The 57,480-nt window shown below is 47.0% G+C and carries 58 protein-coding genes and 2 pseudogenes (2 of these 60 only partly in view); 29 read left to right on the top strand and 31 right to left on the bottom strand.

The annotated features are described in order from the left end of the window. Window positions 1-698, top strand: the 3' portion of a protein-coding gene (locus AM231_RS25720; protein WP_054405210.1) for a glycosyl hydrolase family 8. It extends 415 nt beyond the left edge of the window; the window shows 698 of its 1,113 coding nt (coding positions 416-1,113); the start codon falls outside the window, past its left edge; its stop codon occupies window positions 696-698. Between the two features lie 222 nt (window positions 699-920). On the opposite strand, the gene AM231_RS25715 is transcribed toward AM231_RS25720, so the two are convergent. The 10 genes and pseudogenes from AM231_RS25715 to AM231_RS25670 all read right to left on the bottom strand — a co-directional run. Further along, entirely contained in the window at window positions 921-1,262 is a 342-nt protein-coding gene (locus tag AM231_RS25715) for a zinc ribbon domain-containing protein YjdM (protein ID WP_053490925.1), read from the bottom strand. A gap of 186 nt (window positions 1,263-1,448) precedes the next feature. Then, the gene (locus tag AM231_RS25710; RefSeq protein WP_054405209.1) at window positions 1,449-1,949 is read right to left on the bottom strand and encodes a cupin domain-containing protein; all 501 of its coding nucleotides are present in this window, start codon (window positions 1,947-1,949) and stop codon (window positions 1,449-1,451) included. A gap of 115 nt (window positions 1,950-2,064) precedes the next feature. Beyond that, the gene (locus AM231_RS25705; protein ID WP_054405208.1) at window positions 2,065-2,607 is read right to left on the bottom strand and encodes a DinB family protein; all 543 of its coding nucleotides are present in this window, start codon (window positions 2,605-2,607) and stop codon (window positions 2,065-2,067) included. A gap of 62 nt (window positions 2,608-2,669) precedes the next feature. Then, entirely contained in the window at window positions 2,670-3,614 is a 945-nt protein-coding gene (locus AM231_RS25700; protein WP_054405207.1) for a helix-turn-helix transcriptional regulator, read from the bottom strand. 22 nt (window positions 3,615-3,636) lie between these two features. Further along, window positions 3,637-4,386 carry a class I SAM-dependent methyltransferase gene (locus AM231_RS25695; RefSeq protein ID WP_054405206.1) on the bottom strand — a complete coding sequence of 250 codons (750 nt, stop codon included), beginning with the start codon at window positions 4,384-4,386 and terminating at the stop codon, window positions 3,637-3,639. 351 nt (window positions 4,387-4,737) lie between these two features. Further along, a complete protein-coding gene (locus tag AM231_RS25690; protein WP_054405205.1) occupies window positions 4,738-5,274 on the bottom strand; it encodes a hypothetical protein in 537 nt (178 codons plus the stop codon). 248 nt (window positions 5,275-5,522) lie between these two features. After that, window positions 5,523-5,975 (bottom strand): hypothetical protein, encoded by a 453-nt coding sequence (locus AM231_RS25685; RefSeq protein ID WP_054405204.1) that lies wholly within the window; start codon window positions 5,973-5,975, stop codon window positions 5,523-5,525. Between the two features lie 111 nt (window positions 5,976-6,086). Continuing rightward, window positions 6,087-6,587 (bottom strand): hypothetical protein, encoded by a 501-nt coding sequence (locus tag AM231_RS25680; RefSeq protein WP_054405203.1) that lies wholly within the window; start codon window positions 6,585-6,587, stop codon window positions 6,087-6,089. 439 nt (window positions 6,588-7,026) lie between these two features. Then, a complete protein-coding gene (locus AM231_RS29745) occupies window positions 7,027-7,374 on the bottom strand; it encodes a hypothetical protein (RefSeq protein WP_207383691.1) in 348 nt (115 codons plus the stop codon). Window positions 7,375-7,464: 90 nt separating this feature from the next. Further along, window positions 7,465-7,965: pseudogene (locus AM231_RS25670) on the bottom strand (JAB domain-containing protein); the annotation flags it as partial. 240 nt (window positions 7,966-8,205) lie between these two features. Here AM231_RS25670 and AM231_RS25665 point away from each other — a divergent pair. After that, a complete protein-coding gene (locus AM231_RS25665; protein ID WP_054405200.1) occupies window positions 8,206-9,120 on the top strand; it encodes a phosphatidate cytidylyltransferase in 915 nt (304 codons plus the stop codon). A 92-nt stretch (window positions 9,121-9,212) separates the two neighbouring features. Here the strand turns inward: AM231_RS25665 and AM231_RS25660 are convergent, their stop codons facing one another. Then, a complete protein-coding gene (locus AM231_RS25660; protein ID WP_054405199.1) occupies window positions 9,213-10,217 on the bottom strand; it encodes a sensor domain-containing diguanylate cyclase in 1,005 nt (334 codons plus the stop codon). Window positions 10,218-10,288: 71 nt separating this feature from the next. Beyond that, entirely contained in the window at window positions 10,289-11,092 is an 804-nt protein-coding gene (locus tag AM231_RS25655; protein WP_054405198.1) for an alpha/beta fold hydrolase, read from the bottom strand. Between the two features lie 502 nt (window positions 11,093-11,594). Here AM231_RS25655 and AM231_RS25650 point away from each other — a divergent pair. Genes AM231_RS25650 through AM231_RS25640 form a run of 3 tightly spaced genes read left to right on the top strand, consistent with a single transcriptional unit; the run spans window position 11,595 to window position 15,237 of the window. After that, window positions 11,595-12,947 (top strand): glycosyltransferase family 2 protein, encoded by a 1,353-nt coding sequence (locus tag AM231_RS25650; RefSeq protein WP_207383690.1) that lies wholly within the window; start codon window positions 11,595-11,597, stop codon window positions 12,945-12,947. A 30-nt stretch (window positions 12,948-12,977) separates the two neighbouring features. Then, window positions 12,978-14,069 carry an acyltransferase gene (locus AM231_RS25645; RefSeq protein ID WP_054405197.1) on the top strand — a complete coding sequence of 364 codons (1,092 nt, stop codon included), beginning with the start codon at window positions 12,978-12,980 and terminating at the stop codon, window positions 14,067-14,069. A 4-nt stretch (window positions 14,070-14,073) separates the two neighbouring features. After that, window positions 14,074-15,237: a glycoside hydrolase family 18 protein gene (locus AM231_RS25640; RefSeq protein WP_054405196.1), complete on the top strand. Its 1,164-nt coding sequence runs from the start codon at window positions 14,074-14,076 to the stop codon at window positions 15,235-15,237. 202 nt (window positions 15,238-15,439) lie between these two features. On the opposite strand, the gene AM231_RS25635 is transcribed toward AM231_RS25640, so the two are convergent. Further along, a complete protein-coding gene (locus AM231_RS25635; protein ID WP_054405195.1) occupies window positions 15,440-16,576 on the bottom strand; it encodes a VanZ family protein in 1,137 nt (378 codons plus the stop codon). Between the two features lie 231 nt (window positions 16,577-16,807). On the opposite strand from AM231_RS25635, the gene AM231_RS25630 reads away from it, so the two are divergent. After that, on the top strand, window positions 16,808-17,203 hold the full coding sequence (locus tag AM231_RS25630) for a MerR family transcriptional regulator (protein WP_054405194.1): 396 nt from the start codon (window positions 16,808-16,810) through the stop codon (window positions 17,201-17,203). Window positions 17,204-17,220: 17 nt separating this feature from the next. Then, window positions 17,221-18,069, top strand: a complete 849-nt coding sequence (locus AM231_RS25625) for an SDR family NAD(P)-dependent oxidoreductase (protein WP_054405193.1) — start codon at window positions 17,221-17,223, stop codon at window positions 18,067-18,069. A 200-nt stretch (window positions 18,070-18,269) separates the two neighbouring features. On the opposite strand, the gene AM231_RS25620 is transcribed toward AM231_RS25625, so the two are convergent. The 3 genes from AM231_RS25620 to AM231_RS25610 form a co-directional block, all read right to left on the bottom strand. Continuing rightward, on the bottom strand, window positions 18,270-19,748 hold the full coding sequence (locus tag AM231_RS25620) for a protein adenylyltransferase SelO (RefSeq protein WP_054405192.1): 1,479 nt from the start codon (window positions 19,746-19,748) through the stop codon (window positions 18,270-18,272). Window positions 19,749-19,928: 180 nt separating this feature from the next. Further along, window positions 19,929-20,672: a Bax inhibitor-1/YccA family protein gene (locus AM231_RS25615; protein WP_053490907.1), complete on the bottom strand. Its 744-nt coding sequence runs from the start codon at window positions 20,670-20,672 to the stop codon at window positions 19,929-19,931. A 113-nt stretch (window positions 20,673-20,785) separates the two neighbouring features. Continuing rightward, window positions 20,786-21,655: an SMI1/KNR4 family protein gene (locus tag AM231_RS25610; RefSeq protein WP_053490906.1), complete on the bottom strand. Its 870-nt coding sequence runs from the start codon at window positions 21,653-21,655 to the stop codon at window positions 20,786-20,788. 320 nt (window positions 21,656-21,975) lie between these two features. Here AM231_RS25610 and AM231_RS25605 point away from each other — a divergent pair, with 320 nt between their 5' ends. Together AM231_RS25605 and AM231_RS25600 are read left to right on the top strand one after the other, a co-directional pair. Beyond that, the gene (locus AM231_RS25605) at window positions 21,976-23,007 is read left to right on the top strand and encodes a YsnF/AvaK domain-containing protein (protein ID WP_054405191.1); all 1,032 of its coding nucleotides are present in this window, start codon (window positions 21,976-21,978) and stop codon (window positions 23,005-23,007) included. A 307-nt stretch (window positions 23,008-23,314) separates the two neighbouring features. Next, window positions 23,315-23,689, top strand: coding sequence for a hypothetical protein (locus AM231_RS25600; RefSeq protein WP_053490904.1), 375 nt, complete (start codon window positions 23,315-23,317; stop codon window positions 23,687-23,689). A gap of 14 nt (window positions 23,690-23,703) precedes the next feature. Here AM231_RS25600 and AM231_RS25595 read toward each other — a convergent pair. From AM231_RS25595 to AM231_RS25585, 3 genes and pseudogenes are all read right to left on the bottom strand, one after another. After that, window positions 23,704-24,057, bottom strand: a pseudogene (locus AM231_RS25595) (ankyrin repeat domain-containing protein); the annotation flags it as partial. Window positions 24,058-24,072: 15 nt separating this feature from the next. Further along, the gene (locus AM231_RS25590) at window positions 24,073-24,639 is read right to left on the bottom strand and encodes a hypothetical protein (RefSeq protein ID WP_054405189.1); all 567 of its coding nucleotides are present in this window, start codon (window positions 24,637-24,639) and stop codon (window positions 24,073-24,075) included. A 94-nt stretch (window positions 24,640-24,733) separates the two neighbouring features. Continuing rightward, complete coding sequence (locus AM231_RS25585; protein ID WP_242615309.1) at window positions 24,734-25,519, bottom strand: hypothetical protein; 786 nt, start codon at window positions 25,517-25,519, stop codon at window positions 24,734-24,736. Between the two features lie 217 nt (window positions 25,520-25,736). On the opposite strand from AM231_RS25585, the gene AM231_RS25580 reads away from it, so the two are divergent. From AM231_RS25580 to AM231_RS25570, 3 genes are read left to right on the top strand one after another with little or no spacing between them, the layout of a single operon-like run. Next, window positions 25,737-26,873: a DUF418 domain-containing protein gene (locus AM231_RS25580; protein WP_054405188.1), complete on the top strand. Its 1,137-nt coding sequence runs from the start codon at window positions 25,737-25,739 to the stop codon at window positions 26,871-26,873. A gap of 18 nt (window positions 26,874-26,891) precedes the next feature. Then, on the top strand, window positions 26,892-28,019 hold the full coding sequence (locus tag AM231_RS25575; protein WP_054405187.1) for a sensor histidine kinase: 1,128 nt from the start codon (window positions 26,892-26,894) through the stop codon (window positions 28,017-28,019). Further along, the gene (locus AM231_RS25570; protein ID WP_054405186.1) at window positions 28,016-28,621 is read left to right on the top strand and encodes a response regulator transcription factor; all 606 of its coding nucleotides are present in this window, start codon (window positions 28,016-28,018) and stop codon (window positions 28,619-28,621) included. Before AM231_RS25575 ends, AM231_RS25570 begins: the two co-directional genes overlap by 4 nt. Before the next feature lie 43 nt (window positions 28,622-28,664). Here AM231_RS25570 and AM231_RS25565 read toward each other — a convergent pair whose 3' ends face one another. Together AM231_RS25565 and AM231_RS25560 are read right to left on the bottom strand one after the other, a co-directional pair. Continuing rightward, window positions 28,665-29,087 carry a MarR family winged helix-turn-helix transcriptional regulator gene (locus tag AM231_RS25565; RefSeq protein ID WP_054405185.1) on the bottom strand — a complete coding sequence of 141 codons (423 nt, stop codon included), beginning with the start codon at window positions 29,085-29,087 and terminating at the stop codon, window positions 28,665-28,667. A gap of 115 nt (window positions 29,088-29,202) precedes the next feature. After that, window positions 29,203-30,009 (bottom strand): SDR family NAD(P)-dependent oxidoreductase, encoded by an 807-nt coding sequence (locus AM231_RS25560; RefSeq protein WP_054405184.1) that lies wholly within the window; start codon window positions 30,007-30,009, stop codon window positions 29,203-29,205. A gap of 372 nt (window positions 30,010-30,381) precedes the next feature. Here AM231_RS25560 and AM231_RS25555 point away from each other — a divergent pair, with 372 nt between their 5' ends. The 3 genes from AM231_RS25555 (at window position 30,382) to AM231_RS25545 (ending at window position 33,464) form a co-directional block, all read left to right on the top strand. Continuing rightward, window positions 30,382-31,407, top strand: a complete 1,026-nt coding sequence (locus AM231_RS25555) for an AraC family transcriptional regulator (protein ID WP_054405183.1) — start codon at window positions 30,382-30,384, stop codon at window positions 31,405-31,407. A gap of 65 nt (window positions 31,408-31,472) precedes the next feature. After that, window positions 31,473-32,267 carry an SDR family NAD(P)-dependent oxidoreductase gene (locus AM231_RS25550; RefSeq protein ID WP_054405182.1) on the top strand — a complete coding sequence of 265 codons (795 nt, stop codon included), beginning with the start codon at window positions 31,473-31,475 and terminating at the stop codon, window positions 32,265-32,267. Between the two features lie 486 nt (window positions 32,268-32,753). After that, entirely contained in the window at window positions 32,754-33,464 is a 711-nt protein-coding gene (locus tag AM231_RS25545) for a PBECR4 domain-containing protein (RefSeq protein ID WP_054405181.1), read from the top strand. A 180-nt stretch (window positions 33,465-33,644) separates the two neighbouring features. Here AM231_RS25545 and AM231_RS25540 read toward each other — a convergent pair whose 3' ends face one another. Both AM231_RS25540 and AM231_RS25535 read right to left on the bottom strand, forming a co-directional pair. Then, window positions 33,645-34,406, bottom strand: coding sequence for an AAC(3) family N-acetyltransferase (locus tag AM231_RS25540; protein ID WP_054405180.1), 762 nt, complete (start codon window positions 34,404-34,406; stop codon window positions 33,645-33,647). Window positions 34,407-34,467: 61 nt separating this feature from the next. Beyond that, a complete protein-coding gene (locus AM231_RS25535; RefSeq protein WP_207383697.1) occupies window positions 34,468-37,578 on the bottom strand; it encodes a hybrid sensor histidine kinase/response regulator in 3,111 nt (1,036 codons plus the stop codon). Window positions 37,579-37,731: 153 nt separating this feature from the next. Between AM231_RS25535 and AM231_RS25530 the strand changes: the two genes are divergently transcribed. Next, window positions 37,732-38,937, top strand: coding sequence for a DUF6932 family protein (locus tag AM231_RS25530; RefSeq protein WP_423212946.1), 1,206 nt, complete (start codon window positions 37,732-37,734; stop codon window positions 38,935-38,937). Window positions 38,938-39,011: 74 nt separating this feature from the next. Here the strand turns inward: AM231_RS25530 and AM231_RS25525 are convergent, their stop codons facing one another. After that, the gene (locus AM231_RS25525; RefSeq protein WP_054405177.1) at window positions 39,012-39,626 is read right to left on the bottom strand and encodes a hypothetical protein; all 615 of its coding nucleotides are present in this window, start codon (window positions 39,624-39,626) and stop codon (window positions 39,012-39,014) included. A 256-nt stretch (window positions 39,627-39,882) separates the two neighbouring features. Here AM231_RS25525 and AM231_RS25520 point away from each other — a divergent pair, with 256 nt between their 5' ends. From AM231_RS25520 to AM231_RS25465, 12 genes are all read left to right on the top strand, one after another. Beyond that, window positions 39,883-41,334, top strand: a complete 1,452-nt coding sequence (locus AM231_RS25520) for an AcpB/EbpR/MafR family transcriptional regulator (RefSeq protein ID WP_054405176.1) — start codon at window positions 39,883-39,885, stop codon at window positions 41,332-41,334. A gap of 135 nt (window positions 41,335-41,469) precedes the next feature. Next, window positions 41,470-42,177, top strand: coding sequence for a purine-nucleoside phosphorylase (deoD, locus tag AM231_RS25515; protein ID WP_053490888.1), 708 nt, complete (start codon window positions 41,470-41,472; stop codon window positions 42,175-42,177). Between the two features lie 56 nt (window positions 42,178-42,233). Continuing rightward, complete coding sequence (locus tag AM231_RS25510) at window positions 42,234-42,833, top strand: ECF transporter S component (protein WP_082341804.1); 600 nt, start codon at window positions 42,234-42,236, stop codon at window positions 42,831-42,833. A gap of 43 nt (window positions 42,834-42,876) precedes the next feature. Continuing rightward, window positions 42,877-43,626, top strand: coding sequence for an energy-coupling factor transporter transmembrane component T (locus AM231_RS25505; protein WP_082341803.1), 750 nt, complete (start codon window positions 42,877-42,879; stop codon window positions 43,624-43,626). Further along, on the top strand, window positions 43,623-44,483 hold the full coding sequence (locus AM231_RS25500) for an energy-coupling factor ABC transporter ATP-binding protein (RefSeq protein WP_054405175.1): 861 nt from the start codon (window positions 43,623-43,625) through the stop codon (window positions 44,481-44,483). The genes AM231_RS25505 and AM231_RS25500 overlap by 4 nt, the downstream gene beginning before the upstream one ends. Further along, a complete protein-coding gene (locus AM231_RS25495; protein WP_054405174.1) occupies window positions 44,480-45,286 on the top strand; it encodes an energy-coupling factor ABC transporter ATP-binding protein in 807 nt (268 codons plus the stop codon). The genes AM231_RS25500 and AM231_RS25495 overlap by 4 nt, the downstream gene beginning before the upstream one ends. Window positions 45,287-45,306: 20 nt before the next feature. Further along, window positions 45,307-46,260 (top strand): nucleoside hydrolase, encoded by a 954-nt coding sequence (locus AM231_RS25490; RefSeq protein WP_054405173.1) that lies wholly within the window; start codon window positions 45,307-45,309, stop codon window positions 46,258-46,260. A gap of 27 nt (window positions 46,261-46,287) precedes the next feature. After that, window positions 46,288-47,223 (top strand): nucleoside hydrolase, encoded by a 936-nt coding sequence (locus tag AM231_RS25485; protein WP_054405172.1) that lies wholly within the window; start codon window positions 46,288-46,290, stop codon window positions 47,221-47,223. A 238-nt stretch (window positions 47,224-47,461) separates the two neighbouring features. Then, window positions 47,462-47,842, top strand: a complete 381-nt coding sequence (locus tag AM231_RS25480) for a VOC family protein (protein ID WP_054405171.1) — start codon at window positions 47,462-47,464, stop codon at window positions 47,840-47,842. 90 nt (window positions 47,843-47,932) lie between these two features. Beyond that, on the top strand, window positions 47,933-48,643 hold the full coding sequence (locus AM231_RS25475; protein ID WP_054405170.1) for a hypothetical protein: 711 nt from the start codon (window positions 47,933-47,935) through the stop codon (window positions 48,641-48,643). Between the two features lie 148 nt (window positions 48,644-48,791). After that, on the top strand, window positions 48,792-49,289 hold the full coding sequence (locus AM231_RS25470; RefSeq protein WP_054405169.1) for a hypothetical protein: 498 nt from the start codon (window positions 48,792-48,794) through the stop codon (window positions 49,287-49,289). Between the two features lie 592 nt (window positions 49,290-49,881). Beyond that, window positions 49,882-50,478, top strand: coding sequence for a hypothetical protein (locus AM231_RS25465; protein ID WP_054405168.1), 597 nt, complete (start codon window positions 49,882-49,884; stop codon window positions 50,476-50,478). A 13-nt stretch (window positions 50,479-50,491) separates the two neighbouring features. On the opposite strand, the gene larC2 is transcribed toward AM231_RS25465, so the two are convergent. The 7 genes from larC2 to AM231_RS25425 all read right to left on the bottom strand — a co-directional run bounded on the left by larC2 (window position 50,492) and on the right by AM231_RS25425 (window position 56,769). Beyond that, on the bottom strand, window positions 50,492-50,962 hold the full coding sequence (larC2, locus tag AM231_RS30295; RefSeq protein WP_054405167.1) for a nickel pincer cofactor biosynthesis protein LarC2: 471 nt from the start codon (window positions 50,960-50,962) through the stop codon (window positions 50,492-50,494). Between the two features lie 67 nt (window positions 50,963-51,029). After that, window positions 51,030-52,124 carry a nickel pincer cofactor biosynthesis protein LarC gene (larC, locus tag AM231_RS28450; RefSeq protein ID WP_278044653.1) on the bottom strand — a complete coding sequence of 365 codons (1,095 nt, stop codon included), beginning with the start codon at window positions 52,122-52,124 and terminating at the stop codon, window positions 51,030-51,032. A 25-nt stretch (window positions 52,125-52,149) separates the two neighbouring features. Beyond that, entirely contained in the window at window positions 52,150-52,923 is a 774-nt protein-coding gene (gene larB, locus AM231_RS25445; RefSeq protein WP_054405164.1) for a nickel pincer cofactor biosynthesis protein LarB, read from the bottom strand. Window positions 52,924-52,965: 42 nt separating this feature from the next. Beyond that, entirely contained in the window at window positions 52,966-53,832 is an 867-nt protein-coding gene (locus AM231_RS25440; RefSeq protein WP_242615308.1) for an FGGY-family carbohydrate kinase, read from the bottom strand. A 41-nt stretch (window positions 53,833-53,873) separates the two neighbouring features. Then, the gene (gene larE, locus AM231_RS25435) at window positions 53,874-54,677 is read right to left on the bottom strand and encodes an ATP-dependent sacrificial sulfur transferase LarE (protein ID WP_054405163.1); all 804 of its coding nucleotides are present in this window, start codon (window positions 54,675-54,677) and stop codon (window positions 53,874-53,876) included. 28 nt (window positions 54,678-54,705) lie between these two features. Continuing rightward, a complete protein-coding gene (locus AM231_RS25430) occupies window positions 54,706-55,476 on the bottom strand; it encodes an SDR family oxidoreductase (RefSeq protein ID WP_054405162.1) in 771 nt (256 codons plus the stop codon). A 24-nt stretch (window positions 55,477-55,500) separates the two neighbouring features. Further along, window positions 55,501-56,769 (bottom strand): nickel pincer cofactor-dependent isomerase, group 22, encoded by a 1,269-nt coding sequence (locus tag AM231_RS25425; RefSeq protein WP_054405161.1) that lies wholly within the window; start codon window positions 56,767-56,769, stop codon window positions 55,501-55,503. Window positions 56,770-57,005: 236 nt separating this feature from the next. Between AM231_RS25425 and AM231_RS25420 the strand changes: the two genes are divergently transcribed. Continuing rightward, on the top strand, window positions 57,006-57,480 hold the 5' portion of the coding sequence (locus AM231_RS25420; RefSeq protein ID WP_054405160.1) for an ROK family protein. 689 nt of this gene lie beyond the right edge of the window; only the first 475 of its 1,164 coding nucleotides appear in the window; its start codon is at window positions 57,006-57,008; its stop codon lies off the right edge, out of view.

Raw genomic sequence — 57,480 nt, 5'->3', positions numbered from 1 at the left:
GAATTGTAGATGCTTTGCTGAAAGCATACAAGCTCTGGGGCCAGGAAGAGTACCTTCAATTAGCGAAGGACATTGGCGCAACCCTTAAAGCCACTTCTCAAACCGATGGATATTTCGTCGATTACCATGATTTTGAGCGTGATGAATCAGCGGCCGTCTTGAGTCTGGTTTATGTGGATATCTCGGCATTGCGGGAAATGCGGAATAACGGAATTTTGACCGCTACCGATTATAAACGTTACGAGGACCTGCTCCTTCGCATGCCCAGTGACGGTATATTTTCCCCCAAAACATTCCGCATTGCCTCCAGTCACTATGAATACGACGCATCGGTCAATCTGATCGACCAATTGATCATAGGCATTCATATCGCTGAAATGGGGCATCCGCCAAAGGAGCTCATGCTATTTCTGAAGGAGGAATTCCAGCAGAACCAGCGGCTCTTCGGACGCTATGACCGGGAGACCCGCAAGCCCGGCGCTGATTATGAATCGCCTGCCGTCTACGGCTTGGCCATCATCCTGGCCATAAAGACAAATGATCTCCCTTGGGCCGAGCAATTATATGATCGAATGATCCGATTCCGGGGCCAGGAGCGCGTATATCCGGGAGGATATGTGTTTGATGGAAATACGCATGCTTTTGACAATCTGTTTCCCTTGCTGGCCGAAACGCTGTTCAAACAAGCCAGAAGATAGGCAGAACCGAAACAGGATCTCAGAATTTCGAAAATCAGCAGGGTTGCTCATCTTATTTGTGCATACTAAAAACACCTTCAAGACTAGCTCCATGTCTTACAACCTGGCGCATTCAATCTCTTGAGGGTGTTTTCATTTATCTCACATGATGCAGTCAGTCCTGAACCTTAGCAGAAGACTGTCATGCTGCGTTTGTATGGTATGTAATTAGTAAGTGCTGCCTTATATTTTCTTCACAAACTCCGACTTTAATTTCATCGCGCCGAATCCGTCAATTTTGCAGTCGATGTCATGATCTCCATCCACTAAACGTATACTTTTCACCTTCGTGCCTATTTTTAAGACAGTCGAGCTGCCTTTTACTTTAAGATCCTTGATCACCGTAACGGCGTCTCCATCAGCCAGCACATTTCCATTGGCGTCTTTGATGATTCTGGCATCCTCGTTATGTTCCGCTTCCGACCCCGCAGGCCATTCATGAGCACATTCCGGGCAAACCAAAAGATTTCGGTCCTCGTATGTATATTGTGAACTACATTTAGGGCAATTCGGCAAAGTAGACATGGTTGAATTCTCCATTCGTTTTATACTACTATAGCCTATATTCAAAAATAATGCAGGTACTCCGAATACTACACTTCCTGCAATACGAATACACGAGAAGAGACTCCCATCCAATGTCATGGACGAGGAGCCTTTTGGCTATCTTGCTTTTTGCTATCCTGCTATTATTCTTTATTGTACTAAACCTCATTTCACCCATTTATCCAGAAGAGGCCCTTCCTCTCCAAACACAGGATCCGTCTGTGGAACAGGCACGCTGCGAATTTCATTCATTGCCTGCGCCCGGTCCGTCGGGTTCCGCTCCCTAATATTCGGCGTAACCCCTTCCGGATAAGCACCAATGACTTCAAAATCAGGACTGCTGGTGAGCTTCTTATGGGCAGTGCCAGCTGGCAGGACGAGCACATCGCCCGTGGTTATCTCCAGCCGCTCTCCCGCATCACCGCCTACTAGGACGGTCGCACTACCGGAACGCACGCCCAGAACTTCATGAGTATTGCTGTGATAATGGTGATAATCAAATACACCACCCTCCCAGCTGCCGGTCCACTGATGGCGGTTGAAGGTTGTCTCTAAACCGTTAGGATCATCCGCGAATACCCCATTGTACACAATGACAGGCAGTTCCGGATTATTGGGAACCTCGCCATCATCCTTTACGAAGAATGATCGAACATGTACATTCATGATCATTTGCTCCTTTCAATGCTTGGATCCACTCGTAGTACCAGTACCCCAAGCATCCGGGCCTCAAACAGTCCCTGCGTTGATGGAAGAAACCACTCCTTATATGCGAACCCTATTATGCTCGCTGCTGTTCCTGAGACTGCTTCAAACGGTGCAGCTGCCGAAGGTGATGCCGATAGTGCATTTCAATAAGCAAAAACCACTCCTCCGCATTCAATCCACCGAAACTCGGATGGGAGACTGTATGTATCGGAGATGCCTCACCAAGCATCGGCTCGATTTGTCTCATTCGTTGGATCACGGTATCCAACCCTTGGATCAACTGCTCTTTGGTTGCAGGCTGCTCAGGTGTATATTGGGGAGATGGCGGAATTTGGATACGGATAGGAGGAAAGCTGCCCTGTTCGAATATCGCTGTTCCCTCTTTGGTTTTTCCGGCCGTGGAGGCTCCCGCCTCTCCATTCGGGTTCAAGCATTGCTCAATATTCCGAAGATGCATAACCAGCGCGGATTGAATCAAGTGCTGATACATTTGCCCGATCGACCACTCGTCCTCTGCCTGTCTGTATTCCAGCTCTTCCATACTAAAGCCATACATTTCCTGCAGATAGACCTGCACCGTCTCTTCAAACCGCTTCAATGCTTCTGTTGTATTCATATCAACCACTCCCTAAATCGTCTTTGCACCGAATATACAAAAACGCTACTGACAACGTCATGTCAGTAGCGTTTAAATATCTTTTCCGCTTCGTCACGGATCCGGTCACGGAAGGATTCCGGCTCAAGGACAACGACATCCGATCCCCAGCCAAGCACCCATTGTAAAATCTCTTCCGGCCGGCGAACGCGAAAGCTCACTAGCAGCCCATCCTCGCATTCTTCGAATGTCTCCATGTAATAATTGCCTGATTCCTTGACTCGATCCGCAATATCGGGATTTGCCAGAATCCGAACCTGCAGGTTACGATCATCCGGAGGCCGGTAGGCCTCCAAGCTAAAATCCGGTGGCATCTCAAAACGCTCTTCAAGAACCGTCAGATCCTTCATGCGGGACAACCGAAAATGGCGAATGTCTTGCCGGAGGTCACACCAGGCGACTAAGGTCCATGAACCTTGAAGAAATGCCAGCCCATAAGGGGCTGCCGAGCGAAAGCTCTTTCGATCACCTGTGGAATCGGACATCTTCTTCACATAATGGAATTCGATCTTACGCTTTTCCAGTATGGCTCGGCGAACCATTTCAACATAATCCTTCTCCTCTTCTGAAGTTGCCTTGTTAACGGGAGTAAGCAGTCGCATGGTCTTCCGAACCCGCGAAGCGTCTGCGCGGACAGCCTCCGGAAGAATAAACTCTATCTTTTTACGGGAAGCCTGAGCCTTTAAACCATATCCAACGTCAAAACGTTCGACAAAATCCGCTCCAATGAGCAGTGCCACGGCTTCCTCCGTCGTAAACATGACTGGCGGCAGAAAATATCCCGCCATTAACGAGTATCCTTGCCCGGGGGCTCCCATCACGGGTACACCCGCTTCGCTAAGGGCTTGAATATCCCGGTAGATCGTCCGGACGCTCGTCTCAAATATGGATGCCAAATCTTCGGCCCGCACAATCTTTCGCTGCTGCAGCTCAAGCAGGATTGCCAGCATTCGATCAGTCTTGTTCATGCAGCTGTACCTCCAATCCCCCTCAAACCTCTCCCCAATACACTTTCGTCTCATAATCAAAAAACACGCTGCCATCCTGCTTATTCTGTTCGAACAGGTTGCGCAGCTCTTTCATCATCGGTTCGTAATTCGGATGCCCGGGGAGCGGCGCATAAGAAGATGATTGCAAGCGGCCGTACAAGCCCTCGTAATCAAACATCTGCCGATTGAAGAACTTCGCTTCCTTCATATCCCCTGACCGGAAAAAGGCAGCCAGTGTTTCATGCGAAATGTTCTTCTGATCCACTTCCTGATAATCGGTGGCATAGGTAAGGAGCAGCTGTTCATACGCTTCGAGGAAGGGCGTTCCCTGCGTAAGCCTGGAATTCCAGATCAAGACTACCTTGCCACCCGGCTTTAAAATCCGCCGAAACTCGGCTTGTGCTGCATCCCGATCAAACCAGTGAAAGGCCTGGGCACTCACGATATGATCGACCGATTGATCGGGTAGCCCTGTCACCTCGGCCGAACCCGAGACCATTCGAAAGCGGGGATTGCCTTCAAGTTCCGACTCGGCGGCTTCCCGCATGGCCTGATTGGGTTCCACCGCGGTCACGCGACTTCCCCGCTCCAGCAGCAACTTCGTGAATATCCCCGTCCCTGCGCCGATATCGGCAATCTCACCGTCCAATCCTACCGTATCGTACAGATAATCCAGAGCCACTTGCGGATAACTCGGGCGATACTTCGTATACGAATCCACCCGATTCGAAAACCGTTCCTTGCTGTCCATCCTAAACCACGCTCCTCTCCCAAATCCAAGTTGAATTCCAGTTCATGATCCCGTATGTTTCACTAGATGAAACCTGATTTCATTTTTGATGATAATTCTATTTTATAGCAATTCTCCCCTGTTATCCAGCCTAACGTTACCATAGTGACCATGGATCTTCTCTCTCCCAGGCAGCAGGAAACCCCCAATTCGCCTGAACAGACAAACCGGGGGTTTCTGTGACTTCTATTTGGATATAGAACCACTCATGCCGAGCATAAAAAGAGCATCATGCAGAGTTTAGTATCGATAACAACATCCGCAGATCAGCTACACAACCGCCTGCCAGTATAGCAGTACGTCGAATGCCGCCTATGGCTCATACTCATTCAGCTTTCCTTCATAAATTAGCTGCAGCCGCTCGCATTGACGAAAATCATCCGGTGTTACCAAAGCGGGCAGCTTATCCCAGAGCCTGACTCCGGACCGCTGCAGAATCTCGGCCACGAATTGCGAACAGAAATAGGAATTGCTGAATTCGATCGGTTCCTTCAGCGCGATGCCCAGGACACCCAGTATATTATAAAAGTACTTATGGTTTTTTCGGATAAATGCCTGCAGCACCCGCTTCATTTTCGCAACATCGCGTTCTGTTACCCGCAGCTCATAGATGACGCATGTCGTGTTTGGATATTTACTGAATGTGCCCGTCTGCAGATCCTCCTTCACAAACCCGCCATTCAAAGGGTTATTCGGATTCTTTCTCCCGAAACTGTATAACTCCGACAGCTCGCGATTAAAGGATATCGATGCATGGTTATAAGGTGCTCTTGTGTAACCCTGAATGACTTTCGTAAAGAGCGTACCGGTATTGGTAAGCAATATAAAGACCGATTGATCGTCTACCATTTACGAAAATTCCCCTTATCCCTATTGAATTGTTCCTTCATCATAACATATGATTCCTGTAGTGAAACTATCTCGTAATTCACTCCAGCTTCGTATTACTCCATGATAGGAATAATCAGATTGCTCCATGTAATCCCAAACAAGAGTTGTCAGAAGATATATACAAGTGATACTGTTAAGCCAGTTGATCAAAATAACTAACAATAAAAGCAGCTTCGGGAAATCTGAAGCTGCTTTTATTTGAATAATTATTCGTTTTCTATTTGTTCAATCAGCTGTTTTAATTTCTCATAATTTTCTGGTGGGTTAAACGTGATACTGCCGAAATTCTCTACATAAGCTACTGATCCATTAAGGAGCATAAATGTTAATACTGAGCCATTCTTCATATGAATTTCTATATCTCGATAATTTTTTAATGTGTGTGGCTCGGCATAATTTGTATATGAATTTAGAATTGTTGCTATCTTAACAATTTCCTCTCTTTTATTTACTTCTGCGGATTTATGCCTTTCTGGTTTATGGTCATAAACAATAATATTTGAAATATCTTCAGGTTTAAGTTTGAAAGTTGGTTTATTATTCTCTTGAGGCTTCTCAACCACATTAGGCTTTTTCTCTGACGAATTAGTACAAGAGACTATTAGAAGAGGGATACCTAACAGGATCATTATAATAATTGCCTTGCTAATTTTTTTCATTACAAACCTCGATTTTAGATTCTTATAAATAATGACGTAGGAATCACTATTGAAGTTACACTTAACGGGAAAAATTGCAAATCACAAATGTTAACTCCTTGATATGTTCAGTCATTTCTTCTGATCGAGCTTCTTACCCAAAATCTTTTCAGCTTTCTTCATAATGACTTGAAGTTCTTTAGATGGGCCGACTCTCTCATCTAATGGAATTCTAGTAATGACGATTTTTTTCTTTCTACCAAGTAATTTCTTCATAAATATAAACCTCCCAGCAACCTGCCTGCCCTTAAGTATGGATTCATGAAGCGTTTTTTCTCCTGGGTCAAGAATGACACATTTGTAGTCAAATCCAAGGTTTATTAAATTTTCTTTCCAGCTCTCTGTGATATCATTTCGGATTGTGTAATAATTTAGTAGCACAAATGTGCCACCACTTTCTTTCACAATCTGTACATCCCGCTTTCCTTTTGAGACTCCACTGAAAAAGTATCTTATTCCTTTAAGAGTCAGTCGAACAGCCCCGTTCTTCATAGTAACTAATTTGCAAATATCGGACATCATTGCCCTAATTAAACCGGCTATAGAGCTTGAATAGCAGTTTATTCTTAGCAACTGTCTTAATGTAGTCACCCGACGATAATAAAGCATAGAAAGGGCTTTGCGGAGGCGTGAGCGTGGTATACGCTGTGGCTTCATTCCATCTTGAGAGCGAACATAAATATAATCTTTCGTTATCTTTTCTATCGTGAGCGGACGCTTAGCTTTAACCGTGCTGAATTATAATCCGGTCTTCCCGATTGTACGAATAAAATCCCGCTCTTTCTTGATCGCCTTTACATCAAATTGAGTCATATGCAACTCTCCTTAATGAGAAAGGACTTCACCGTTAAACAGTGAAGCCCTCATTAATTTATTCATATCGGGAACTTATTCCCGTTCACTGTATACATCATAGGGAGCAATCACATTGCATGCTTAACATTTCCTCAGTAATGCTCCATGATAGCGGTATATCCATCTCCAAGTGTGAACGATATAACAGTTTTGAGATTTATAATGGCTCAATGATACGATCAGAAGCGGCCTTTCTAGACTCAATTCTGACAATCACTTCTTGTCCATCAGATTCAGCGGATATAGAACCCCAAATTAAACCACTGAACTGTTTCAAGAAGATCTGTTTCCGCCATTCTGCATCCCATAAAAATTCTCTCCGTGACTTCACACAAGCATATTTCCGGTAATACCACCCACCATGATCTGAACCACCATAGCATCGTGTCACAACATAGACGTTTATATAGGGAAGAACCAATGGAATTAGTGATGTCATCTTCATTAATCCTCTTCCGGCAGCAAAAATTGTAATTACTGGTTCAGCTGTATCTCCTGGACCCATGACTGCCTTGAACACAATTTTTTTATTTGTTCATCAAGAAATGAAATAAAGATATACTTCATTTCTATTTCTACTCTGTTTAGGTATAACTCATGACAGAGATATGCAACCATCTTCACATAAGCTACGATATGACTCTCTACCAATGATGATATGATCGTGAAATTTAATACCCACGAGTTTACCTACCTCTACAAGACGTTGTATAATCTTTACATCTTCATGTGAGGGACCTGGATCTCCAGATGGATGATTATGTGCGCCTATAATAGAATAGGCTCCTCGGCGAATTGCCTGACGATATACTTCACGTGGATGCACAATCGCTTCAGTTAAGCTTCCAATAGCAATAGTTTCTCTTCCAATGACTTTGGATTTGGTATCCAGATATAGGGCAACAAAATGCTCCTTTTCTAAATGCTGCATGTCCATAAGCAAACTTGCTGTATCACTAGGGCTTCGTATAATTACTTCATCCTTGGAATTTTGAATATATTTTAAGCGTTTAGCTAATTCAAATACAACCATTAGATGAAAGCTTTGACTTTCGTTTAACCCAAACATAAAGGACAGTTCATACTCAGACATTCCGGAAACTTTATTGAGTCCTTAGCTAATAACCAATTCCGCAATTTCAAAAATAGAGCGATCAGGGATTATAGAACCCAATATAAGAAACATGAGATCCTTAATCGAAAGGGTTTCCGGGTTGCAGTTTGAGTAGAATGTTCTTTTAGCTTCTTGAACTAAAAACTGATTTTGTGGATTAATGTAAGTACTCATATTTAATGCCCTTGCATAGGAGAAGTAACAAGTTGGTGATGAAAGCATATGGACAGCTCGCTTATAACCTTGATTCTGATCTTTTTTGTTTTATCGGTCATCCAGCTCCTCTATTATGTGGTGAGCAAGACGCAACCGAATATCGATTACACCGATGTAGGGATGCGCATCAAAACCTGGTGGGGCATGCTGATCATATTCTGCATGGCAACACTACTAAATCCCGTCGTTTCTCTGTTATCCCTGATGGTGCTTACTTTCTTTACGCTTAAAGAGTATTTCTCGATGATCAAAACGAGGAAAGCCGATCGTCGTTTATTTCTGTGGGCATATTTAACCATACCGGTCCAATTCTATTGGATCTATATTGAATGGTACGGGATGTTTATTGTGTTCATCCCCATTTATGTGTTCCTGGTGCTCCCGCTTCCGCGGCTGATCAACAAGGGCACTGTCGGTTTCATGCGGAGTGTCAGCTCTACGCAGTGGGGTCTGATGCTTATGGTATTCGGTCTCAGCCACCTGGCTTACTTCCAATTTGCCACGCCCCAGTATGGAGCTGGACTTGTGCTGTTTCTCGTGGTTCTGACACAGCTAAACGATGTCGTGCATACGGTCGCATCCCTTTATTTTGGCAAAAGGAGGATTGTGCCTACATCCAACCCGAATCTGACCTGGGAAGGCTTTGCATGCGCTTTTCTCGTCACGACTGGCTGTTCCTATCTCATCTATCCCTACCTGACGCCTTTAAGCCCGACGTTTGGGATCCTGTCCGGCATGCTGATCAGCCTCAGCGGCTTCTTCGGCAGCTTGACGGTTTCCGTGCTGAAGCGCGACCTGTTAATCGGGGATGATGGACGATTCGATGCCTTGAAGAAAAGCTATCTGAGCCGGGTGGACAGTCTGACGTATACCTCGCCGATCTTTTTTCATTTCATCCGTTATTTCTATGACTTTATGTAAGGCAGGTCCCGGCCCCCATAGAACCTCATACAGCCATAACCCAAGTGAGCTTGTGCCCATTCGGATTATGGCTGTTTTGGTCTGTATTATTTTTAGGAGTGCGGAGAACCTTGAAGCTTCAAATCTTCATAGTGGGTAACCCTGTTACGTCCATTTTCCTTGGAAGCATAGAGTGCCTGGTCTGCCTGTTCCAAGAGTGTCGCTTCGTTATCCTCTAAAGCATCCGTTGCCGTCATGATCCCGATGCTGATGGTCACGCCGTCCTCTTTCCAGCTGAAATCACTGACTGCCCGCCGGATACGATCTGCACAGACCTTGGCCTCACTGGCCTTCGTTCGCGACAGAAGCATGACAAACTCTTCTCCTCCATACCGGGCCACGATATCCCCTTCGCGGGCGTGCGTCTGCAGGACACTCGCCACATCAAACAGAACCTCATCTCCATACGCATGTCCCCAAGTGTCGTTGACGCGTTTGAAGTGATCGATGTCCAGCATGAACAGCGAGAACGGGATCCCGGTTTGGCTGTACAGCTTAAGCTCCTCTTCCAGTTTCTCCTGAAAGAACCTGCGGTTCTTCAGTCCGGTAAGCTTGTCGGTATTCGACAGCTCCAACAGGACCGTGTTAATCTCCATCAGTTCTGTTTGCTTTCGTTCAATCTCTGCATAGATATGCTGCAGCTCCGCTAGGGCTTGATCCTTTTCCCAATAGGCCTTCTCAATCTGCTTATTCGCCAGTCGAAGCTCCATCTCATAATCAATACGCTTACCCACCTGCACCAATACGCAATCCAGCCATTCTCGGCCTTCCCGCTCGGACTTTCGTCCATTCAAAATAAAGGGAACCGACTCTCCCCGGCTGTTCTTCAACCGGATCAACAGTTCTTCCACATGCCCGTCAAGATTGATATACGGGTAAAAATAAGAGTGGAACATCAGCTTGTTCGCCGTCGACATCAACGTCTCAAAATGCTTTTGCACCACGTCTTCCTGTCGATACCCCATCATATCAAGAAAAGTCTGATTCACATCCGCCACAATGCCCTCATGGGTAATAGAAACATAGCCGCATGGGGCATAGTTCAAACGCACATCCATTGCTTATTGATCGATCCTTTCCGCACAGGTCGCTTAGCTTGTACTGAAACTTACCGCCAAATCATTCATGTTCATGTATTCAAATAGGATTGTATTAATGAAATCGTTTCTTCCGGATGGCTGATATGCGGATAATGTCCCTTGGCCTCCATTAAGCGGAAGGAACTGTCCCTTAGATGGGCGTGTAAGTATTCGCCTGCCGAAATAGGTACGATGCTATCATCCGAGCACTGCATAATGAGTATGGGAACCTTAGCTTTAGGCAGCTCCTCCCGGCAGTCCGAGAAAAAAGTCACCTCAGCGAACTCTCTTGTTATAACAGGATCGGTCGAAATAAAGCTTCGCTCCAGCGCTTGACTCAGACTTGGCATCTCCGGATTCTTCATGGCAATCGGTGCAAGGAAGCCGGCCCATCCCGCGAAATTCAGCTCCATCATATCCAGCAGTTCTGTCACATCGCTTTTTTCAAAGCCTCCGACGTAACCTTCATCGTTCAAATAACGGGCGGACGGTCCGATCATGATTAACTCAGCAAAATACTCGGGACGCTCAATGGATGCCAGCATTCCAATCATGGAACTGACGGAGTGGCCAATAAAAGTCACGTCCTGCAGTTCTAGCGCCTCCATAATGTCCAGCACATCCTGCACATAACCGCGAAGGCTGCCGTATCTCTCCGAAGTATACGCGGACAAGTCGGAATGGCCTGAGCCCACATAATCAAACAACACAATTCGATAATGCGGTTCAAAAGCAGGCAAGATATATTTCCACATGCTCTGGTCACATCCAAACCCATGCGCCAGCATAAGCGTGCGCTCTCCTGTCCCCAACACCTTCACGTTATTTCGTGCAATAATCTGAACCTCATTCATTCATATAAACTCCTCTATCATCTTCATTCTTTCTCTCCATTCTAAGGGACCTTTTGTAAATATCAAGTCATTCCTGCGGAATGTTTGTCGATTTAAGACAAGTAGAATCGAAGTTACACGAAATCTTCCAAAATCCATGTAACCAGTCTATTTAAATTGCTTTAGTTGCCTAACAGATCGAAAGATGAACCATAACCGAGACTGTTCACGAAAAGCTACCATGTATTCGTTTTCTTGATCGCTGGTAGGGTTTTACTTTTGCAAGTGAAATAAGATAGTTTATTACATAAGATGTTATATGGGTTTATATGGTATTTAAGGTTTTAAATGTTTGATTTTCTCCCTCTATACCATAATATTCTCCCTTGACATCGAATGCGATAGAAAGAGCGTTTGCCTGCATCTATAACAGTAGAGCAAGAGCAAAACGCGCCATACTGTTCATCATTGCTAAGAGAGAATAAAGAGACAGAGAAAATGAGAAGAGAGAGGAGTGAGGCATTTGCAGTATTTCTTTTATGGTTTGGCCGGCATGTTTCTCGTATTTCAAATCTTGTATACGTTCATCCCGCTGCTATGCAGCAAGGTGAAGAAGCTCAACCCAGATCTTGCCGAAAAATCGATTTCCGTACTCGTTCCCGCTTATAACGAAGAGCTGACGATCGGGAATTGCATTGATGCCATGGCCGCACTGCGTTACAGCAACTATGAAATCTTGATTATTAACGACGGCTCGAAGGACGGAACGCTGTCTGCGCTTAACGAGCTCCTGGATTTAAGACCGGATGCCAGATTGGCAGATGGCAAACTGTCCTACAAACCAATAAAAGGATTCTATCGTTCGGAGCGCTATCGCCATATTTATGTTATCAACAAGGTAAATGGCGGAAAAGCGGATTCGTTGAATGCGGGCATTGATTATGCCCTTTCTGACATCGTCATTACCCTCGATGCAGACAGCATGCTGGAGGCTGACTCGCTCCGTTATGTAAATCAATATTTCCATGATGACGATATCATCGCGCTGGGCGGAACTGTGAAGATTGTACAGGGCGCCATGCGGGACAAGAACGGTGTCATCCTCGAGAAGTTTCGCGGCAGAGGGCTCATCAAAAGCCAGATCATCAATTATACGCATGGCTTCTATGTCCGCAAGCTTACGCAGTCATATTTTAATTCGATCGTAGTGATTTCAGGCGCTTTTGGTGCCTTCTATAAAGACGTTCTCGTTCATGTTAACGGATTCCGCAGCACGGTGGGGGAGGATATCGACATTACGCTGAAGATTCATGAGTATATCAAGGCCAATGGATTGAAGAAAAAGCTCGTCTATGCCCCCGAAGCGGTGTGCTATACCGAATGCCCCGAGAATCTCCCCAACTTCTATAAGCAGCGCATTCGCTGGCAGAAGGCGTTCATTGATTGTATCCTCATCTATTGGTCCAGACTGTCCAAGAGGTTCAGCGTCAAAGTCAGCCTGTTCTTTGCCATTGACGGATTCATGCTGGGAACGCTGTCGGCGTTCACCACGGTTTTCTATCTGGGACAGACGCTGATCGTGGGCGGAAACATCCTGCATGCCGTCATTTTTCTGCTGGTGAGCGTGCTGCTGAATGCAGCCCAGATTCTCATGTCCTTCTACTTATGCCGTAAATACGGCAGTACGTATACGTTTAGGGATTATATCAAGATGTTCCTGTTCAGTCAGGCAGAGCTGCTGACTTACCGGAACCTACTGCTCTATATCAACATTGCAGGGACCTTTAAATATTTTGACAATGATGAGGGCTGGGGCTTCGTGGAACGCAAAGGCGTAGCCGCTATCAGCCAGAACATGGCTGCAGGATCGAATTAAGTTATGGAGAAGGAGGCTGTTTGAAACCACATGGTTCCCAATAAGAGAATTGTCTACGTCGATATCCTAAGAATCCTATCCATTGTCGCTGTCATTATTCTGCACTATACAGCGGAGGTACTAACCAATTCAAATAACTTCAATTCCTCCTCCTGGTGGATTAGCAACGGGTTCAACTCCATTTCCCGCTTCGCCGTGCCCGTGTTCTTCATGATCAGTGGCGCGATGATTCTGAGAACGAACATTACGTCATACCGGGAATTTTATAGGAAGCGCGTTATGCCGCTGCTCATTCCCCTTCTGACCTGGTCGCTCATCTATGGTCTGTACAATCAATATTATGTGATGAAAAGCAAGCTGAGTGCCTATGCATTCGTTGTTGACTTCGGGTATCGGCTGCTTACTGACCGGAATTATGTACATCTCTGGTTCCTGTATGCCATTATTGCCATCTATATGACGGTGCCGCTTATCAGCAAATTCATCAAAGCCTGCTCCGAGAAGGACCTCCGGTATTATCTGCTTCTCTGGTTTATCGTCAGCATCGCCTACCGTTTCCTCTCGGATGCTATCTTCCGGGCCACCGATCAATACATCAACATTCCCATCATGAACATCCCGTTCTTCATGGGGTATTTGGGCTATTTTATATTAGGGTATTATCTCTTCCATTTTGAGCTGCCCCTCAAAGCCAAGAACTATCTGTACAATCTGGGCATTATATCGTTTTTCATTACGCCGGTGGCTACCTATTTTGTCTCGCTGCGCAGTGGTGTCCTGGATGAAATGTTCTATGGGAATTATTCCATCACCACCTTCTTCATGTCGGTCGGTTTATTCATCTTCTTTAAGGAGAAGGAATCGGCGATCAGCCAACAAGTGAACCATAAAGTCCAGAAATTGATTAGTTCGGTTTCCCGGGCCAGCTTCAGCATCTATCTGATCCACCTGCTGGTCGAGATGATGTTATCCGGGCGAACGGGAGTCGATGCGACGTTTCTGGAAGCCTCCCTCAGCCTGATCGTGAATATCTCCATCATCTTCGGCATCAGCTATATTACCGTCAAAGTGCTGAACCTAAGCAAAGCGGCAACCTACATTTTATTCGGCGGGCGGGGTTAAACATATGAAGATAACGATCTATACGAAATGTTTCATTGTGCTGCTGCTCGTGGGCATGGGACTCTATTTCTATCAAATTTCCGCAGCGGAAGACCGGAAAATAACGGCGGTCTATGTGGAGGCCTGGCAGGATTACCGGGACATGCAGCTGTCGGAAAAAGGCGTGGATATCGCGTTTATCGCTTTTGCCAAGATCGCAGGAACGAATCTTTACTTTCATGAAGACAGCACAACTAATGACCAGATCAAAGAGAATATTAAACAGCTGAAAGCGGCAAATCCGAACACGCGCATGGTGCTGGCCGTTGGCGGTTACGGTGCGGACGGATTCTCCGATGCAGCGCTCGATGGGAACCGGTATCTCTTCACGGAAAGCATCATCAATCTGGTCAAAGAGCTGGACCTTGACGGAGTCGACATCGACTGGGAGTATCCGGCGTTCCATGCCTGGAACACACAGAAAGCGCGCCCGGAGGATACGAAGAATTTTACCAGCCTGATGAAGGAGCTGCGGGAGAAGCTGTACAGGCTGCCCCACAAGAACAAGAACTATCTGCTGACCTTCGCTTCCGGAACCCAGGACTGGTATTTTCAGAATGTCGAAGTCAAGAAAGTGGAGAAGTATGTGGATTACATCAACGTCATGACCTACGACCTGACTGGCAAGTGGTCCGACACCACAGGCTTTAACTCCAATCTGTACGTGGACAGCCAGGGTAAATCCAAGCATTCCATTGATAGCATCATCTCGATGTACCTGGACCATGACATCGACAGCAAGAAGCTCCTGCTCGGCGTACCTGCTTACTCATATGGTTGGAAGAACGTGAAGGATAGCAAAGGGTCCAAGAACGGTCTGTTCGCTCCCGGAACGCCGATCGATATCGATAAGGTGAATCTCCATTACAAGCAGATCGAGAAAGCTTACCTGAACAAAAATGGCTTCAAGCGTTATTACGACGACCAAGCCAAAGCCGCCTACCTGTATGACGGCAAGACCTTCATCAGTTACGAGGATAAGGAAGCCCTGAAAGAGAAGGTGGCCTACATCCAGAGCAAGAATCTTGGAGGCGCGATGGTCTGGCAGTATGCCCAGGACGCGGAGGACGGCATCGTGAAGTTTTTGACGGAGCATTTGAATGAGAGGCAGCAAGCGACCAAGCGGTAACATATAGCGGTGGTACCTAATCTCAGTCCATGCTTTACAGCCTCTATAAGAGGGCACACACTTGACGTCACTACTGCTTTACCCGAAAAAGCCGATGATCATCGCAGTCGAGTGCGGATCATCGGCTCTATCTATTTTGTCAGGTCCATGGAAACCGAATCGTCTCCATTTTAATTCACCAGTATCCTATATTTTCGTTTTATCACATTTCACCAGTGACTCTTACAGCCTCTATGTTACTGTATCGATTAAAATAAAGGGTTTTGTCCTTTTTAATCCATCTGACCATGATATGACAGAAAAGAAAGAACCATAACAGACTTGTAAGAAACACCACTCCAATTACAAATAGGTTAGCTAGAAGATCCTCACCCATTTGATTAGAAAATATCTTCGATAATGCGGAGAGCAATAAAGGCATATAAACAATGAAGTAACGTCGGCTAAAGCTTCCTAACCCATTCCCCTTTTCCGGAAGCAATCTCATGCGAACGATCTTGGAGCCCACCGTATTTCCTTTCCAAATTACAGGGATCACTACCATAACCACAAAGAAAACAATGGCAAAAATGATCTCGTCAACAAGTACTCCTGGTCTCTTCAGCAACCCGAATATAAAGTTGGTTATAATTCTGGCAATGATTATATTTAGAAGAACCTCCATGAGTTGGGCACCGAACGTTGCCTTTCTCTGATTGTTAAAGAAGTGGCTTTGCTCACTAAGGGTTTTCCTCGATGGAATTAACACCAAAAACATGGGAGCGAGTATAAAGCCTAGTACAGTCCCCACCGTATTTGTCATCAAGTCATCTACATCAAATATACGATAGGGGCATTCAAAAAAGCCAAACAAAGCGGTTCGTTGGGTTATTTCAAAGAAAAACGAAACACCAAACCCAATAAGAGCAGCATGAAACCATTTAGCTTTCCCCTTAAAAAAGTATCTTAGAAAGACACCTAAAGGAAACAAAAGCAAAACATTAAAAAACATTTGATAAAAGGCCCGCGTTGTCAACAAGTCGATATAACTTGAAGGCACCGCCCAATGAAAACCGCTTTCACGCTGGATATCCCGTATAAATTGAAAAGGACGATTTTGAATAAAAATCGCGCCAGGGTCAATCGAGGCACAATTACTCCGAGCACTGGGTAATGGAAAAATCACTAAGAAGAATGCACTTAATCCATAAAAAATAAAGCTTAAGATAAGTAGTGTTCTCCAAAAGCTAAAATACCCATGTTTACGATACTGATAAACGGCCCACGGCAGCGTTAGAATGAACGCTAATACAAAACATATGGAGAGCGCAATGAAAATAGGCAATACATAGGCTTGCATTTCATTCTCCCTTTCTAAGATCAACTAGAGAAATAGCCATGAGAAAACGAATATCCTCAATCTTTTAAGTATTTCCAAAAGATTGAGCTGGCCATACCTTATGATCTATTTCACCAAAGGACACACAGAGCGTAAATGATCTATGAATAAAAATCGATATTGACTTGGTGTTAACACCAAGTTGTACGATAATATGGCAAACCAAGCACTGCTGCGGAAAGAGGTGCCAACATGGGAGACACATTCTCCATCAAACAAGTATCTAAACGAACCGGATTGACTGAGGATGCCATTCGCTATTACGAAAAAATCGGTCTCCTTCCTCCTCCCCAAAGGAAAGATAACGGCCATCGTGTCTATCACATAGAGGATGCCGAGATTATGGAATTGATCATATGCCTGAAGAAGACAGGAATGTCGCTGGAGGATATGAAAGCATACGTACATTTTCCCTTTAAGGAAAATATTCAATCCGTTCCGGAACTGAAAGCCATGCTCCAGAATTACCGTCAGAAAATTACCGATCAGATTTCGGATCTGCAGCGCATTCTGCGGTTCATCGATGACAAGTTGAACCATGATCAGTCCCTGCTTAATCCCGATAGGGCGACCAACGAAGAATCTTAAGTATAGGAGAATTACACATGACATATAAAAGAAATAATCGAGTCGCCTTGATCACGGGCGCAAGCTCCGGCATTGGCTTGGAGCTAACCAAGCGATTGTTATCCGAAGGTTGGGACATCCTCGCTTTGATCCGTTCTGCCTTTCCATCCAATGATCCCCTTGTACAAGACTGCCTTAGATCACAGCAGCTTAGAATATACACGGCTGACTTGTCGGATTTCACGGATCTCCAAGCCTCGCTGAACCGGATCAAGAAATACGAGAAACATATCGATGTGCTGTTTAATAACGCAGGTGTCTCCTTTGGTGAATTATCCTACTCCAAACAAGGGCGCGAGATGCATTTTGAAGTAAACTCCGTGGTGCCTTATATCATCTTTATGGAAATGAAAGAGCTTCTAGCGAACGGCAGCCTCAAGACGGTAATCAATACATCCTCCAATGCGTTGCTGTATCTCAAACAGTTCGATTACAATGCATTGGCTTCCCCTACCGTGTTTAGGAAGCTGGTTGGACCTTACGCGGCGAGTAAATTAGCCCTATCGTTGTGGACTCAGGAGATCGCCACTGCCATACAGAAGGAGGGCATTATGATCCGGAGTGTCTGTCCGGGAGCAAATAAAACAACCATTACCAACAACGCCGGGATGCCAAGATTTATGATTCCGATCCGTAACCTGTTCTTCTCCCATCCCAGTGAAGGAGCTTCACGCCTGTGTGAAGCAGCTCTAGGCAGTTCCCCACAATCTACGGGGGTCTTTCTCAACAAGGGTAAAGTAACGCCTTTGAAATTCTCGAGCCAAAGTACGGAGGTGCTTAACACGATTGAGCGGATCTATAAGCAGGAGTTTGCAGCCATATCTTAAACCCATACAGCAGAGTCAGTGATGGGTTTACGGCCGTTCCAGTTGTGATCCTGCTTCGAAGGATTAGGTAGACAGCTCCCCCCCATATATAAAAAAAGCCAAGCAAAGTTAATCTTGCTTGGCTTTTTGAGGTCCTTGGCGTTCAGAAAACTTACACTTATATCATCTAATCTTTTTTACTATTGGAAATTCCTTCATCCTTACGTCCCGCAAAAGGTCCGGTATGGACGCGATCGCTCAGGCACTACGGCATACTCGGCCTGCTCCGGGGAATGCGCATAGGGATGGGACAGCGCGTGCAGCAGTTCCTCCATGACGCTGTAGTCACCCTCCTGCTCTGCCGCTTCCAGTGCTTCCTCCACGCGATGGTTGCGCGGAATGATCGCAGGATTGCTGCTGCGCATAAGTTTCAAGGATTGATCCTTGGATTCCTGCTGACGGCCAAGTCTCGCCTGCCAGCGCTCATACCAGGAAGCCCATTCAGGCGTGCCAGTCAGAGGCGTACACTCCAGCTGATCCAACGTCAACGCACGGAAGGTATTCGTATAGTCTGCCTGGTGGTTTTTCATCATCTGGAGGAGGTTCTCGATCAGAGATTCATCTTCTTCCTCCTCATGGAAGATCCCCAGCTTGGCTCTCATGCCTGCAAGCCAATGTCCGTGATACAGATCGGCGAATGATCCGATCGCCTCCTCAGCGAGCTTGATGGCCTGCTCCTCTTCTTCATGCAGCAGCGGCAGCAGGGCTTCAGCCAATCTGGCGAGATTCCAGGCAGCCATATGAGGCTGATTCACATAGGCATAGCGGCCTTGGGCATCGATGGAGCTGAATACCGTATTAGGGTCAAAGGTATCCATGAAAGCACACGGCCCATAATCAATCGTTTCGCCGCTGAGCGTCATATTATCGGTATTCATCACCCCATGGATAAATCCAACCAGCTGCCATTTGGCGATTAGGGCAGCCTGCCGCTTGATGACCTCTTGAAGCAAAACCAGATAGCGGTTGGCACCGTCAGCAAGATCAGCATCCGGGTAATGCCGCTTTAAGGTGTAATCTGCCAGGATCTGCAGATCCTCGGTTGTACCCGCTCCCCGTACATATTGAAATGTCCCTACTCTGATATGACTTGAAGCAATGCGGGTCAGAATCGCACCAGGCAGCTCTCTCTCCCGGGTGACAGGCTGTCCGGTGGATACGACCGCCAGGCTTCGGGTGGTCGGAATCCCCAAGGCAAACATCGCCTCGCTGATAATATATTCACGCAGCATCGGACCCAGAGCTGCCCGGCCATCGCCTCCACGGGAATACGGCGTTCGCCCTGAGCCCTTGAGCTGAATATCCAGGCGCTTCCCCTCCGGAGTAAGTTGTTCTCCGAGAAGAATGGCCCGTCCGTCCCCGAGCATCGTAAAATAACCAAACTGGTGGCCCGCATACGCTTGTGCAAGTGGTAAAGCTCCTTCCGGTATTTTGTTGCCTGCCAGCATGGCTGCACCCTCTGCACTCCGCAGCGCCTCTGCGTTTAAACCCAGGGACTGCGCCAATGACTCATTTAGAATAACCAGCTCCGGCGAGCGTACGGGTGTGGGATCTTGTAAGGTATAAAAGGAATCCGGCAGCTTCGCATAGCTGTTGTCAAAATTCCATCCAATCTCGGTCACAGCATTGTTATTCGTCATGGGATCTCCTTCTCCAAAGCAAATTTGATTAATTAGGTTCTACGTATTATTTAAACACAAGTTACTCTTGCTAGGGTTTACTATAGGAAATTAATTATTCCGCTGGATAAAAAACACACGCCCATCAAAGAAAAATCGCCATCGGGAATTCCCGATGACGATGATGAAGTGAGTGAAACGTTAGTCCCGATTTGCCAGCTTTGACAGCAGACGGATGATTTCGATATACAACCATACGAGTGTAACCAACAAACCGAAGGAGGCGTACCACTCCATGTATTTAGGTGAACCGTTCTCGGCTCCCTCTTCGATAAAGTTAAAATCGAGTATAAAATTCAATGCCGCAATAATGATGATCACTACGGAAATTCCGATGCCAATCAGGGTGCTGTCATGCAGGAAAGGCACGGCCACGCCGAACATCCGCAGTACGAAACTTAACAGATATACAAGCGCAACACCGATCGTAGCGGTAATGACCCCCCGCTTGAAGCCTGCAGTGGCCTTAAGGAGGCCGGTCTTATAAGCAAGCAGCATGCCCAGGAATATACACATCGTCAGTAAAGCCGCTTGCATCGTGATTCCATAATACAAAAATTCGTAATGAGCCGATAAAGCTCCTAGGAAGAAGCCTTCCAGGATTGCATAAACCGGAGCTAGAAACGGTGCTGCCTTCGGCACAAAGCTGATGATCAGCGCCAGCACAAAGCCACCGATCGCTCCGCCGATCATGTACGGGAATACCTCATACCCGTTGTAGAACATAACCCATGAAATAACGGCTGCCCCGATCAGCAGCGCAAGCAGCATGAACGATTTGTTCACCGTGCCGCCAATTGTCATCGTTTCTTGATCGTTGTAATAATATCCTTCGCGCTCAAACCTTTCTTCGTTGAGCGTGGGATTCCCACTGCGCCCTATCAAATGAATATCCTCCCTATCTAACTTTTTTATTCATTTTAACATAGGTTGGAATATTTTAGGATACACAAAATTAAGCATTACACATCAATTCACAATTACCCTTCACAGGGCTATCAGGAAAGCCCGCCGAGGAAGGCATCGAAATTCGTGGCAAGACGCGTAATCTTATAATCGTTGGCCTTGTCGACATGGACGACCTCAGGTTCTCCATCGTTCCCAGACGAGCGATAATCCAGCATCACGACCTCGGATGCGGAAGGACAATCGCAAATTACCACGCCAATCTCAGGATACCCGCCGCTTTCGATCATATAGCGGCTGCCCAGGCTTCCGCACAAGGATTTTTTCTTGTCTCGTCCAATTCCTAGAATGCCTGAGATTTCAATATATTCCTGCGCTCCATCCCCTATAGGAAACTTCCGGTTCCGGGGAATCCCGCCGTTATGTAATTTCATCGCTTGGATATAGGATGCAGGCAGCTTGAAGACCAATGCTTCTTCCACCGATTCAATCAGATCATCTGAAGGTGGAGCTGAGGTGTATTGATCAGCCGCAAGCGCGCGATCATCCCAGAAATTCAGTACATCCGGATCGGCATGGGACATCACAATCGGTTGCTCTGCAGGTTTCGGAGCGGTTTTACTGCGAATCCATTCCAAGAACTCGAGTGTATCCTCATCGCCCGGCTCCAAGTGATCCGCCACTTCAAACGCTCTTCGCGCATCCTCATACCGGTCCAGGTAGTAATAAGCAAGTCCAATGCGATAATGCCACAGCGGATCATCCTTGCCCTCATCCTGAATAGACAGAAATAGCTCGACTGCCTCATCATAGCGTTCCAAATTATTCATTGCTCGGCCCAAATGGCTGATCAGGACATAATCCCGTTCTTCCTCCGGAATTTCCATGATCGCATCTACGATTTCCTCAAACTCGTCCTCTTCATGCCACTCTTCCAGCTGCTCCAGTAGCTCTTCACTCATCATCTGTCGCCTCCCAATCAAATCACTTGATGAAAGTATACCATTTTCTTCTTTCCAGAACATGCCGCCAAGAAGAGATTTCCCCCGTGTCTTTCAGGAAAAAGTGCCGAATATCCCCCACAGGAGATTGTTAGGCAATCCAGACACTTCGGGCGAGAATTTTCTACGCGCCTGTAGCAGAAGCTCTTAAACGTGCTGTCTCCTATGGAGTTTAAATCTTTGCACGGCTGCGATAAATACCAGTTATCCCCAAGTTTGAACTCTAATGGAGTGGTTAAGTATTTTTTGAATCCAATACCACACAGCAGGAGGTAATCAACATGACAGAAAAAATAGTTGGTGTATTTGCTTCGGAACATGACGCGTCGAATGCAATCCAAGATTTAAAAGACCTCGGTTACCGTGCGGATGATATTTCAGTAGTAGGAAAAAACAAAGCAGATATAGATACGATTCATGACGAGACAGGAACCAAGGCTCCGGAAGGCATTGCTACCGGCGCGGCAACTGGTGGTGTGCTAGGCGGCGTAGCCGGATTGCTGGCTGGTCTGGGAGCGCTGGCGATTCCAGGCATCGGGCCGATCTTGGCAGCAGGGCCTATTGCAGCAACGCTAACCGGAGCTGCGGTCGGTGCAGGTACAGGCGGACTGGTCGGAGGACTGGTTGGTCTGGGTATTCCGGAAGATGAGGCCGAGGAGTACAATACGCATGTTAATAGCGGACGTATTCTGGTGATGGTGGACGCGGACAATACTAGGGACGATCAGGTGTATACGATTTTACGTAATCACCATTCCTTAAATGCTTCCGATTACAAGAATCACAAAGGCGTAACGAATTCAAATTCGGATGCCGTGGATGTTCCTACACGCGAAAAGAGAGAGCCTGTCTTCTATCAGGAGATGGCTACACTGGACCGCCCAGAACGGCTGGACCAGCAGAATCAGCGCGCCCTTAATACGGACCAAGAGCGCACCATGCGTCTTCGTGAGGAACAGCTGGATATCTCGAAGAAGCCGCAAACCACTGGCGAGGTTAATCTTCGCAAGGAAGTCGTCGAGAACGAGCAGACGATTAATGTCCCAGTATCCCGTGAGGAAATCGTAATTGAGAAAAAATCGGTGAATGATGATGTTTCCGGTGAACCGATCGGCCGTGATGAAACCATCCGCATTCCGGTTACGGAAGAACGCGTTGAGGTAAATAAACGTCCGGTCGTCACTGGTGAAGTAGAAGTCCACAAACGGAAAGTGGAGGATACCGAGCAGGTCCGTGATACACTGAAAAAAGAAGTAGCCCATCTGGACCAGTCAGGAAACCCTACGATTAAGGGAGATAAGAATCTGGATTAACAGGGCCCATGCCTCAAACTTCACATCATAATAGAACGGGACGGCTGCAGCCGTCCCGTTCTTATTTATACATATCAATTGGCAGCCACGCGATCGGCTCCCTACTTTCCTCCGCCGTGAATATAGCGAAGACATGTAGAGCTCTGAAGCCAAAAGGATAACGTCAGCCATCCCGAAAGTCCCCAGCAATACGTCTTAATACAAAAATCATAAATTCCTGGACTTATCTTTTTTGCTAAAATAAACTTAAAATGGAATTCATACTTATAGCTAATTACAATTAAGATTTGAAAGCGAGGTGCAGCCATTGACGACCCTTATCGTGATCATCGTCCTCATCTCACTGATCACGCCATCCATCTTTCTCATCAAATTTGCCAAGGGAGCTCGGGCGCATAACGAACGAAACGTACAGCGCAAGATGATTCTCTCAAGCGGTACGCCTGCTCAGGCGCTGATCAACTCGATCCAGCAAACAAACGCGCAGGTTGACGATCAACCGGAAGTATTGTTGGACTTAAGCGTCTCGAAACCCGAGGGCGGGACGATCCACACCGTCGTGAGAACCGTCATCCCGATCATAAGTATCCCCACGTTTCAAAAAGGCAACATCATCGAAGTAAAGCATATGACGATAGACAATGAGTTGAAATTCGAGGTCGTAGGTGCTTATATACCTTGAGAATGAATTCCCGGTTACAACTCTCCCTCAAGAAACCGGATAAGGTATACGTCCGGCTGCGCCATGAACTCGGTATAGCTGCATAAATGAGCATACGCCTGATGCTCCAAGTCATAACAACCGATCTGGCCCTTTTTCTTCGGGTTCCACACGAGATACAGGTGAGAGTAATTGTCAATAGCCGCTGACAGGCGCAGCAGCTTTTGCCGGCCGATCTTCATTTCGATCGTGTCGATCAAAGGGAAGAAATCGATGTATTCGATTTCGTATTCATTTGGGGCAAGCTCCACATGCAGCTGGTCTCCGGTTAGAAATTTGACCAGTTCCTCGGGCAATTTATACTTTTTCAGCTCATATTTCTTATTCTCATCTTGTAGGAGAGCCTACAGAGGATATGGCGGGGCTTTGGCTGCTGTGATGTTATCGGGATGAATATCAGCCTGCTCATGGCCAAACATGCGAAGATAGATATACTCTACTTCTTCAAGTGACATTTGAGTTGATCGACTGACTTCATACAGGTCCACATCCTGTGACAGCAGCTCGCGCGCTTGATGAATTTTCCCATTCAGCCAGTTGTTCTCAAGCATCCATTGTTTCACCTGGCCCAGCCAATGGCTTTGGGTTTCTGAATCAGCATGCTTTTTATATTTAGCAACAGACTCCGACAGATAGTCATAGAGATAGATCCCCAATGCCTCACGCTGCTCATGCTTGGACATCCGCAGATACTGCTCATAACTTATGCTGATATCCAAGTAGAGCGTGTGATCCTTGCTGTCAAACCGTCTGAATGTTTGGCGAGCATAATGATCAGGCAGAACACGGAATATAACGAAAATATCATAAGGAAACAGCCAAGTTGCTGCCGCTTCCTCTAAAGGCTGCAGTTCATCCTTTAATTGACCTACACATGTTCCATGGGTATCCAAAGTAAAGCCCAGCTTCATTAACATGCCTCCTCTCACAAACCTCATAAAAAGATGGCCTGCCTTCAATTATAGTGATCGTAACCTTGAGGAGAACCTTCTGCCATCTACAAAGTTACGAAATCTTGAGGCACCCCTTCGACAAAAGCCACTGCTCCATAACGGCGAAGGCCTGCTGTGCATCCTCTTCATAGAAGATAGCCACCTCTTGCCCATAAGCGTAATTAAACCGGATATAACCGCCCAGATGCTGATAGAACAAATGGCAGGCATACGGGGTCTCAATGATTAAATCAGGAGGAGCATCCGTCTGACACATCCTGGCTAGTTCTGGCAGCGAAGGTGAATCCGGCCCCGGCGGCAGCCGCAAAAACAGATGGCTCCGCGTACCTGTCCATGGTTCATAATAAACGGCCCCCTCTTGACTGCTTCCATACACATGCCGATAGATTTCATCCAGCACAAGCGCGTAAACACCGTCGTCTTCCTGCTCCCATGCTTGCAGCGGCAAGGCCTGGATATGCTCTGAATGACGAGGCAGCCACAGCAGCCCGGATATTTTGGGATGCACCGCCAGAAAATCACCATCCACCGTTGTGCCGATTGCGATGCATTCTGCGATCTGCTGCTCGGTAATCGGGCTGTTTTCATCATGTTCCCACAAGCCGTACTCGGCAAAAGGCTGAAGCACCTCTGGATCGGGCTGCTGGATATTCATCCACCCTCTGTAGGTGCCTTCACCAAATTGCTGCAAAAACCGGAGATAACCCGGTGGATATATAGCTGCCGTCTCGCTTGCAAACTCCCGGCATCGGTCATAAGGCAGCGGCTTCGGTTTAGATACAACGTACACGATCATTCCTCCTGTATGCTGGCCGATTCTCTTCCGTTCTCGAGCCAATCCCCTTTTCTCCCTGAAATATGTTTATACTATTCTTCCACAAACTGTGGAACGTTTCCTTCCAGATCCTTTCCTTACTTTTCTTGCTTTTGATACCTTTCTTACATTTATGACAGGTGTCATACGATTCCTTTTACAGGTGTGAATATCGTGCCAAGGGAGCGTACATCTACAATGAATATAAAAGAGAAGCCATAAGGAAAGAAGGAGACGGGAGATGGAACAACGGAAAGACAGAATACGGTTGCTGGATATTTTGCGGGGCTTTGCCATACTGGGAACGCTCGGGACGAATATTTGGATATTCGCGCATGCCGGAGACGTCAATTATATTACCACCTTTAATCAGTCCGGGTGGTGGGGCTTGAATGATCTTCTTCGCATGATCATTTTGTTCCTGGTCAACGGAAAGCTGCTCGGTCTATTAACGATTATGTTCGGCGTCGGTATGGAGATGAAGTATCAACAGGCGAAGCGAAGAGGGAAGCCGTGGCCCGGCGTTTATTTGTGGGTCGTCCTGTTTCTGATCCTCGAAGGCCTGCTGCACTTTATATTGGTCATGGAATATGACATCTTAATGAGCTATGGAGTTACCGCCATCATTGCAGCCTTCATCTTAAAGGGGGGCGATCGGCTCATCGCCCGTACGATGAACGTAATTGGCAGCATTTTCGCCATTGCGATTCTGGCCCTTGCCGGACTGATGCTGGCGAGCGGTGCAAGCGTATCGCTGGGCGGTTTTGGCGATGTTGCTGCTCTTTATCAGGAAGGCACTTGGATGGAGCAAGTCCAATATCGCCTGACGAACTTCCTTCCACTGCGAATGGAAGCCATCTTCGTGATACCGACCAACGTGTTCCTGTTTCTGCTGGGGGTTCGCTTCATGCGGACAGGGGTATTCTCCCCGGATGAGAACGGCAAAAAACTGCGGGGAACGCTATTCAAGCTTGGAATGTATGTCGGTGTGCCGCTCAATTTGTTCATTTTTATCCCCGGCGGAGCCTTTGATCTACCCGTGCGCTATCTATTCGCACCGCTTATGTCCGTAGGGTATATAGCTATCATTGCTAGCATGATACAATATACGAAATGGGAATGGCTGTGGCGACTGCTGGAAAATGCGGGGAAAATGTCTTTGAGCTGCTACGTATTTCAAAATATCCTGGCATCGGTCATTTTCTACGGCTGGGGACTCGGCCTTGCCGGCAAGCTGAATTCTGCGGCCATCATCGGCATCTGGCTGCTGATTTGTGTATTTCAGCTAATCTTGGCATCAATGTGGCTGCGCGGATTCAAGCTGGGTCCCATGGAGACTGTCCGCAAGCGGGCGGTAGGTTACTTCGAATCAAGATAGCCAAATTGGGGGCTTTGCATGGGCAGATTCTACAAGTTATACCCGAGAGAGCAGATCAAAAGTTATCTGCTTATCGATATCATATTAACCGTATTTCTAATCTACCGGATCTTCTATATCGATTCGGCGCTGGGATGGTGGGGCAGCTTCGGGCTGCTCCTGTTATTCCTCGTTTCGTTCTACGTTGGACTGTGGCAGCGGGGCGGCTGGCTGCTGGTTGCCGTGCTCTCCGGACTGCTCTCGCTTGCCGTGCTTGGAATATACAGCGGCCCGGGCATACTCGTATTCTCGATCATTCAGGCCGATTTGCTGGGGAGAGCCAAATCCAAGATACATATTGCTATCGGCAGTATAGCCATTGCTATATCATATCTGCTCGTGTTTCTCATCCGGCGGGAGCCGCTGCTTGAGAATCCCAATACCATCTACCTGCCGGTCATGATTGTCCAGATGCTGTACCCAACCGTCATCTATATCAAGGAGAAAGCCAAAAGCTTGCAAGGAAAGCTAGATGCCGCCAACGAGCAAATCGCCCAATACATCCAGCAGGAGGAGCGGCAGCGCATCGCAAGGGATCTTCACGATACCTTGGGACAGACCCTCATGATGATCAAAATGAAAAGTGAGCTGGCAACGAAATGGGTTGATAAAGACCCGGAACAGGCCAAGCGGGAATTAAGCGAGATTCGGGATACGTCCCGAACCGCCTTGAAACAAGTGAGAGAGCTGGTATCGGAGATGAAATTCATATCCTTGAGTGATGAACTTGAGCATGCAGCCAAGCTGCTCCATACGGCAGGCATTGAGCTGCATATCGAAGCTCCAGAGAATCCGCCGCTGTTATCCAGTGTAGAGGAAACGATGCTCGCACTCTGCGTTCGAGAAGCCATGACCAATATCATCAAGCATAGCCAAGCCAAGCAGTGTACCATCACACTGGAATTCAATGAGCAGGCCTATCAGATTCATATTGCCGATGACGGAGTGGGGATCAGGGGACATAGCGGTGGAAACGGCATTCCATCGATCACGGAACGGATGAAGGCGCTGGGCGGCTCCTTCGTGATCTCTCCCCAGCAAGAAGCAGGCACTTCGTTGACGCTGGAGCTCCCGCTTCGCCCGCAAGACAAGGAGGACGCTATATGATTCGAATCATAATTGCAGAAGATCAAAAAATGCTTCGCGGCGCTTTTGCCTCATTGCTCAAATTCGAAGACGATTTTGAGGTAGTGGCCGAGGTTCCCGACGGTCAGCAAGCCTGGGAGGCGATACTGGAGCATAAGCCGGATGTGTGCCTGCTCGATATCGAGATGCCGCATATTAACGGCCTTGAATTAGCTGAGAACATTCGTCGTGCCGGTTTGCCCTGCAAGATTATGATGGTTACGACCTTTGCGCGTCCCGGCTATTTGCAAAAGGCGATGGATGCCCAGGTGGAGGGCTATCTGTTAAAGGATGAACCGATCGATTGCCTGATCGGGGCCATACGGCGGGTTATGAAGGGTGAACGGGTAGTCAGCACCGACTTGGCCGCAGCCCTCTTCATGAAGGAAGAGAACCCGCTTAGTGAACGGGAGACCGAGATGCTTCGACTGACCAGGGAAGGCATGACCACCGGCGATATCAGCAAAGCCCTGTTTCTGACGAGAGGAACCGTGCGCAACTATCTGTCCTCTGCCATTCAAAAGCTGGGGGCCGAATCCCGGCAGCGAGCCGTTACTATCGCGGAGGAAAAAGGCTGGCTGTAGCGGGCACCGGAATAGCGGGTTACAATGCGGGGTGCTCACTTCTTTATAGGGTCGCATTTAATTTTTCAAAAATCTGCAGCAGCTGCGCCCTCTCTTCCACTGCTAATCTTTCATATAAATTTCTTCGTAAAGCGTGCCCGCACTCATACGCTTTATGAATCATATCTATCCCTTTATCCGTAATACTCAGATAACTAATTCGCCTGTCATACTCATCCGTTATTCTGACGGCCAGCTTCTTCTTCACCAGCTTCTCGGATAAATGGGTCAGCGTAGACGGGGTTAATCCTAAATTCAGCGCGATGTCGGACGGGCGGCTTTTTCCACTTGCCTTTAAATGGCTGAGCACGAGAATATGGGAAATATTAAGGTCACCATTAAACATTTTGCTCCACTGAATAATCAAATGGTTCGTAACCTTGTCCATATTATGTATGGTTTGGAATATCGTCTGCTCTTCGTTCATACAAACCTCCTTATCTATAAAAAATAAGAGCCTAATTGAAATAAATAGGCTCTTATTCGTTTACAGCTATCTAGTTAAGGATACATCCACTCGCAAAGAAAGCTTAGAGCGGAGATTAGCCCTGTGCCTTTTTAGCAAACGCCTCGATATCAGCAATGCTTGGGTTGGCGATATAGTGCCCACCTTCTACCTCGATCGTTTGCCCTGTTATAAACTTGGATTCATCCGAAGCCAGGAAGAGAACCGTGTAGCCAAGATCTTCCGGCTCACCGTGGTACGACAATGCATTATATTTTGCGAATATATCCAGTACTTCAGGTACCATATTGTTCTTGGCAGCCGGAGTTAAAATCAAACCAGGCGCTACCGCGTTGCAGCGGATGCTGTGTTTGCCGTATTGAGTGGCAATATACTTCGTCAGATGCACGACACCCGCTTTCGAAGTACCGTAAGCAGTCCGGATGGAGTCACTTGCAAAGCCCGCCATGGATGCCGTATTAATGATAGAACCACCGCCTGCTTTAATCATATGAGGAATGGCAAATCGGCTTCCCAATAGCACACTCTTCAGATTGACATTCATCAGTCGATCCCATTCATCAAGGTCCATATTAACAACATCCAAATCCTTCTTCAGATTGGTCAATCCTACATTGTTAAATAGAATATTGATCTTACCATAATGACTTACCGTCGATTCAACCGCTTCCTCAATGGACTTTCCGTCCCCTGCATCAAGGAAAATGCCGGTCGCTTCTCCGCCCGCTGTTTTTATGTTCTCGGCCGCCGCTTTGGCACCCTCCACATTAAAGTCCGCAATAACGACTTTGGCCCCTTCTTTTGCCATTAAAGTTGCAGCGGATAGACCTATGCCAGAGGCTCCCCCCGTTATTAACGCTACCTTATCTTCCACTCTTCCCATCGTTCATAACCCCTTTCTCTTAAGAGACATTCACCGCTTTGTTCCTGGTATTCTCTTGAAGCGCATCAAGATACAGTACTGTATTGAGGGTACCCGTTGAAGGATCAAGTTAGTCTTTTTTTTTAATTATTTAGATATCTAACTATTACAATTTGAAATAATAGCAGAACCTATTATTCGATGCAAATGTTCATATCTGGTTATGTTATACCTGCATCTTGTAATTGGCGTAACTGGCAAGTGAGATGTCACTTTCTACTAGTTACATAGCAAAACTATAGAGGTATTATAATAGCTGTCCCTGTCACAAGGCAGGACAATCATCAACACCTGGACAGAAGATAAAGTTAAGCAGATAAAGGAGGCTATACCATGAATGCTCATACCTCTCCAGCCTCTAACCGTATTAAGATCCCGCCAGGATTCTGGGCAGGTTTAAGTGAATTAGGAATTGCCTCCCATGAGGTAGCTCGTAAAGCACAAATGCCGCTCACCATCGTAACGGAACCCACCGTTACCGATACCCAATATTTTGCGATTTGGGAAGCTTATTCGGAACTCATAGGCGATACAGCTCAAGGGATTATCAAGCTTGCAACCGTCTACGAAACAGCGAAGTATCCTCCTACCATGTTGGCTACTTACCACGCTCGTGATTACCGCGACGCTCTAAATCGAATGGCTAGGTACAAACAATTGTGTCCGCCCGAGAGCTTACGAATCTCTGAAGAAGGTGAGCACTGTACCATCGAACTTGAATGGCTGCATGCCGAGCAGCCCGGTCCACCGGTGCTGGCGGGCATCACGCTGGCATGTCTTCTGGAGCTTGGGCGCCGGGGCACTGGCCAGCCTTTGACAGGGCAGCTCGTCGAATTTTCACACACCGAGGGTGATGTACATGCCCTTGAAGATTACTTCGGCTGTCCTATCCAGATGGGTGCAGGCCGGAACCGGTTAATACTGCATCGAAAAGATTTGGACCGCCCTTTTCTCTCATACAACGAAGAACTGTTAGAGATCCTGACTCCCGCTTTGGACCGATCGCTTTATGAACAGAAGCGAAGCCGCTCCATTACGGAAACGGTCAAATGGATTATGAAGCGCAGCCTTACCGGAGGGCGCCCTGACATTCAGACGATCGCCAAGGAGCTTAGTATGAGCAATCGAACCTTACAGCGCCGTCTTTCTGATGAAAACACGAGCTTCAATCATCTTTTGATAGAAGCCAGACATGAGCAGGCCCGAGAGTACCTTGCAGACCCGTCACTCGATATTAAGGAAGTGGCTTTCTTAATTGGATATGAAGATCAGAACTCATTCTACCGTGCCTTCCGTCAATGGGAAGGTGATACACCCACCCACTGGCGTACTGAGCATTCAGAAATAAGCTCGATATAGAAGAACCGCTGAACTATTTTTGAGAATGACCGCCTATCAACACACTGTTTAAGGAGAAATGCATCATGGATATGGGACTACACAATAAAACAGCTCTAGTTACAGGCTCAACAAAAGGTATAGGTAAAGCCATTGCCATTGAACTTGCCAAGGAAGGTGTTCATGTACTCATTAATGGACGAAATCATGAAGAGGTAGAAAGAACGGTGTATGAAATCAAAGAGAAATTTCCCGCTACCTCTCCTCAAAATGCCGCGGCGGATATTGTGGATATCAAGCAAAGAGAAGCTTTGCTTAAGAAATTTCCTGATGTGGATATTTTGGTTAACAATATGGGGATATATGAAATTATGCAATATGAGGACGCCCACGATGAAGTATGGGAAAAATACTTCCGGACGAATGTTCTTACAGCCAATGGATTATCAAAATTTTATTTGCCTGCCATGCTGAAGAAGGATTATGGCCGCATTATTTTCATTGCGAGTGAAGAAGCCATGATGCCTTCAGGACAAATGCCTCAGTACGCGATGACCAAATCAATGCTGTTATCATTGTCAAAAAGTTTATCAAAACTAACCATCGGTACTGAAGTTACAGTCAATACAATCCTGCCAGGACCCACACTCTCTGAGAATGTACAGCAAATCATTGAGGGGATCTATCCTAATGAAGATATGACTTTTTCAGAAAAAGAGAAAACATTTATGACAACAAACCTGCCTCAATCTGAAATACAACGCTTTATCAGGCCTATGGAGATTGGCAGACTCGCTGCATTTGTATGCAGCCCTTATGCTTCCGCATTTAAAGGTTCTCCCATCCGGATGGATGGGGGTATGGTGCCAACGATTTTTTAAATCAATTCGCATTGTTGATATACGGGCAAAAAATACAAAAGGGCTGCTGTTGCAGCTCTTTCATTTGTTTTCATTGTGTAGCTAGATATTCACAAGCAATGTTTCACTCCTGCTCGTCTAGTTGCTGGGCAAAGGTGAATGGCAATTGGTGACCGCAATAAGATGGACAAAAATCTCTGGCAAATGCTTATTACGTATGGGATAGCTACATAGACGAAATAAATTCTCCTTGCAACAATAGAATAGAGTAAATAAGACGACTATCTGGAAGATGACCTCATATGCGTAGTTAAGTGATGAAAGTGTTTCTTAACCACATAACTCTAAGTCACATACTGTTGCCACAATGAATAATTAGGAGTATAATGGGAATAGAAATAAAAGGACCTTTTGGTCATCGGGGAGGCGACCCTCGATTCCACGCCGTGGGGACTTTAAATAAGACACGGAAACCTTTGTCGTCTTATCAACACCTACTATGCTCTGATGTGGATACATCAGGGTTTTTTATTTGTTAAGGAGATAAACCAGAGGCTTGACGTCACAGCACTTTCCAATTTATCGACAAAACCGAAGATTGATGAAATATCAATTGAATTGCTTCGACAATATTATGAACGGGACTTAGAACCATACATTTTTATTTTTGAGTTAGACAATGGTATCGTCGTTAACTTGGACTTTAATAAAGAGCATCTTTGCCACTTACTCGGAATTGAAAAAATGGCAAAGGGAACTGTTAGGTATAAAGAGCTTTATAAATATTCTGGACTTGCGGGATACAATAATATTCAAAATGGCACAATAACAATACAACATTTAAAAGCCCTTAATAAAGGGCGATTTAATTTTATTAAAGATAAGCTCATCTTCTTCTATCTTCTCCCTTTTATTGTTGACTCTCCCGAAATATTATTGGATTTCGTTACAAGCAATGGAAAGTCATTAATTGAGGCAAAATTATTAGCCTATATGACAACGGAAGAAGCCTATGTACACTTAGGAATTGATGAAGATGATGACTCCAATAGGTTTTTCCCAAAAACCTATTTAATTGAGCGAATTAACGAAACTAGCGATGGCACCAAATTCATCAAAGGAAAATCGCCTTTCAAGGTGATAAAGGCTCAAAAAGTCAGCCGAATCTCTAATGATATTAATTCGATGTCTGGTCCAGATGCTGAATCTATCTCATAGACCAACCTTCAGAGAATCCCTAGGACTGTTTATACTTTACACTTACTTCGATGCCAACTTCCCTTGCTTATGACTACCCTACTTTCCGTTTTACCACTACTTGTGGTATGGTTCACAACTTTATCTAAAACGGCAAGCATTAAGGCCATCCGGTACCGGATGGCCTTATCTATATTCATATTAGTGATCCAAAGGATTATTATCTGAAAACAAATCCGGATTATCCTGGAGCATGTCTGTTATGACTTCCGCCACCTTGGCCGCATCACAAACCCTTACTTCGGCATCGCCAAGCATCCCCTTACGCATGGCACCACGGCTTTCCAAGACCTCATCGACTTTCCAAAAATGCTCCGACCATGACAACCCGCAATGTCTGCGGGAAGGTACCGAAATCTCCGTCCCGTCAGGTAAAACAGTGTAGAGCATCTGATGATCATCCGTTAGTCTGCCCGATATGTCCACCCATTCTTCGACTCCATGTATAAACGTGTTGCGCCTTAGATCAACACCTACTAGCAATATGGTCGCCTTTCGATCAAGCAGCTTCTCCCACGCGGAGCCTCTGGCACATGGCGTATCAAAGTGATGATCGTCATCGGTAAACGCTGCAGCATCTTCGCCTAAAGCAGCCACCGAATGCGTGGGATGCAGCGAGCGAATCACGCCGGGTCTTTTGCGAAAAAGCTCAGGCAAAATACCAACGCAGGAAGGTGACTGATCCACATAGAATCGGGGATTATCCGCATTGATATAGGACCATGTGTGGGTGGGCAGCACCAGCAGCCCATCCTTCATATACGCTGTAAATGCATCCAAGACGGCCTCCGCACCGCCCTCGACAGCCCCCATGCTTTTCATCGATGAATGAACCAATAACGTTCCATTGTGGTCGATGCCAAGCTGCTCCAATTGTTTCATTAAACTCCCAGTTGTGTGCATGTTTTTCCCCTCCCGGGCCTTTATATTAAACTTGCTCTTACTATACAGCCCACTCTATCATTCATTTAGCGAAGCGTACATAGAATGTAACCACGGTCCCTTGGCCTAACGTGCTTTTAATTTGAAGACCTGTGCCGAAATGCCGCTTTAACCGCTGGTCCGTATTGATCAGCCCCACTCCTGAACTGTGATCTGTCTTTCTTTCTAGTATCCGCTGCAATTGAGCTTCATCCATACCGATTCCATCGTCTTGGACGGTTATCTCGGCATGGCTGTTATGGACGGAAATCCGAATATGTATATTCCCCCCGCGGGAGCGCTTCATGACGCCATGTCTTATCGCGTTCTCAACTAAAGGCTGGATCGAAAGAAACGGAATTTTCAATTCCTCGTAGTCGTCTACTTCCCATACAACCTGCAGCCGCTCTTCAAAGCGAATTTGTTCAATATAGATATACGAGCGCACCAGACTTAGCTCCTCTTCGATCGGTACAAGTCCGTCCGTATCATGGAATCTGAATTTATATCGCAAAAAGTTACTGAACTCATCAAGCAAATTACGCATCTTGTCCAAATTAATGTCGCTTAAAGCCGCTACAGCACTTAAGGCATTGAATAAGAAATGAGGCTGGATCTGTGCTTGCAGCCATGCCGCTTCCAATCGCAATTGCTCCCGAACCGTTTGCTTGATCGTAGTTAGCGCCTCAATCCGCGATCTGATTTCTAACGCCTCCACCGGTTTGGTCACATAATCGTTTGCTCCCGCCAAAAACCCGCTCTGGATATCCTTCGGTTGGCTTCGGGCAGTAAGAAGCAGCACAGGGAGCTCTGTGAGCGTAAACCGCTCGCGGATCCTCCGTGTCAGCTCATAACCCGACATCTGCGGCATCATAATATCGGAGATGACAAGATCCCAGGCCTTGGTATCGAGCATAGCTAATGCTTCTTTGCCGCTCGTGACCATCGTTAGATCATATTCGTCCGGAGGCAGGATCGCTTCAAGTACTTGAAGATTAACCGGATCGTCATCAACAACTAATAAAAGTGGACGGTTACGAGTTGTTTCAGGTAAAAGCTCTTGTTTTGCAGCTGGTGACAAAACTCCCTCATTTTCCAAACCAGCCCCTACCGTTTCCTCAGGCAGCGCAGATGGTAAGTCTAACGATTCCAATGAACTGGAATTATTCTGCTCTTCCTCTGTTTCCGCCTCTGCCAGCTTTAACGAAAACGTAAACTTGGAGCCTTCTCCTGGAATGGAGGACACCTCTAACGTACCCTGATGAAGCTCAATGAGCTGCTTGCTTATGCTTAAACCTAACCCGAAGCCGCCTTCGATCATGGTCTCGCTGGCGCTCGCTTGCTCATAGGGATGAAACAGACGTTTTTGCATATCTTCGTCCATCCCGATTCCCGTGTCGGCAATGACGATATAAGCGCTACCGTTCTCTGTAAAAGCTTGAATCGATATGACCCCTTCATTCGTATATTTCACGGCATTATGCAGCAGATTGAACACAATTTGTATAACCCGATTCTCATCGGCAATGACCGGCGGAAAATCCTCAGGAATCTGATTTACGATTTGGACGGACTTCACTTCTGCGTTAAATTGAAGCATATCCATGACACCCGTGACGATTGGCTGAATCGATATGGACTTTTTCTGCAGGCGCGGATTGCCTTCCCGCAAACTCATCACATCAATCAGATCGTTTAATATTAGTGTTAGGCGACGTCCTACGGACAGAATCGTTTCAAGCTCCTTCACACTCCTGTCCTGAAGCATATGTCGTTCCCGGTTCAACACCGATTGTGACATGTTAAGCATGCTATGGAGCGGATTTTTGAATTCATGGGAAGTGTTCGCCAGGAATTGATCCTTATGGTCATTGACTCTTTGCAAGGTGGCAGCAATCTCTTTCGTGTTCGCATGCATTTTGAAATACCCCTTAAACCATACGGCAGCCAAGCATCCCATCGAAAGAATCAGATCAAACGGATAGTGGGCTACGCTCAGCGCACTTCCCCTCGAAATTAGCGCCCACAGAAAATGATGGACCAATGCGAGCATGGAAATTAGCAGGAACAGATGGTCCTGGATACCTTTGATTATTTTTTTAACGATAGCAATAATCGTGATGATCGCCGTGGTGAAGCCCAGCAGAAAGTAAATCGGGAACAGCATAATCACCTGCGGCGGGGCCAAGAACAGGGTCAAACCGGCAGTTCCTATAATCATGAATTTATAAACAGGATAAACCCTTCTCCAATAAGGGAGTTCCCGATGAATGGTACATTCCAGCAGCGCATAGCACCCGATCATCAACGAGGCATTGGACAGCCGAAAATCCCAGTCACTGTTTATGTATATGAATTGATGAAACAGCTTCTCATCCGTACTCAATATACTTGATAGGGTTACACACAGTGTCAGCAGAGAGAAGTACAGCAGTCTCTTATCCCTATTTCCCAGTAAGAATAAAATAAGTGCATACACGGAATGCATAAGAAATAGAATAGCCCCCAGCGTCTGCAACGAAACGGAAAGTGTCGTTTCCTTCGCTATCACTTCTTCTGATCCGAATTTAATCGACCGAACAATGCCGCCGCCCCGACTATCCTCATAATTGGCCGCCTGAATCACCAATTCGATGAGACCATTGTCGTCTGCTGTAAAGCTCGTAGAATAGGGCAGGTTCTTTGCTGTATATTCTTCCTGCGCTTCTCCCACCCGACCGGATTTAGCGAGCAATCGTCCATTGACATACAATTCGGATGCGGTACGCACGCTGGGTATGCGGATGCTATAATTAGAGCCTTTTTCCGGATCGACAAAAATACGCAGGCGATAAGACCCGAATCCATATGGCGTAGACTCTTCAGCATGTAAGGCCTCATTCCATTTCCCCGGAACTGAAATTATCCTCGGTTCCAGATCACTTTCTGCATGGTGCCCGCTGCCGTCCAGCAGCCATTGTGAGGGATAGAATTCCCACTGCCCATCAAGCAGGAGGATGCCGCCGTCTTCAGCATTCCAATCCCGCAAGTCGAGATGACCATTCGTAATGGATACCTGCTGTTGATCAGGGAACAACTCCATCCACAGCATGCGCAGACCGGACAGGACGATTAATAATAACCCTATGAATAATATAAGATGGCTTTTTTTCATTTGATAACCTGATAAGTTCTTTGCCAAGATGTACTCCTCTCTCCTAATCCATTCTACACACCCTATCTTCTATATCGGACGAAGCTACTCAAATCTTCCAGAATTCCCTAATCCGTGGTACGATCTTTTGATGAAAGATTAAACGTGTTGCACATGAATATTGTCATTAAGGATAAGGGATGTGTTGTTTTGTTACCACCTTTCACCAAAAGAGGAGCACTGCCTGAAGGACTCCACAAATGCACGATGGAGGAATTTATCAATAGGTTTTGCCCCGTCGATAACGAAAAAACGGACTTTTTTCCTACTTTTCATAATGATCATGACCTCTCTGTTAGATCCTACTATAAACCCGTCATTGAGCATCTGTTCGGGCATTCCATTGAAAGAGGCGCAGACAGCATTATTTTTGGCGGTTCATTCATAACAAATGACGAGACACCGAATGATATTGACTGCATCGTGATTGTTCCCAATTCAAACTGCATACCTCATAAAAACGAGATTCTGACTATGTCCGGCTGTACCTTGGATATTGTCTATGTAACGGAAGAGAATACAGACATGATCTATAAGCTAATGAACATGTTTTCGTTTGACAAGTATGACTTAAACGTGGGCTTGGTCCAAGTCAGCTTAACAAGTGAATTTCGGAATAGCTGGGATGATTTCTATGGGCAATACGATTTTGCAGAGTTACTGCTGGAAAGAGAAGCATATATTTTCAGACATTTCGTCACGGGAAGCCAGAAGAACGGAGTTCTGGTAACGATTCACGGACTCAATACCAACAGTGAGTGGAATTTCGACCTTTCTCCGATCGCAAGCTCCAGCAATTGGATATTCGCTCCTTTTTATTATGGCAATGTTAAGCTACCTCTTCTTAGTCAGAAATTAAAGGCAGACATTCTGGGGTATTTTAGAGAATGGATCTTTATGATTAAGGACAAGTATCAATGTGAAATATCCATATTTGCCCATAGTTTCGGCACATACATAATCGGCGCATATCTTGTTGGCTTCAATCATAATCCACCTGTTAAATTCGATAATATCGTATTAGCAGGGTCGATCCTAACTCCCGATTATGACTGGAACAAATGCATAGACCGAGGATGTGTAAACACGGTGTACAACATCATTTCTCCTCGTGATCCATGGGTGCCAAAAATCGAAGGAGCAAAAATTTTAACGAAAGACAAACTATTTGGACAGGCAAGCAATTTAGGATTTACACAAACAAACAAACGATTAATACAGGAATCCTACGATATCTATGATCACAGTAATATGCTGCGGCTGGACGTATTTGAATCGAAGGTAATTCCCTTTCTCAATACGGTTAAAAAATTCAGATAACGATGGCAAGCCACCCCATGATTCATGGAGTGGCTTCTCTTCTTTCTATGGGAGAACCATATGCCTAGTAGCCATCAGATACGAATCTGAAGCCCGTATTTAGCGAATATCCATGATTCACTCATGTCTTGTTTCGCATCGCGGCTTATACGAACCGATGGCTTCTGCTCGTTCATTGCCTCCGGATCCAGCGCGGAGAAACGAAGCGGCTTTGTTCTTTTCTTAATGTATCCCGTGATGTCCTCGAACAACTTATACGTTAATGGCCGATGATCCCGGATATCCTCGTACACGTAGTACTTCCCCTGTTCATCCTCCATCTCGATTTGCAAGCCTTTAGGAAAAGAAAGCAGGATGCACGGCAGCTCATCCTCGGCCCATTGTCCGTAATAGGGGAACTGAACACCTTCATTTCTCGCGAAAAATCCCGAGTCTTCCTGCTGTAACGTAACCGGAATGGAATAGACAAAGAAAGGGCGAACCCCCTCCCTCTTTTCCCCTGTCGTAAAATATCGATAATAAGCCTGATAAGCCTCAATCACTTGACTCATATCATGCCTTGTCCGGTCGCCATTCGTCAGGCGGAATTGTGTATCCTTATGTTCAAAAAGCTCCAGTACGCTTCGGAACTCTTCTGGTGTTATGAAGAATCGCAGCTTATAGAATCCACTGTTTTTTATTCTATCCATAGTTTTCACCAACAATCTGAATAATTTGGGTCCACAAGTTTACACATGCGCTAATTCGTTGTTAGTCCACATATAGTTTAGCCTATTCGGGTAATATGCGGAATAGGGGAATCCGCCTAGTTTCATGAGGCAGCTAGCTAAGGGCTTTTTTCGCACAGATGGCAATTGATTAATCATCCAAAGCCCCTTACGATTAGTTATAGGAATATGTAGTGCTGACATCTAACCGCTCTTTCAGGAAGGGAGAGAAAGATGCATGGAAAAGGAATTCGCTTTGACACAAAAGCTGCTGACCCTGCTCGATTCCGAATATCGGTGGTTTACCTTGGCCGAAATAGAAGAGCAGCTCAGCGTCTCAGATAAAACGATCCGCAAAATTATTGACGAAACGCAGCAGGAGCTTCCCCCTTCGATTACGATTGAGATTTCCCGCGGAAAAGGCGTCATTCTCCATTATGAGAAACGGAATGTGGCGTTTGGTGAAGTCATTTCCTCAATGTACAGGCAGAGAACCTTCTATCAACTGCTTGATTTGCTATTCTTGGAGGGTGGGCGCTATGGACTGGAGGAGCTAGCCGACAAACTGTATATGAGTTCTTCCTCGCTAAAAAAGCTGATCATCCGGCTGAACAGCCATGAACTGAAGCAATATCATTTACGCATCACGTATTCCATGCCCGAGGTAAAAGGCAGTGAGATCAATATCCGTTATTTTTACTGGAAATTGTATTATGATGCCTATGAGTTCTCCGGCTGGCCTTTTCCTGGCATGGACCAGGCTCAGATGCTCGAATATATCACGACTGTTGAATCGGAGAATGACATTGTCTATTTTCTCAATGCCAAGCGGAGCTTGTCCTTCCTGGCAGCCATCATGATGACGAGGGTACTGCAGGGCAAATATGCCGACATTCCCCGAGGCCAATATCACTGGGAGAGCAGCTTGCTCCATTCATCCATTACATCATGGGTAAGGACACTTGAGCAGCGTTATTCCATTCATTTGCCGCTGGACGAAACCCGGTTCCTCCAGGCGATGCTCAGCTTGGGCCAATACAACTATTATGATGAAGCAAAAATCAGCACGATGATCGCGATGAAGAAATCAAAGCTCATGCAGATTCAGGAGGAAGAGGATCAGATCGTCAATCATTTTCTCATGCTGGCGCTTGCTGCTTTCCCTGCCATTGATATGAATGATCGCTTCATCTGGGAAATCGGGGAGTTCTTCGAAAAGCTGCGGCTGGAAAATTCACTTCCCGACATGATCGCCATCTCAACAAGCAGTCTGACCGAATATGTTCAGAGAGAATGCCGTCCCATGTATCAGAGCGTCATGAGCTGTATGCAGGAATGGGGAAAGCGCTACCCCGGCATTCTGTACAATGACTATCATCTGACGAAGCTGACGCTGCTGATCGGCTCCAGTCTGCGCTATAACAGCAAGAAGGCCTTCCTGCTGATCGGCGGGGAATTCTCCATCCGCCATTATGTCGCCAAGCTGATCAAGAATGAAATCGGTGACGAGCTGATCATCAACACCTCCATTATGGAGGGCCTTACCGATGAAATCATTCAGAAGCATAACATCGACTTTGTGATCAGTACATTTCCCGTTGAGCTGAATACGGTACCCGTAGTTATCATTTCAACGATACCAACCAAACGTGATTTGGAAAATATCCGCAAGGAATTAATGCAACCATGAGGACTCATGGTTGCATTTTTTCGTTTAGCTCCGTAATTTTCTGGTCTTGGTTCTCTCCCCGATTCTTACTATGATGAAGGCAGATAAACAATTAAGCGCTTTCTTCATAGGGGGCCATAAAGCAGGAGGAACAGGATGAGTATACATTTGGGAGCTCAGCAAGGAGATATCGCAGAACGCGTATTGCTGCCAGGAGATCCTTTGCGGGCCAAATTTGTAGCAGAACACTTCTTAGAGGACGTCCATTGTTATAACGAAGTGAGAGGCATGTATGGGTACACCGGTCGTTATAAGGGGGTTCCGGTTTCTGTTCAGGGTACAGGGATGGGCAACCCGACCATGAGCATTTATGCAACGGAGCTAATTCAGGATTACGGGGTCAAGAAGCTGATCCGCATCGGTACCTGCGGCGCTATGCAAAAAGAGCTTCAGGTCCGCGATATCGTACTGGCTCAGGCCGTATCATCGGATAGCAATCTGATGGAAAAAATATTCTACGGCTGCAATTATGCACCCACAGCGGATTTTGGCATGTTAAGCAAAGCCCATCAACTGGCCCAGCAGAAACAAGTCAATGTTTTTGTCGGCAACATTTACAACTCGGACGAGTTCTATCGGGAAACATTGGACCGGCTTCACAAGTTTATGGATTTCGGGGTACTTGCGGTCGAAATGGAAAGCGCTGCCTTGTATACGCTGGCTGCCAAATATGGCGTTAAAGCCCTGTCCATATTGACAGTAGGCAGCCATCTGCTGACCAATGAACGCTCGTCGCATCAAGACAGCGAGAAATCTTTCCATGACATGGTGGAGATCGCGCTTCACACGATCCTGGCTGAGTAATAGCCTTGAGCAGGATGTTTTTTTAAGATAAACGATAATTTTAGGAGGAATAAGCAATGGGAATCAAACGCGGACTTAAATATGACTTTTCGTTGTTGGCCATTTTATTGATTCCGATCGGAATCGCGATCAACTTTGTCGGTGCGCAAATTATACTGCTGCTCAAGCTGCCCATCTATCTGAACACCATCGGGACGATTCTGACAGCCATGATCGGTGGTCCTTGGGTCGGTATGGTCACAGGAGCCAGCACTAACCTCGTTGTCGGTATCACCAACCCCGTCTCGTTCGCTTTTACGCCTGTTCAAATGGCTGTCGGCCTGGTAGTCGGCTTGCTGGCCATGAAAGGCATGTATACGAAGCTGTGGAAAGTGATCTTGGCTTCTATGGCCGTCGTACTGACCGTGCTGATCGTTGCATCGCCGATTCAAGTGCTGATGTTCGGCGGAGCAACGGGCAATTCCTCGGATGCCGTGGTTGCTACCTTCCTGGCCTCCGGTCAACAGATCTGGACAGCGGTATTCTCAACCAAAATTCTGGTGGAAAGCGTCGATAAAATCATCAGTAACGTCATCGCCTTTGTCATCGTGATGAAGATGTCCCCGAGATACTTGTCCAAACTGAACTATGGAGCGATCTTCATCAAAAAGAAATGATTTTTAATCAGCAATGGTTACGCTTTCAGAAGGAGGGGTTCTTGTGAATAACGAACGGTCCATGTTGAGCCGTCTTTATCCAACAACCAAGTTTATGATTACGATCGCTTTATGTTTGGCCGCATTTATCGTGCCCGGCTACGGGTTTAGCTACGCTGTTCTGCCGATTTGCATGGTGCTGGCTTACTTTGCCGGCAGCTTCAAGGAATTTTCCAATCTGGCAATTAAAGCACTGCTGATGATTGTTGTATTCATCTTTATTCTTCAGAGCTTCTTCTATCCCGGCCATGACATTCTGTGGAGCTGGGGCATCTTCTCTATCAAACGGGAAGGTGTGGAGTTCGCCCTGTTTCTGACATCGAAGATCGTCGCGGTTGCCTCGGCATTCATTCTGTTCTTCCGTATTACCAAGGTTAAGGATTTGGTTCATTCCCTGGAGCAGATCGGTTTGCCGTCCAAAGTAACCTATGTCATCCTGTCCACACTGCAGCTCATCCCCGAGATGAAGAAGCTGACCCTTGTCATCATGGATGCCCAAAAAACGAGAGGCGTCGAAACCGAAGGCAAACTGCTTGTCCGTATGAAAGCCTTCCTGCCAACGCTCAGCCCGCTAATTCTCGGATCCGTGGCAAGCACCGAAGAACGGGTACTGACGCTGGAATCGAGAGCCTTCTCGGCCAATGTCAAAAAAAGCAGCATCTACACACTGGAGAAGACCAAGTACGACCGGCTGGTGCAGATCCTGCTGATTGTACTGCTGGCTATCTTAATCGTCTGGAGAGTTGCGCTATGAGTATCATTACGATCAAGAATTTATCATACCAATATCCGATCAGCGAGTCCGATGCACTCAAGGACGTGAGTGTAACGATTGAAAGAGGCAAGCTGTATGCACTGGTTGGTGCCAACGGTGGCGGAAAAACGACCCTGTGCAATGTCATCCGCGGGTTTATCCCCCACTTCTATAAGGGAGACCTGCGCGGCGAGGTGCTGATTGAAGGCAAGGATATCCGGGAATGGGGAATGGGTGAGCTCTCCCAAAAAGTCGGATATGTCTTCCAGAATCCTTTTACCCAAATTAGCGGCGTAAAGGATAATGTATTCGAAGAGATTGCCTTCGGCCTTGAAAATCTGGGCATGGAGCCTGGACTAATCCGGGAGAAGGTGGATCAGGTGATCCGCATGCTGGAGATCGATTATTTGCGGGATAAGAACCCGTTTGAGCTCTCCGGCGGCCAGAAGCAGCGGGTAGCACTCGCTTCCATCATCGTCATGGAGCCGGATGTGCTGGTGATTGACGAACCGACCTCCCAGCTTGACCCGAAGGGAACGGAAGAAGTATTCAAGATTATTGAGCTGATGAAGAATAAAGGGAAAACGATCATTCTCGTCGAGCATAAAATTGAGCTGATTGCCGAATATGCCGACTACATTATCCTGCTGAACGAGGGAGAAGTGGCCATGCAAGGAAGCACAAGGGAGATTCTGACCGACGAGCGTGCTCTTACATTCGGGGCTGCCCTTCCTCAGTACTCACTGTTCGGCATGGAGATGCGCAGACGGGGAATGGATCTTGGCAGTATCCCGCTAACGGAAAAAGAAGCTATCGAAGCTGTGAAGACATGGATGAAGAAGGGGGTTAACGCATGAGCTTTCTGACATTGACGAATGCTTCCTTTGCTTATCCGAACGGCTACAAAGCAGTGGATCGAGTGAATATGTCCTTTAATAAAGGCGAATCCGTTGCCATTGTCGGCCAGAACGGGGCAGGTAAAACGACGACCGTCAAGATGATGAACGGGCTGCTCAAGCCTTCCGAGGGAGATGTCGTTATCGATGGATGGAACACCCGGGATTATACCACCGCGCAAATATCGAGAAAAGTCGGCTATGTGTTCCAGAACCCCGATGACCAGATCTTTCATAACGATGTGTACAGCGAGATTGAATTCGGACCCCGCAAGCTGGGTCTCCCAGAGGAACAGGTGAAAGCGAATGTCATGAAAGCGGCAGAGCTTGCAGGCGTCGTCCCCTTTCTGAAAGACAATCCTTACAATTTACCCTACTCCATGCGTAAATTCGTAACGATTGCTTCCGTGATCGCGATGGATTCCAGCGTCATCATTCTGGATGAGCCGACAGCGGGCCAAGACCTTCCTGCCATGGAGCGGCTTGCCAATCTAATCGAGACATTAAACCAGGAAGGCAAAACCATCATTACGATTACGCATGACATGGAATTTGTCGTGAACAACTTCCACCGGGTTATCGTCATGGCGAACCGTCAGGTCATTGCGGATGATGACAAGCGGGCCATCTTCTGGAATCTGGATGTACTGGAGCGGGCGATGCTGAAGCAGCCGCATATCAGCCGGCTCGGATACTCGCTAGGGATCGGCCACAATATCCTGGCGATTCCAGAGCTTGCGGACGAGCTGGCCAAGCACAAGTGAGGTTATAAAGGAGTGATCCTATGGAGCAGGAGCAGGTAAAGCATATCCTGTTGGACGTGGATACAGGCGTGGATGATGCTCTGGCGATCATCTACGCTGTTAAATCCAGTAAGCTGCATATAGAAGGTATTACAACCGTATTTGGCAATGTCGGTGTGAAGCAGGCGACAGATAATACGCTCCGGGTACTGGAATTGGCACAGCCCGGTTACGAGATTCCGGTTGCCATGGGGGCGGATGCCCCCTTGTTTCGCCCGCGCCGCGAGAACGTAACCGCCATTCATGGAGCTAATGGGCTGGCTGGATATGAACTGCCAGCGTCCGGCCGCTTGCCGGTGGACGAGAGAGCGTCCGATTTCATCGTTAGGAAGGTACGGGAACAGGCGCATGATATTACGCTGGTATGCACCGGCAGACTGACCAATTTGGCGGTGGCACTCGCCAAGGACCCTTCGATTGCCCAGAAGGCAAAGCTGGTGTTAATGGGCGGCGCCATCAAGGTGCCGGGCAATGTCACGCCCGTGTCCGAAGCCAACATCCATGGTGATCCTGAAGCAGCACACCGGGTGTTCGAGTCCGGTATTCCCATAACGATGGTTGGCCTCAATGTGACCGAAAAAGCTAAATTCAGCGAGGCTCATTATCATACACTCATGAATGGTTTTTCGGATCAACAGGCAGCATTGAAATCATTCATGCATCATATATTCACCTTCAGCTTTGAGGCCAGCGAACGTTTGAACGAAGGTAAGTATCGGCTGATGCATGATCCGCTGGCATTGGCTGTTGTAGAGGATCCTTCCCTGGTGGAGATGGAGGATTATTACGTCTATATAGAAACGAAAGGACAACTATCCTCCGGCGCAACGCTGGTTGACTTCAGACGGCCGCAATCACGGACCAATGCTTCCGTCTGCATGCATGTCCGCGAAGAGGCATTCCTTCAGCATTATATTCGTAGGGTGTTATCATAACCCGTCAGAGAAGGAGGAGCATCATTAATGAACCCCATATTATTGGATGTGGATACAGGAATTGACGATGCGCTGGCGATTGCCTATGCAGTTCGGTCCCCGGAGCTGGATGTTATCGGGATTACGACCTGCTTCGGAAACGTATCGGTAGATCATGCGACGCGCAATACACTCCATGTCCTGCAGCAGCTAGGAGCAACCGGGGTTCCGGTTGCCATGGGGGAAGCCGCCCCGTTATTCCATCCTTCCATGAAGACTTACCCTACCCAGTTTCATGGCGAGAATGGTCTCGGCAACCTGACTTTCCCCGATCCCGCAGGCAAGCCTGTATCCACACGAGCGGCGGCCTTTATGGTGGATCAGATCAGACGATATCCGAAGCAGGTTACGCTGATCTGCGTTGGTCCCTTAACCAATCTGGCCGCTGCCATACTGCAAGCGCCGGAGATTGTGTCACTCGTGCGGCAAGTCATCGTGATGGGCGGAGCTGTGGGCGTGGCGGGCAACCGCCGGATGCATGCGGAAGCGAATATCTATTCCGACCCGGAAGCGGCTCAGCTTGTCTTCCAATCCGGTGCTCCAATCACGCTGGTTGGACTGGATGTAACCTTGCAGACCAAGCTCAGGCTGGAGGATATTCAGCGCTGGAGAGAGCTGGATACGGATTTCACCCGCTTTTTGGCCGATATGACCTCTTATTATATCGAAGGCTACCGGCAAGCCTATCGCGACCCTGCAAGCTGTGCCCTGCATGATCCTTTGGCAGTAGCGGTAGCGATTGATCCCAGCCTGGTCAAGGTTCAGCCGATGGTGCTCCAGGTCGATCTGGAAGGCATCCATTCGTATGGCAGAACCATCGCTGATCTGCGGCCGCGTTGTACCAATCAGCCGAATGTCAATGTGTGCATTGGTGTCGATGCGAAGCGGTTCGAGGAGCATTTTATGCAAACGCTGATGATATAAGCGACAGCATAAGGAGTGAACGCAGGAAGCGTTCACTCCTTTTTGTGTTGACTGCAAATATCGATCAATTGGCGGCGCCATTCGCAAGGCAGACATTCTATTCACCCTCTTCCCTCATGGTGTTGCGGCAGGTTGGCGAATATATAACGCTAGACTTTCAGGGAAACCTCCTATAAAATGGGATCATGTAGCGAAACGTAGTTTCACTAGTTGAAACCGCCAAGGAGGAGAAGAACCAATGGCTTTTCATTTCTATGGTCTGGATCATGTTCAACTGGCAGCTCCGGAGGGCTGTGAAACAGAAGCACGACATTTTTACCATCATCTATTGGGTTGGACGGAGATTCCGAAGCCTGAGATTCTCAAGAAACGCGGTGGCGTATGGTTCCTATGCGGGACGCATCAGGTACATATTGGAGTCCAGCCCGATTTCGTTCCTGCTACCAAAGCCCACCCGGCATTCCACGTACAGAACTTGGATGAGCTTCGTGATTACCTACAACAACAGGATATTCAAGTTACCGATGACGAAGCAAGAGCGGATGAAGGAGTTCGTCGTTTCTATATAAACGACCCCTTTGGAAATCGGCTTGAGTTTCTGGAATGGCTTCAGTCTTAAAGTCAGTTAGCATTGAAGATCCGACTCTCTAGTGATAATATTTATTGTGGCATTCAGATTGGTAATAATTACATCAAGTAGAGGTGTCGGATGAGAGTATTAAAGGTTTTTGCCATCACCATATCCATATTCGCTGTATTATTTACGGGGGTTGTCGTATACATACTACTGGCTGAGCCGGATCTGCTAAAGACGAATGACAAGCCGCTTGCAGCGACATCTTCAACCGAAACGCCTAACAAAGACAATTCCGCTGATCAACAAGATGAATCGGAAACGCCTTCAAAGCCGGTGACAGCTCCTGAGCCTGTCAACTCCAAGCCTACGAAGCCAGCAAAAATCCCATCGAGCACAAAATCTGAAGAAGCTGAAGAGGTAGAGCCACCGTCGGTTCCAAGTGCAACTATAGAAGTGAGTACACCACCTTCTGAGTCGGCTTCGGTAGAGCCTACGCCTGCTACAAATGCAGTCCAGGACCCGAGCACACTCCTCATGGGCAGATGGGTAGCTGTGAATAATCCGAATCTGCGCTTCGAATTTTTTCGTGATGGCACATTTACAAGAGGAAATTATCATGCTCCGAACGATTACAATGAATTTGCGGGAACGTATTCGTTTAGCAGCAGCACACGGTTGAAAGTACAATACGAGAAATGGACTATTAAACTCGATTCAGGCTATAAAAATACCCGTCCAAGTGACGAGAGCTATGTATTCGAGATTGTCATTGATGAGAATACCCTTCAGATTCCCGGTTCCAAAGAAGCCTTTGGTGCTACGGAATGGACGAGAGAAAACTAGAACCCTCCACTAGAGGAAGACTCAGAGCTCTAACTGAATCGCCTATGGGTCCCCCTCCCGCGAGATTGGCGGTAGGGGCTTTTGGTTTTCCAGGGAAGATACTGGCCCCCCGCTTCCTGCATTCCAAAACCTAAAACGGGAGGATATTATGGAAATATCTAATAAGTTGATTCAAGTCAGAGTTCCGAGCGAAGCCACCATTAAACAAAAAATCTTGTCCATAGTGACTGCAATAACTATCGGAATAATTTTAGGTATAGCAGCAAAGCTTGTGGATACTCCAGCTGTGAACCCTATCTTTACGGATGTCGGCGATCGTCTGGGTATATGGATATTTGTGGCCACACTTCTATCCGTTTACAGCTATTCGCCTCAATTAGCGGCTATCAGAATCTTTGCTTTTTTTGGGTCGATGCTTACCGTTTATTATGTTTACACCACGTTTGTGCTGCATTTTTTTCCGGGAAAGGCCATTTTATTCTGGGGTATATTGGCGGTTGTATCTCCTGTTTGTGCTTATATCATGTGGTATGCGTGTGGGAATGGATGGTTGGCTAATATCATTTCTGCTCTTCCCGTCACCGTATTGATGGTAGAAGGATTTGGACTGCGTAACGCTTACTTGCCTGTTCACCATCATTACTAATACCATGGCTTATGGGAATATATCTGCTTATGATCGTTGTCTTGCTGATACTTCTTCCGAACAAGCGGAGGAGACTTCTCAGTATTGTACCGATGGCTATTATCCTGTCTATAATCATGGTGTACTTTAATGTTCTCGGCCGGATATTTGGTGGAATGAACGGGGTATTGTAAGTGTGATCTGATCTAAGATACATAGAGTAACTCAAGTTATAAGCTATTCATTTTATAGCCCTTTGCTCTTGCTATACTGCATATAGCTTTAGAAAAAAAGAAGTTAACCAAACGAAGCCAAACCAAGACCGTCCGTTTCATTAACCATGCGCCACCTCGGAAACTCCTACAGCAAAAGACCCTTCTGCGAAGGGTCTCAGATTGTCGAGAAACCCTGTCCTTTTCAAAAGGATCAGGGTTTCTTCGCGTATTTGTCATATACTGTTACCAGAAAATAGAAGGAAACAGAGTATATCCTAACGATACTTTATGTAGATTGGATAAATTCATAAAAACCCCGAATAATTACCAACTTTTTAGTTTTTTTGGTGTTTATATCTTATGAGAAACTGGAAGAGTCTATTAAAGGAGGATTAACTATGAAGAAACAAGTGGCTATTGTAGCCTTATCTAGTTTGCTTATCCTTGGCGGCGGTGGTTTTGCATATTATTCATATGCTGCTGAAGTAGAACAAGAAGTACAAAATTCTACTGTTGAAATGTTTCAAACCACAGAGCAAACGATTGAAATTAAACAGGAAACAACAGTTGGCCCTGGGGTGCCGCCTGAAGGGTTGGTTGATATTATTGATATTCCGGCAGCGGATATACATATCCCGCTTCCAGAAGACAAGTTATCACTTCAATCCTCTGAATTAACTCTGAACAATTTTCAAGCAATACAGAGAGAGTATGGACTTCATCTTAGATCCTTATTTACGACTGCAGACGGAGATCAAATTCGTGTAAGTCAAACTGATACGAGAAAGGATATTTCGGCAGTTATTGAGAGTTTAAAGAATAGCTATCTTGAGACTGTTGAACTTACAGAAATTAATGGTTTCACGACTCTATACGTAGATGGCGAATTTAGAAAAGTGGTACATCTCATTTCCAACGATCATCTCTTCACTGTAGCTTCCTCAACAGCCACACTTGATCAATTAATGGATATTGCGAAACAAATTCATGAGTAATATGATTCCACGATTACCTTCCAAGAGCCGCCCATACCTGCTCGTATACCCTCTTCAAGGGAATGCCATGCTTCTCGGCGATCTGCCGGCACTCTTCAAACTCCGGTGCCCACTGTACGTTCTGCCCATCATGCGTTCCTCTTTTAACCGTGACTTCTCCCCATTCGGTTGACACCTTCTCAAACGTTCTTTCCAAACGGTGCACGGTCAAAGGGTAATACCGCACGCCCAGCGTCGTGGTCTCGCGGAAGAGGATATCCTTCATCTTATCCACACGATCCTTGGAGCAGAGCAGCTGAAGCAGTGTTCCCGGTCTGTTCTTCTTCATGTAAATCGGTGTGTAGTATACATCATTCGCTCCGCTTTCAAACAGCAGGTCCATGACGTATCCGAGCCATTCGCCGGGAATGTCATCGAAGTTCACTTCCATTTTGACCATGTCATGGTCGATATGTTCATGATTCGGGGGCTTATTCGCACTCATGCGCATCTCTCCTTTGGAAGTTCTGCTTCATATGCTCCTTCCGATCTTCTGGTGCTAATTTCGCGGGTTAGTCTCCGATGATAACCCGCAGCACATTTGGATGCTCGGCAAAGGTCTTGGTGCCTGCGCCGTAGCCGATGGAACGGACCCGCATGGAAGGGATCGGGCCATATGCTTCAGCCAGCACGGAGACGATCGCTGCACCCGTAGGCGTGGTAAGCTCGCCACGAATATCCGATTGCTCCAAGGGCGCTCCTCTTAGAATCTCAAGTGTGGCTGGCGCAGGTACAGGATATATGCCGTGATCAATGCGTATTTTCCCTTTACCAACCGGTACAGGCGAGGATTGGATCATGTCGATTTCCAACTGATGAATCAAAATCGCCGCACCCACAATATCGATAATGGAGTCCACGGCCCCTACCTCATGAAAATGCACCTTCTCCAAAGGGACGCCATGAATCTGCCCTTCCGCTTCCCCGATTTTCTTAAATATCCGGAGCGCGATATCTTGTATGGGCTGTTCAAACCCGGCGTGTTCGATCATCCTCACAATGTCCTTGTAGGATCGGTGATCATGATGGTGATGCCCATGATGGTGGTCATGGCTGTGATCATGAACGTGTTCATGAGGGTGCACATGATCCGCATTGTCATGGCTGTGACTGTGGTCGTGGCCATCAGCATGTATGTGCAAATGATCGGCATGCTCGTGGCTGTGGCTATGAGCATCTCCGTGTTCGTGCACGTGCTCATGCTTAGCATGGCTATGACTGCCACTGTGATCGTGCTGGTGGCTATGTTCATGGTTATGGCTATGTTCGTGGCTGTGGCTCTGATCATCTCCGTGTCCATGTACGTGTACATGCTCAGCATGATCATGGCTGCCACTATGATCGTGATGGTGACTATGATCGCGGCTATGGCTGTGATCGTGTACATGCACATGCTCCGCATGGTCATGGCTGTGATCGTGCTGGTGAGCATGGTCATGCTGGCTCGCATCACCTGTCAGCAGTACATCGAATTTGGTCGATGTGATCCCATTTTTCACAACCTTGTTCCATGTCAGCTCATACTCTTCTTCAATTCGCAGCTTCTTCAGCTCTTCCTGCAGCCGGAATGGATCGGCACCCGCATCGATCAGTGCACCGATGAACATATCTCCGCTAATGCCGGAGAAACAATCAAGATAAAGTATTTTCAATCCGGTTTCCCCCTTTATGTGCAAGCTGATGAATGAGTGCTGCGTTATACCCGCCGCCGAATCCATTATCGATATTCACTACACTAATTCCAGAAGCACAGGAATTCAGCATCGTAAGCAGGGCCGAGAGACCGTTGAAGCTCGCTCCATATCCAATACTCGTCGGAACGGCAATCACGGGATGGGAGACCAGTCCGCCAACAACGCTGGGGAGCGCCCCTTCCATACCGGCCACAACAACGGACACGGTCGCTTGCTGAATTTCCTCCGCATGACTCAGGAGACGATGAATGCCCGCGACCCCCACATCATAAATACGGCGCACCTGGCTGCCCAGCACTTCGGCCGTAACCGCCGCTTCCTCTGCAACTCTCAGGTCAGAGGTGCCTGCTGCAATGACAGCTATATAACCGGGCAATGCTTCCTCTCCGCCGTCTTCTTTTTTCCAAAATAATAACTGAGCCGTCTCATCATATTGATACTCTGGGCATGTCTCTTGAACGATCCCGGCCTTTTCTTTGGATATTCTCGTGACCAGAACACTCTGATTTCGGGCTTGCAATGATTGTGCAATCGATAGGATATGTGCAGCCGTTTTGCCTTCCCCGTACACGATCTCGGGAAAGCCTTGGCGTTTTTTGCGGTGATAGTCCACCTTCGCGAAGCCGAGGTCTTCATATGTGGCCAATCTTTCTTTCGCTTCTGCGACGCTCAAAGCGCCTGTTCGAACCTGCTCCAATATGTTATCAAGCACTTTTCTCATCCCCTAAAAATCAGTCTGGTATTGAAAATGAAATTAAAATAGTCCTGCAATCGTTTTGGCGACGCCTTCATATTTACTGTAGATTTCCTGATAACGCTTTCTGTTCTCCGGATTCGGAACGATCGTATCTCCCCAAGGGATGTTCTGTTTAATGTCTTCGAAGGAGGCCGCTTTTCCAGTAGCCACCAATGCTGTCCATGCCGCTCCCCAGGCAGCGCTATGATGATTCTCGGACACGCAGACTTCCGCCCCGAACACATCCGCCATCATCTGCAGCCAGCAAGTTGACCGGGACAGACCGCCATTGACATAGATTTTCTTCGGCTCACCGGCTATGGCTTCCAGAGCCTTGCCTATTTGATACAGGTTGAAGGTAATGCCCTCCAGGACCGCTCGAATAAAGTGCGCCTTGGTATGGGTTATGCTGATGCCAAAAAAGTTCCCTCTGGCCCTTGGATTCCACAGCGGCGCCCGTTCACCGTTCACGTAAGGAAGGAACAGCAGGCCTTCTGCCCCTGGCTCCACCCTATCTGCCGCGCTTAAAAATTCGCCAAAGTCTCCATCATCGCCGAGCAAATCTACAATCCCGCCGTTATTCGTGGGTCCGCCGATAATGGCCGTGTCCTCCGTAAAGGAATAACAGAAGGTTTCCTCATTCTCGCTCGCCTTGATATGTCTCGTAAATTGTCTGATGGCTCCGCTCGTTCCTACCGATACGGCCACTTCTCCCGGCAAGATCGCACCAATGCCCAAGTTCGACAGCTGGCCGTCTGCCGCACCAATCACGAACGGCATGCTGTCAGGTAAACCCGTCTCATCGGCAATCATCGCGTTCCGATATCCAGTCCAATGACCAGCTCTCTTAACATGTTCATCTTCCTCTTCTGCTTTGCATTTCATGTAAACTACCATTGCTTCGTTAACAGATCTTTAACGCAAATTTATATCGAGAGTACCTTGTTCATGCTGCCGCTCTGATAGCCGGTAAGATCCAGCGTTACGTACTTGTATCCATATTCCTGCAGCTTGCTTGCAATCTTATCGTGATGTGTCAGGACGGTCTGCATGTCACCCGGCTCCACTTCAATTCTTGCCGTTTCCTGATGCGTGCGCACGCGTACCTGACGGATGTGGAGGGACTTCAAATAAGCCTCTGCCTGTTCAACCTTGGTCAGCTTCTCCTTCGTGATCCGTTCTCCATAAGCGATTCGTGAAGACAGGCAGGCAAAGGACGGCTTATTCCAGGTAGGCAGCCCCAAGCCTTTGGACAGCTCCCGAATTTCCTCTTTATACAGTTCCGCCTCCAACAGCGGACCGCGGATTCCCCGCTCTTTGGCCGCCTGCATGCCAGGACGGAACTCATTCATATCATCGGCGATGACACCGTATACAATATTTTTGAAGGATCGCTCCTGCAGTACGGGCACTAAATGGTCAAACAAGCTGCTTTTGCAAAAATAACAGCGGTTTTGTGTATTTTCCGCATACCCTGGAATGGCCAGCTCGGACGTTTCGATCACCTGATGCCTTGCACCGATCAGCTCAGCCAGACTTTTGGCCTCTTCCAGCTCCGTGGAGGGATAGGTTTCGGAATCCGCCGTAACGGCAAGCACATGCTCGGGACCCAGCGTATCGACAGCTACTTTTAACAAAAATGTGCTATCGACACCTCCCGAGAATGCAACAACAACGGACTTCATTTCTCGAAGGATGGACTGTAATTGTTCATATTTTTGGCTTAACAAGGTCTGTTCCCCCTTCAATTTAGGATCCTTATATCGTCATGCTTCCAAAGCCGCCGTCCACGCGCAAAAGCGAGCCGGTAATAAAGCTGGAGGCTTGGTCCGAAGCCAGTAATACAGCCGCACCTTTGAGTTCCTCCGGCGTACCAAAACGGTTCATCGGAGTATGCTTCATAATGGACTCGATCCGATCCGGGCTTAGAATCTTCTGGTTTTGTTCCGCCGGGAAGAAACCCGGTATGATGGCGTTAACCCGAATGCCCTCAGGAGCAAACTCGCGGGCCAAGAACTGAGTAACACTGTTCAGACCAGCCTTGGAGACGGAATATGTAAACACTCGGGACAATGGCGTGGTAGAAGAAACGGAAGATATATTAATGATGCTTCCTTTACGCTTCTGCTCAATCATCCTCTTAGCAAATATTTGACATGTAACAACGATACCCTTTAAATTGACGTCCATAATATCGTCCCACTCATCCATCCCCAACTCGAAGAACGGAGTGGAGCTATTCTTGCCAGGCGCGTTAAGAACAATGTCCCAGCCGCCAGACCATGCCTCGATTTCAGCTGCAACTTGCAGCAGTGAATCCCGGGAGCTTACGTCCGCCTGAAAAGCCTTCGCCTCCCCGCCACTGCTCTGAATGCTGTCAACAACCTCCTGCGCCTTGGTCAGATTACGCCCCACAATCGCCACTTTGGCTCCATGCTCAGCAAATCCTGAAGCGATGGCTGAGCCCAGCACGCTGTTTCCTCCGATAGCAACCGCTGTTTTTCCTGTTAAATCGAATAAGTTTGTCATCTCTTTACTCTCCCTTGTCAGATATCAGATTAGATTGCCGTGCTCGTCAAAAGAAAAATCATAAGGCTCCGAACATAATTCCATAGAAGGATGCTCCCTCACGTAGTCGAATAATGCCTCTGAAACTTCAATTTCCCCAAGTACAAGTGTATTTTTGATCCGGACCAGTTTGGCCTGGTTAAAATCCAAAACATTGCATGTCTTGATCGCCGCTTGAATGGCTTCGCGGTCGTTTGGCAGCGTGGTGGCAATTTTGGTCGGTGCCACGACGGTCGATGTCAGCCCGTTGGCATAAGTGACTTCCAGATCCGTCTTATCCACCAGACGCTGTGTGGTAAAGTCCGCCGTTCCCACGCCGTTGGCATTGCCCTCGGTTTGAGGCGTCAAATCCAGAACGACGATTTTGTTTACGTCCGGTCCGCCGTGGGCGTAAGGCGTTGGGTAGCGGCCCGTTATATTCGGGTCCATGCCGTCGCCGCTTATATTTTTGCCGATCTGATCAATAACGAGAACCTCTAACTGGTCAAAAAACAGCTTGGGCAGCAGCTCTTTGGCTTTCTTCTGCAGATTCTCCTCTTTAGCGATAATCTCCTCAGGCGTGAGCACCTCAACAACAGCGACTTTGTCAAACGCATTCTCGACGGTGGCGACACCGAAGAGCACAGGCTTCTGCTGCATGATCAATTTGGCCATAGCCGGAACATTCTCCGCCATATATTTAAAACCGAGCTGGTGGCAGGCTTCCGCCCCTTTTTGCTTGCCAAGCCCGATGCTGATCATCTTCATGATGCCGCTTTCAACCGGCCCTCTAAAAGCCGTATGCGGTTTCACCCGATTGATAACGACAATGCCGTCAGCCGCTGCCGCGTACCGGTCCAGGTAAACGGGGAGACCATTAGGTAATTCGCCAAGTTGAACCACTTCCATCGAGGATCGGATTTCACAGCCGACGCTCTCTTCCGTCACGCCAAGATGCGCCAGCACCTCACGCTGCCCTTCCGCAGTAGCACCCCCATGGCTTCCCATGCTCGGGACAATGAACGGCTCTGCTCCGGCTTCCTTCAAGGCTTTGACCGTGACAGCTGTCAATTCGACGATACGATCAAGCCCTCTGCTGCCAACCGCAACCGCGATCTGCATGCCAGGCTTCACCTTTTGCCGGATATGCTCCTGCTGCAGCTTGACCCACAGCTCGCTTCCAAGGTCTTCGATGTGATGATTGTCAAAATGCACTTTCACCTTGGCCATCTTCGGAATTGGAATATCCTTTAGCAGCTCCTGCAAAATTCCCATACTTGATTCGCTCCTTATAGGTTAGATTACGGGTTTCTCAATACTCTCAAGTTATGTTTATAGGTTTATGGTCTATTGAATACATGAGTTTGTTTCCTTCACTTGCTTTAATTTGTTTACCAAACAAACTAATTATGTGTATAATATCATTCCATAAGGCACTCGTCAAGATTTCCAGGCACGCAATCCTGCCTCATTAATGGAAATGGACGACATGTAGAAGAAGGAGAATAGGCATGGCCAAAGACAATGCTCATATCAAAAAAATGAACCAGGCGCTCATTATCAGCAGCATCATGAAGCATGGTGAAATATCCAGAGCCGACTTGGCAAAAGTGACGGGTCTCAACAAATCGACCATAACCGTTCAAACAGGACAGCTGCTGGAGCAAACGCTCCTCCTTGAGGAAACCCAGGAGCATTATCTGCTGGGCAGAAGACCTATATCCCTATCGATCAATCCCGAAGCGGGTTATGCTTTAGGCATTGATTTGGATCGGAATTACGCTGTGTTCATGATTACGGATTTATTGGGAAAACCACTCCAAACAGAGAAGGTGGCTCTTGCGGCAATGGACTATCACGACATTGTGCGGCTGCTGACTCAATATATACGCCATTATCAAGGGGAATATGATCAAGCTTCGCATGGATTAATCGGTGTCACCATAGGCATCCATGGTTTGGTCGATCATCAGGATCAAGTCACGT

This window comes from Paenibacillus solani, assembly GCF_001277345.1.
In the GTDB taxonomy this organism is placed as follows: domain Bacteria; phylum Bacillota; class Bacilli; order Paenibacillales; family Paenibacillaceae; genus Paenibacillus_AQ; species Paenibacillus_AQ solani.
Note: the sequence above shows the minus strand (reverse complement) of the source record. Positions and strands in the feature narration are given on the sequence as shown.

What these genes read in the sequence shown, in the direction of transcription:
- AM231_RS25715 (WP_053490925.1), bottom strand. Translation starts at nt 1,262, where the DNA reads ATGTCTACTTTGCCGAATTGCCCTAAATGTAGTTCACAATATACATAC.
- AM231_RS25710 (WP_054405209.1), bottom strand. Translation starts at nt 1,949, where the DNA reads ATGAATGTACATGTTCGATCATTCTTCGTAAAGGATGATGGCGAGGTT.
- AM231_RS25705 (WP_054405208.1), bottom strand. Translation starts at nt 2,607, where the DNA reads ATGAATACAACAGAAGCATTGAAGCGGTTTGAAGAGACGGTGCAGGTC.
- AM231_RS25700 (WP_054405207.1), bottom strand. Translation starts at nt 3,614, where the DNA reads ATGAACAAGACTGATCGAATGCTGGCAATCCTGCTTGAGCTGCAGCAG.
- AM231_RS25695 (WP_054405206.1), bottom strand. Translation starts at nt 4,386, where the DNA reads ATGGACAGCAAGGAACGGTTTTCGAATCGGGTGGATTCGTATACGAAG.
- AM231_RS25690 (WP_054405205.1), bottom strand. Translation starts at nt 5,274, where the DNA reads ATGGTAGACGATCAATCGGTCTTTATATTGCTTACCAATACCGGTACG.
- AM231_RS25685 (WP_054405204.1), bottom strand. Translation starts at nt 5,975, where the DNA reads ATGAAAAAAATTAGCAAGGCAATTATTATAATGATCCTGTTAGGTATC.
- AM231_RS29745 (WP_207383691.1), bottom strand. Translation starts at nt 7,374, where the DNA reads ATGGGTCCAGGAGATACAGCTGAACCAGTAATTACAATTTTTGCTGCC.
- AM231_RS25665 (WP_054405200.1), top strand. Translation starts at nt 8,206, where the DNA reads ATGGACAGCTCGCTTATAACCTTGATTCTGATCTTTTTTGTTTTATCG.
- AM231_RS25660 (WP_054405199.1), bottom strand. Translation starts at nt 10,217, where the DNA reads ATGGATGTGCGTTTGAACTATGCCCCATGCGGCTATGTTTCTATTACC.
- AM231_RS25655 (WP_054405198.1), bottom strand. Translation starts at nt 11,092, where the DNA reads ATGAATGAGGTTCAGATTATTGCACGAAATAACGTGAAGGTGTTGGGG.
- AM231_RS25645 (WP_054405197.1), top strand. Translation starts at nt 12,978, where the DNA reads ATGGTTCCCAATAAGAGAATTGTCTACGTCGATATCCTAAGAATCCTA.
- AM231_RS25640 (WP_054405196.1), top strand. Translation starts at nt 14,074, where the DNA reads ATGAAGATAACGATCTATACGAAATGTTTCATTGTGCTGCTGCTCGTG.
- AM231_RS25635 (WP_054405195.1), bottom strand. Translation starts at nt 16,576, where the DNA reads ATGCAAGCCTATGTATTGCCTATTTTCATTGCGCTCTCCATATGTTTT.
- AM231_RS25630 (WP_054405194.1), top strand. Translation starts at nt 16,808, where the DNA reads ATGGGAGACACATTCTCCATCAAACAAGTATCTAAACGAACCGGATTG.
- AM231_RS25625 (WP_054405193.1), top strand. Translation starts at nt 17,221, where the DNA reads ATGACATATAAAAGAAATAATCGAGTCGCCTTGATCACGGGCGCAAGC.
- AM231_RS25620 (WP_054405192.1), bottom strand. Translation starts at nt 19,748, where the DNA reads ATGACGAATAACAATGCTGTGACCGAGATTGGATGGAATTTTGACAAC.
- AM231_RS25610 (WP_053490906.1), bottom strand. Translation starts at nt 21,655, where the DNA reads ATGAGTGAAGAGCTACTGGAGCAGCTGGAAGAGTGGCATGAAGAGGAC.
- AM231_RS25605 (WP_054405191.1), top strand. Translation starts at nt 21,976, where the DNA reads ATGACAGAAAAAATAGTTGGTGTATTTGCTTCGGAACATGACGCGTCG.
- AM231_RS25590 (WP_054405189.1), bottom strand. Translation starts at nt 24,639, where the DNA reads ATGAAGCTGGGCTTTACTTTGGATACCCATGGAACATGTGTAGGTCAA.
- AM231_RS25580 (WP_054405188.1), top strand. Translation starts at nt 25,737, where the DNA reads ATGGAACAACGGAAAGACAGAATACGGTTGCTGGATATTTTGCGGGGC.
- AM231_RS25575 (WP_054405187.1), top strand. Translation starts at nt 26,892, where the DNA reads ATGGGCAGATTCTACAAGTTATACCCGAGAGAGCAGATCAAAAGTTAT.
- AM231_RS25570 (WP_054405186.1), top strand. Translation starts at nt 28,016, where the DNA reads ATGATTCGAATCATAATTGCAGAAGATCAAAAAATGCTTCGCGGCGCT.
- AM231_RS25565 (WP_054405185.1), bottom strand. Translation starts at nt 29,087, where the DNA reads ATGAACGAAGAGCAGACGATATTCCAAACCATACATAATATGGACAAG.
- AM231_RS25560 (WP_054405184.1), bottom strand. Translation starts at nt 30,009, where the DNA reads ATGGGAAGAGTGGAAGATAAGGTAGCGTTAATAACGGGGGGAGCCTCT.
- AM231_RS25555 (WP_054405183.1), top strand. Translation starts at nt 30,382, where the DNA reads ATGAATGCTCATACCTCTCCAGCCTCTAACCGTATTAAGATCCCGCCA.
- AM231_RS25550 (WP_054405182.1), top strand. Translation starts at nt 31,473, where the DNA reads ATGGATATGGGACTACACAATAAAACAGCTCTAGTTACAGGCTCAACA.
- AM231_RS25545 (WP_054405181.1), top strand. Translation starts at nt 32,754, where the DNA reads ATGTGGATACATCAGGGTTTTTTATTTGTTAAGGAGATAAACCAGAGG.
- AM231_RS25540 (WP_054405180.1), bottom strand. Translation starts at nt 34,406, where the DNA reads ATGCACACAACTGGGAGTTTAATGAAACAATTGGAGCAGCTTGGCATC.
- AM231_RS25535 (WP_207383697.1), bottom strand. Translation starts at nt 37,578, where the DNA reads ATGAAAAAAAGCCATCTTATATTATTCATAGGGTTATTATTAATCGTC.
- AM231_RS25530 (WP_423212946.1), top strand. Translation starts at nt 37,732, where the DNA reads ATGAATATTGTCATTAAGGATAAGGGATGTGTTGTTTTGTTACCACCT.
- AM231_RS25525 (WP_054405177.1), bottom strand. Translation starts at nt 39,626, where the DNA reads ATGGATAGAATAAAAAACAGTGGATTCTATAAGCTGCGATTCTTCATA.
- AM231_RS25520 (WP_054405176.1), top strand. Translation starts at nt 39,883, where the DNA reads ATGGAAAAGGAATTCGCTTTGACACAAAAGCTGCTGACCCTGCTCGAT.
- deoD (WP_053490888.1), top strand. Translation starts at nt 41,470, where the DNA reads ATGAGTATACATTTGGGAGCTCAGCAAGGAGATATCGCAGAACGCGTA.
- AM231_RS25510 (WP_082341804.1), top strand. Translation starts at nt 42,234, where the DNA reads ATGGGAATCAAACGCGGACTTAAATATGACTTTTCGTTGTTGGCCATT.
- AM231_RS25500 (WP_054405175.1), top strand. Translation starts at nt 43,623, where the DNA reads ATGAGTATCATTACGATCAAGAATTTATCATACCAATATCCGATCAGC.
- AM231_RS25495 (WP_054405174.1), top strand. Translation starts at nt 44,480, where the DNA reads ATGAGCTTTCTGACATTGACGAATGCTTCCTTTGCTTATCCGAACGGC.
- AM231_RS25490 (WP_054405173.1), top strand. Translation starts at nt 45,307, where the DNA reads ATGGAGCAGGAGCAGGTAAAGCATATCCTGTTGGACGTGGATACAGGC.
- AM231_RS25485 (WP_054405172.1), top strand. Translation starts at nt 46,288, where the DNA reads ATGAACCCCATATTATTGGATGTGGATACAGGAATTGACGATGCGCTG.
- AM231_RS25480 (WP_054405171.1), top strand. Translation starts at nt 47,462, where the DNA reads ATGGCTTTTCATTTCTATGGTCTGGATCATGTTCAACTGGCAGCTCCG.
- AM231_RS25475 (WP_054405170.1), top strand. Translation starts at nt 47,933, where the DNA reads ATGAGAGTATTAAAGGTTTTTGCCATCACCATATCCATATTCGCTGTA.
- AM231_RS25470 (WP_054405169.1), top strand. Translation starts at nt 48,792, where the DNA reads ATGGAAATATCTAATAAGTTGATTCAAGTCAGAGTTCCGAGCGAAGCC.
- AM231_RS25465 (WP_054405168.1), top strand. Translation starts at nt 49,882, where the DNA reads ATGAAGAAACAAGTGGCTATTGTAGCCTTATCTAGTTTGCTTATCCTT.
- larC2 (WP_054405167.1), bottom strand. Translation starts at nt 50,962, where the DNA reads ATGAGTGCGAATAAGCCCCCGAATCATGAACATATCGACCATGACATG.
- larC (WP_278044653.1), bottom strand. Translation starts at nt 52,124, where the DNA reads ATGTTCATCGGTGCACTGATCGATGCGGGTGCCGATCCATTCCGGCTG.
- AM231_RS25440 (WP_242615308.1), bottom strand. Translation starts at nt 53,832, where the DNA reads ATGAAATGCAAAGCAGAAGAGGAAGATGAACATGTTAAGAGAGCTGGT.
- AM231_RS25430 (WP_054405162.1), bottom strand. Translation starts at nt 55,476, where the DNA reads ATGACAAACTTATTCGATTTAACAGGAAAAACAGCGGTTGCTATCGGA.
- AM231_RS25425 (WP_054405161.1), bottom strand. Translation starts at nt 56,769, where the DNA reads ATGGGAATTTTGCAGGAGCTGCTAAAGGATATTCCAATTCCGAAGATG.